A 56220-nucleotide genomic window follows, 5' to 3' on the forward strand; every position below is an offset into this window, starting at 1 on the left:
AATCCGCATCGTTGCTGGCGCTGGAGGAGCCGCCGCCGAAGGCGCTGGCGAGCTTCTGGCCCAGCGCGCGTGCAGGTGAGGAGCTTGGCCGGGAGACGCCAGGCGTTGCGACCCGGACAGGGGCCTTGCGGGTCACGACCGGCTGCGAAGCCGCCCGCGGAGCTGCCTGGACAGGACTTGAATGGACGCTGGCAACGCCGGCCACAAAGCCGCCCGTGCCCGTCAGCTTGAACTGGTCGAGGAGGTTGGTGAGCGTTGCTGCCTCCGTTGCGAGCTTATGGCCCGCAGCGGTGCTTTCTTCGACCATGGCCGCATTCTGCTGCGTTCCCTGGTCCATCGTGTTCACGGCCGTGTTGATCTCCTGGAGCCCGGTCGATTGCTCTCTCGCGGCTTCGGCGATCGCATGGACGTGCTGATTGATCTCCTGCACCTCGTGAACGATGGCGTCGAGCGCCTGCCCGGTTTCACCGACGAGAGCGACGCCCGTCTGCACGTGATCACCGGAGGTGGTGATGAGAGATTTGATCTCCTTGGCGGCATTGGCGGAACGTTGAGCCAGCTCACGAACTTCCTGGGCGACGACGGCAAAGCCCTTGCCGGCTTCACCGGCACGCGCAGCCTCCACGCCGGCGTTCAGCGCCAGCAGGTTGGTCTGGAAGGCGATATCGTCGATGACGCCGATGATGTTGCCGATTTCGACCGACGACTGCTCGATCTGCTGCATGGCATTGACGGCCTTGCGGACGACGTTGCCGGACTTTTCGGCGCCGGTGCGCGTCCGCGTCACGAGCTCGCGGGCCTCTTCGGCGCGTTTTGCAGCATCGCGGACCGTCGTGGTGATCTGCTCGAGCGCGGCAGCGGTTTCCTCCACGGAGGCGGCCTGCTGCTCGGTGCGCTTGGAGAGTTCATCGGCCGACGAACGGATTTCGTTGGCGCCGGCGCTAATGGCGCGGGCATTGGCGCCCACGGTCTGCATCGTCTCGTTCAGCTTGTAGATCGAGTTGTTGAAATCCTGGCGCAGGGCGTCGAGGTCGCCGACGAAGGGCGTGTTGATCTGCGAGGCAAGATCGCCGGCTGCCAGGCGGCGCAGGCCATCGCCGAGTGCGTCGACGGCGCGCGCAAGATCGGCGGCTTCGGTCGCCTTCTGGGCTTCGCGTTCGCGGCGTTCGCTGTCGCTGAGATTGCGGTTGCGCTCGGCTTCGCCTTCGAGGCGGACACGTGCAATGGCGCTGTCGCGGAACACAGCGACGGCTTCCGCCATCTGGCCCACTTCGTCGCGACGATCGAGGCCGTCGACCGGGCTTGCCGTCTCACCCTGGGCGAGCTTGGTCATCCGTTCGCGCAGACGTGCCATCGGGGTCGAAATACCTGCCTGGGCGATCCAGACGCTCAGGCCGACGGCGGCGAGGACGGCAAGGCCGATAAGGATGAAACAGAACTCGATCCGCTGGTTCACGGTAGCCGACAGCGCATCGCCGCCATCGTTGAGCAGCGACATCAAGGCATCATTGTTGGCAATGAGCTTCGGCGTGATGGCATTGAGCTGGGAGTTCAGCATGCCGACGGCAAGCTGCGCGCCGGTAGTGTCGCCGGCCTTGGCAAGATCCGTGGCCTTGTTGGAGGTGGCCTGCATCTCGTCGATGTTTGCCAGCAATTCATCGATCGCCTGCTGGCGGCTGGGAACCAGATCCACTGCTTGCTGAAGGCGCTCACGGGCCTGCGTAAACCGGTTCGGGGCGGCAAGTGCTGCGTCGAAGGCAGGCGTGCCCGCCTTCAGGCCGCCGATGACAGTCGTCTGCAGAACGGCGGCGTTGACCGAGGCGCTGGCACGCGATGCCTGCATAGCCGCAAGGGCCTCGTGGTCGATGAAGGCGCTATAGGCCGCGTCCGCGCCACGAAATTCGGTGACGATGTAGATCAGCCCGGCGAGTGCGATCACCCCGAGAAGCGCGACAACGGATATGATTTTGGTCCGAATTTTAAGGTGTTTCAGCATGGGGTATGTCCACTCGTGGGCGGTATTGCACCGGCTTGGGGGAGGCAGTTGAGAAGCGGAGGGCGAGGTTCTGTTCGTGAACGAACGATGCCTGGGAAGGCTCGACATGCGCATCATGCATTCGGCCGGGAGCCGGTGTCGTCGGGCCTGACTAGAATGGTAAATTGCTTAATGCCGGGCTAACAGCGAGCTGCTGTCCCCGGAAAATTTTCGCCCCTTCACTTGTAGTCGCCGGTCGCTAACGATTGTGCAACTTGTGTGCGGTGTCGGAAGGCAGATGCGGTGTCTTGTCCCAGAAAAATGGCTTGAGGGGCAACTCCAGGACAGCCCGCCAGGCCGCCGCCGAGATCATCAGCCAGTAGAGCGGAATATAGGCCCAGACCCGCCCCATTCGCCTCTTCTCGTCGCGCAGCATCGCCGTTGTTCCCAAGAGCAGAAACAGGCCGTAGCTTGCCAGCATGTTGGCGATATCGAGGACGAAGAGCGCGCCGTCACTGCTGCCGAGCGACGGCAGGCCGAACATGATGTAGGTGGCTGTCGTCAGAAGAAGTGCAATGAGCCACGGATGGGCAAGCGAGGAAATCAGCATCCCGCCGATGAGCAGCTGAAAGACGATGAAGCCGCCGATGCCCATTTCCCTGACCAGCGCGACCGGCGCACGCATCATCACCAGCCAGGTCTGCAGCCAGCCCTTGAACCAGCGTGTGCGCTGATTGAGCCAGATACGAAAGGTCGTCGGCGCGTCTTCATAGGTCGGGCAACTGATGACGCCGCTCCTGTAGCCGAGCCGATGCAGCCGCATCCCGAGATCGGCGTCCTCCGTGACATTGTACGGATCCCAGCCGCCGCAACTCCTGAGATCGGCCAACCGCAGATGATTGGACGTGCCGCCCAGAGGCAGCGGCAGGCGATAGTGTGCCAGCATCGGCAGCAGCATTCGAAACAGGGCCGCATATTCCAGCGCAAATGCGGCACTGATCCAGGAAGCGGAGCCATTGGAAACGACAAGCGGCGCCTGCAGGCATGCGACATCCGAAGGCCCGGCCAGGAATCGCGCGTAGGCGGCGCGCAACTGGTCCGGATGCGGGCGATCCTCGGCATCGTAGATCGCCACAAATTCGCCCCTGGCGCCGGCAAGCGCATAATTGAGCGCTTTCGGCTTGGTGCGCGGATGCGCGGCGGGCACGGCGACGATCTCGAACTGCGGGCCAAGGTTTTGCGCGCGGAAGGCTGCGATCGTGTCATGGTCGTCCGCCTCGCACACCAGCTTGATATCGAGCTTCGACGCCGGCCAGTTCAGGCGTTTCAGCGCATCCACGAGCTGGCTCGCAATCCCCGCCTCCTTGTAGGCGGCGACGAGCACCGTGTAGACGGGCAGGCGATGGGGCGCGATGGGATGCGCCGTCGGTCGATGGCGACAGAAAAGGGCGCAGGCACGCACCAGGATCGCCGCCATGTACAGGACCGAAATGGCGGCGTGGATAATGGTCAGCGTAAGAGCGCTGGAGGCAATGGCAAAGCCAAGCGCGCACAGGCCGGCTCCCGCCAGGAAGCCCTGTTTCCCCGAAAGAACAATGCGGGCGCTGAAGCGCGCGCCCTTGTCGAAGAGCGTGCTGATGCTCTGCCGCAATCGGCGCTCGGATCCCGACTGCCAGATCGCCGCGCGCAAGGCCGACGGCGTCGTGACGAGCATCCTGTCGGCAATATCGGGCCGCCGTTCGAATGCCTGCGCAAGCGCGGCCAGCTTTCTCGCTTCGGGAACGATCGCAAACATCGACTTGCTGGCATAGTTCAGCCGGACCGTCTTGATTTCGACGAGCTGCGTATCGAGTGCAATGTCATCGGTGACGAGCGAGGCATCGATGGCAGAAAGAAACGGAAGCGTCAGCCCGCGTGCGAGTGCCGCGTAATAGCTGTCGGGGTCGATCAAGTCGCTTGCCAGCAGTTCCTGCTCCACGGTCGTGCCATGGTGGCGGGCCGACTGGGCCGCCTTCGCAACCGTTGGCTTCCCGATGCCGAGCTTCAGAAGAACCTCGATTTCCGCCTGGTAGGGGTCGGCCTGCGGGAGCTGCGCGGGCGGCATGGTGCTGCCGGCCACGGGATGCCGTGGCCGTTCGCAATCTTCGTTTCCGCCTGGCGCATATTCCCCGATACGCATGACTCTGATACACCGTTTCACAATGGCAGTGCATGCTAATCCCCGAGGTCGAAGCATAATGATGCAATCTAGACTGGCATCCCTAAATCTTGAGGGGCTTCGCAGTTTTCTCCTGTCTCTGGTCGTGGCGTTGGGCGCGTTTCCGGCGCTTGCCCAGCAGGCAACGCCATCATTGCCGCTGCTGTTCGATTCCCGTGAGCGCCTTGCCAAGCCGGATCTTTCGGCGCTTGTTCGCCTGCGTTTCCTGACGTCGATGGATTTCCCGCCGTTCAACTTCACCGATCAGAATGGCAAGCTCGCGGGCTTCAATGTCGATCTGGCGCGCGAGATCTGCACAGAGCTCGAGATCGCCGACAAATGCCAGATCCAGGCACTACCCTTCGTTGATCTCAAGGATGCGCTCGGGGCGTCGCAGGGCGATGCCGTGATCGCCGGCGTGGCGGTGACTGCCGAGTTGAGGCGACAGTTTGCCTTCTCGCGGCCCTATCTCATGTTGCCGGCGCGCTTCGTCCGCAATGTGAAGGTTGCGGTCCAGGGCGACGCCGCGACGGCCCTTGCCGGCCACACGGTCGGCGTGGTCAAGGGAACGGCGCACGAAGCCATGCTGGCCTCCTATTTCCCCAAGGTGAAGGCGATGCCGTTCGACAGCAAGGACGCGCTGCTTGCCGCGCTGAAGGAGGGCAAGGTCGAGGCCGCTTTCGCGGATTCGCTGCAGCTGTCCTTCTGGGTATCGTCGCCGGCCTCGGCGAAGTGCTGCGAGCTGTTCGACGGTCCCTATCTCTCCGAGCAGTTCCTCGGGGAGGGCATGACCGTCATGCTGCGTCAGAAGGACGATGTTCTCACGGCCGCGCTCGACCATGCGCTCGCTGCGCTCTCGCGCAGCGGACGCCTGCAGGAAATCTACCTTCGCTATTTTCCTTACGGTCTTTACTAACCCTTGCGGAACCGGGCGATGGCGCTGCGCTCTATGGCAGCGCAGGTCAGCTTGTCGAGGCCGAGCCGGTCGCGTAGCAGGCTGAGCAGGCGCAGTTCTTCCGCCTTCACCGACAGGTCCGCCGACGCAACTTCGACAGCAAGCGCGTAGGCCGTGTCGTAGAGGCGTGGAGGCACGGTATCCTTGACGGTCTCCAGCACGACATCGAGCCCCTCGGGGCCGGCAAGGAGCGAGGCGCAGTCACGCGCCACCGATATCAGCCGGTCCTCGTCGAAGTCGCGAAAGACCGGCAGAAAGCCGATCAGCTCGCCGATACGCTCCAGTTCGCGATCGTTCATCGTACTGTCGACGGCGGATGCCATCACCATCACGTAGATCAACGCATCGTGGGCGGAAAGCGGCTTGTTCATGTCTGGATCGTTCCTCTCTAGCGAGCCTAGAGTTTAAGAACTGGTCCGGCGCATTACAAGGGATCGGCTGGTTCATCGGGCAGCGGACCGGGAACGGGGACACCCTTGCGCGGGTCTTCGCCATGCAGGCCTTTCTGGTCCTGCTTCGCCTTTGTACCCGCCTCGACGAGGGCTGAACCATCCGCCGCGTCGGCCCAGCCGGTCTCGACCAGCCACTGCGAAAGATCCTGCGTGCCGATCTTGCACGAGGTGGTGACGGTGCCGCTCCAATCGGCGCTGTCGAGATCACATCTGACGGTCCTCAGTCTGAGGAAAAGCCGGAAGTTTGTCTTGGCAAGCATTCCGCATGGCCATTCGACGCCGCTTGGGTCGGTGCAGACCTTGTCCGCCGGGGTGGGGATGATGTCGGCAAGCTGCAGCCGCCTGTCGCCGAAGCCGAGGACGCCGGCGCTTTCCGCTACGGGGCGCGGAAGGTTCGTGCCCTCCTTCTCTTCGGTCGCTTTCGGTTTCTCGGGCTCGGGTGCCGCAACACGCTCGAGAGGCTTGCCGTCCACCGCAGCCGGGTAGAACTGGCTCGCGGCGTCGATTGCTCTGGCATTCATGCTGGCTTGCGGATTGGTTGTCGGCTGCGGGGCAGGCGTCGTTGTGCCTTCGGCTTGGCCACCGTCCGGTGCTGGCTCGGATGTCTGGTTAGGATCTACCGTGCGCCCAAGCCTCTGGCCGCCCGCGCCGATAAGGCCGACAACCACCCCGATCCCCGCAACAGCCGTCAGAATTGCCGCAGGACGCATGGAAGATTTTCCTACTGGCTGGCCCAGATGATCCGGGCTATCCAATCGACATCGGAAAGCTCGATCGTCCGGTTCGGATGCTCGGGATTGAGCGACATCAGCTCGATGGAACGCGGGCTCTGGCGCAGCAGAACCTTCGCCATTACCTCGCCTTCGCGCGTCTTGACGACGACGCGGTCGTTACGGCGCACCTGCGCACCGGGCTCGACGATCAGCACGTCCCCATCGCGATAGAGCGGCATCATGCTTTCGCCCTGCACCTCGAGCGCATAGACACCAGCCCTTTGCGAGGGCGCTGCGGGAAATTCCACCACGTCCCAGCCTTGCCCGGCCGGAAAACCGCCGTCGTCGAAAAAGCCGCCGGCACCCGCCTGGGCAAAGCCCAGCAATGGGATAGAGCTCCCCTGCGGTGGAAAAGCGCCGTCCGGTATGTTCGAAAATCCGTTTGCCGGCCGCATGAAGGTCATGAATTGTTCCATGCTGGAGCCGGTCGCATCGAGCACTTTCGCGATCGATTCCGTGGACGGCCAGCGCAACCGTCCGTCGGCGGACAATCGCTTGGATTTGTTGAATGAGGTCGGGTCGAGGCCGGCGCGGCGCGCAAGACCGGAGGGCGTCAGGTCGTGCCGTTCGGCAAGCCTGTCGATTGCTCCCCAGATCTGCTCGTGTGACAGCATGTCGCCTGCTTCCATGCGCCTGCAGGCGCGGTTCCCTATCGGCTGAAATATTAGCGGCAAGCGATGCGGGAGTAAAGAGACGTGAGGAATAAAATCCTCTATCGCGCCGTCAGGCGACCAGTGCCATGTTGATCTTGCCGAGCTGAATCACCGCCTGCGTGCGGCTGTCGACATCGAGCTTCAGCAATATCGCGGACACATGGGCCTTGATGGTCGCTTCCGACACACCGAGTTCATAGGCGATCTGCTTGTTGAGCAGGCCTTCGGCAAGCATCGTCAACACCCGGCTCTGTTGCGGCGTCAATGTATGCAGCCGGTGGATGAGCCTGGCGACGTCAGGATCATGCTCCTGCCCATCGCGATAGTTTTCAGGCGTTGCGATATCCCCTGCCAGCACCGTCTGGATGCCGCGGCGGATATCCTCGATGCCGGATGACTTGGAAATGAAACCGGAGGCGCCGAGCTCCAGCGCCCGGTGGATGGTGGTCGTGTCGTCGGAGGCGGACACAATCACGATCGGCAGCCCGGCGAATTCCGATCGCAATGCCATCAGTCCTGAGAAACCGCTGACACCGGGCATTGCCAAGTCAAGCAGCATCAGATCCGCGTCGGGGTGGTCGCCGGCCGCCTTGCGCGCCGCGGAAAAATCGCCGGCTTCGACGATTTCCTGGTGGCCGTCCATGCCCTCGACAGCCTGACGCAGCGCATCGCGAAAAAGCGGATGATCGTCTGCGATGATTATCGTCTGCTCATGCATCGAAAACTCCCTCCCAAGAGCTCGATAACGTCTCCGTATACCGCGATCGCTCGCGAAATAGGCCTCCGTACCTATAGATTATAGCAAATCAGGTCTTTTGCGGAAGGGCGTTGCGCTGCTCTTCGCCCTGGAATTCCTTGACTATCCCCATGAAGCTGCGCATCCAGCGCTCCATGATGCCGATTGAACGGTCGATTTCCGCATCCGAGGGCAGGGCCTTGTTGACGATGCTCTTGTTCTCGAGCGCGGTGACGCGATCGGAGAGCCGGTCGAGTTCGTTCTCGTAGGCGGCGCGTTCGTCGGCGGCCATCCGGCAGACGAGCGAACCGTCCTTTTCCTCGCATAGCGACATCGCGCCAGTCTGGCGGTCGAGCCGGACGAAGTGATCGCCGCTGCGCTCGAGCTGGAAGCGGGAGGTGTCAGGTTCGGCGGCAAGTGCCCCCAGCGGCAGCAAGAAGGCGACAAGGCCGATTGCGATATTTTTCATGGTTTCCTCCGGAAATCTCGGTGGCCGTCGCATTTTTCGCGTCGGGGCGTGGACATCGCCGCGTCTTTGCGGCAAAGCCCGGGAAAGACCAGCCATTCATGAGGCCATCATGACCCTGACACCCACGCTTTACAAGATCGTGACGGAGACGCTCTGGCAGGAGGCCCGCGAGAGCGGCGTGTTCCGAGGCGCCGCCATCGACCTGACGGACGGCTTCATTCATTTCTCGACGGCAGATCAGGCCAAGCAGACAGCCGCGCTCCACTTCGCCGGCCAGGCTGGCTTGCTGCTGGTCGCAATCGACGGCGGGAAGCTGGGTGACAAGCTGGTCTTCGAGCCGTCCCGAGGCGGCGCTCTCTTTCCGCATCTTTATGCCGACCTGCCGCTTTCGGCCGTGCTTTGGGAAAAGCCGCTGCCGTTGGATAGCGCCGGCCACCACATATTTCCGGACCTTCAGCCATGATCGATCTCTTCAAGCATGCCGCCCGCAAGGGTCTCTTCCTTTTCGACCCCGAGACGGCACACGGCATGTCGATCGCGGCCCTCAGGTCCGGCCTCGTACCCGCCTGCGCGCTGGCTGCTGATCCGCGCCTGCGCCAGACCGTTGCGGGCATCGATTTCGCCAATCCGCTCGGCATGGCGGCAGGCTACGACAAGAACGCCGAAGTTCCGGAAGCGTTGCTGAAGATCGGTTTCGGCTTTACCGAAATCGGCACGGTGACACCGAAGCCGCAACCTGGAAATCCGCGTCCCCGCATCTTCCGTCTGGTCGAGGACGAGGGGGTCATCAATCGCCTCGGCTTCAACAACGAGGGGCATGAAGTGGCCTTTGCGCGCCTCTCCCCGATCCGGGGCAATGGCATCATCGGCGTCAATATCGGCGCCAACAAGGATAGCGCCGATCGCATCGATGACTACGTGAAGGGTATCCGTCGGTTCTATTCGGTCGCGCGGTATTTCACCGCGAACATTTCCTCGCCCAACACGCCGGGTCTACGCGACCTGCAGGCGCGCGAGAGCCTCTCCGCCCTGTTGTCGGCCGTGCTTTCCGCGCGTGACGAAGAGGCGGCGAAATCAGGCAGGAAGACGCCTGTCTTCCTGAAGATCGCGCCGGATCTCACGGAGGAGGGAATGGACGACATCGCTGCCGAGGTGCTGTCGCATGCGCTCGATGGCTTGATCGTGTCGAACACCACGCTCTCCCGCGATGGCCTCAAGGACCAGCAGCAGGCAAAGGAAGCCGGCGGCCTTTCGGGCAAGCCGGTGTTCGAGAAGTCTACGGCGGTGCTCGCCAAGATCCGCAAGCGCGTCGGCCCGGCATTGCCGATCATCGGTGTCGGCGGCGTGTCGTCGGCGGAAACGGCAATGGAAAAGATCAGGGCGGGCGCCGATCTCGTCCAGCTCTATTCCTGCATGGTCTACGAGGGACCGGGGCTTCCCGCCCAGATCGTCCGTGGCCTGTCGACGCTGCTCAACCTTGAGAAGGCTGCCTCGATCCGCGAGTTCCGCGACACGAAGATGGATTACTGGGCCGCGCGAAACGTCTGATCGGCGCGCGGCTTTACCAGCATTGCCAGGAAGAAGCCGCGAAACAGCAGGAAGCCGTTCATCGCCAGCCACAGGCCGTGATTGCCGAAAAGCGGCACGAAGATCGCAAGAGCGAGCAGATAGCCCGCAAACGACATCAGCATCCGGTTGCGCATGTCGCTTGACCACGTTGCGCCGATGAAGACGCCATCCATCAAGAAGGCCAGCGCGCCGGTAAGGCCGGTGACCGCCGCCCACGGCAGGTAGGTTTCCGCCGTCTGCTGAACCTCGGGCGAGGTGGTCAGCACCGAGATCAGCCAGGGACCGGCGATCAGGAAGAAAATGGAAATGATGGCTGCGAGGCCGAAGGACCAGATCGCCGTCAGCTTCAGTCCGCGGTCGAAGGCCGGCCGATAGCGCGCGCCGATCGCCCTTCCGGTGATCTGCTCGGCGGCGTTGGCAAGCCCGTCGAGATAATAGCCCGACAGCAGGAAGAAGTTCATCAGCACGGCGTTGGCCGCCAGCGTAACGGCGCCGAAGCTCGTGCCGATGCGCGTCATGATCGTGAACGCTGCCAGCAGGACGAAGGTCCGGATCAGGATGTCGCGGTTGAGGGCGAAAAGCTCGCCCAGCCGATGCCTGGAGAAGATCTCTACGCGTTTCGGCCGGTCGGCTCGGTTGAAACCGCGCAGCACGATGAAAAGGCCGACCAGCGCGCCGACGGTTTCGCCGACCATGGTGCCCCATGCGACGCCGGCAACGCCCCAGTTGAGCCAGATCCCCAGGAAGATGGCGAGCACGATGTTGATGCCGTTGATGATCGTCTGCAGCAGCAGGCCGATGGTTCCCTGGCCGCGGCCGAGCACGAAGCCGAGAATGGCATAGTTGGCGAGCGCTGCCGGGCCGGCGAGGATGCGGATCGAGAAATATGTGCTGGTCGCCTGCGCGACCGCGTTCTCCGGCCCCATGAGCTTGAGGCCCGCGGCAAGCAGCAGCGGCGACAGACAGAGCAGCGCTAAGCCGCAACCCACCGCCGAGATCAGCGCCCGCCAGAAGACACCCTGCTGCGCATGCTGATCGCGCCGTCCGTAGGCCTGAGCCGTCAGCCCGGTCGTCGAGGCGCGCAGGAAGTTGAAACTGCCGAGAATGAGATCGAAGAGCATGGCGCCGATCGCAAGGCCCGCGAGCGCGTCCGGCTGGCCCATATGGCCGACAACCCCGGTATCGACGAGACCGAGCAGCGGCGTCGTCATGAAACCGAGCGTCATCGGTATCGCGATGGAAAGCACCAGCCGGTGCGTCACATCGAATGCCAGCCTGTTTTCGCTGCCGTGCGTGTCCATCTCTTGAAGGGCCTGCCTCTAAGGGGAGGCAGAATCGCCTCAGCTGGAAAGCACCATTGCCCAGTATGGCACGTTTTTGGAAGCCGGATTATGCGCCAGCGCGACGCCGAGGCCGGTATAGCGGCCAAGCATGTTTTCGAGATGATGCGGCGAGTTGATCCAGGCCGTCACGACGGCTGGAACCGATTGCTGGCCGGCGGCGATGTTTTCGGCGGCCGGAAGCTGCACGCCGCTCGCCTTGACGCGCGGGCCGAAGCCATCGCCGATACCCATCACGTGCTTCATCTTGCCTGCCGCTGCCATGCGCTTGGCCTGGTAGAGGGCTGCCGCGGTCGCGGCGGGATCGATGGAGAGCGGCGGCAAGCCGTTCTTGGCGCGCAGCTGGTTGACAAGGGGCAGGGCGGCCGCCGTCTGGTCCTCGCCGTCCGACGGCGTGGAGGGCGTCTGCGGCGCCGTTGCGCAGCTGGCAACGCCGGCGACCAGCGCGAGGCCCGACAGACGCAGCAGGTTACGACGTGAAAGATCGATGGAGCTCATGTTACCTGCGATAGTTGAAGAGGCGGATGAGGAGGAAGATCGGAATGACCACGGTGGCACCGAGCAACAGATAATCGCCGACGCGGCCGAGGGCGGCAAAGCCACGATGCCAGACTTCCTGCACGAAATTGCGGAGGCCGTAGACGAAATCCAGCGGCGCCCAGCCGAACACGGCCATGATGAAGCCGACGATCAGCGACACGACCAAAAGCTTGATCAACGTACGGCCGAGCGAGTCGCCCAGAAACTTGTTCACCTGATCGGACATGCGCCATCTCCTGTTTATCCCTGAAATACGGGCGCGAATCGTTGCTCGCAAGCCTTTTTCAGAGCTGGCGCCTCTGCCTCTGAAATAGGACTTGAGTTTTTTTGTGGCCGCCGCCAAATGCGTGCCGTCCCAACAGGTCCCCATCATGCAGCCGCACCAGCTCACCTCAGGCGATGTTATTGCCGATCGCCGCGCCGATTATGCCAAGATGCTCGACGAGGGCGGAGAGCCGGATGCCGCTGCCGAGTTGATGGAGCAGGCGCTCGAGCTGGCACCGGGCTGGGCAGCCGGATGGTATCGTCTGGCAGGCTACCGTGAGAAGGCCGGAAATAAATCCGGCGCGATCGACGCATACCGTCGCACGCTCGATCTCGGCCCCGAGGATATTTTCGGTGCCGAACTTAAGCTGGCGCTTCTCGGCGATATCGCCACCCCGGACCAGCCGCCCAGCAGCTATGTCGAGCGCCTGTTCGACGACTATGCGGATCGGTTCGAAACCTCGCTGGTCGAAAAGCTGGATTACAGCGTGCCGCAGAAGCTCGCGACGCTGATCGCGTCGAAGGAGCGGCACTACACGCTCGCGGTCGATCTCGGCTGCGGCACCGGCTTGCTCGGGCCGGAAATACGCGACCGGGTGGCGCGTCTTGAAGGCTTCGACCTCTCGCAGAACATGCTGGCCAAGGCGGAGGAAAAGCACGTCTACGACAATCTGGCGCAAGCCGATCTGTCGCTCGCGCCCGAGGCAACCGGTCTCTTCCTGGACGCTGGCGAGCACCGCGCGGATCTGATCACTGCGGCCGATGTGCTGATGTATCTCGGCAATCTCGAAACTGTTTTCGATGCTGTCGTGGCCCTAGCGGCCTCCGGTGCCGACTTCGCCTTTTCCGTCGAGGATGCCGGCGATGGGGATGGCTTCGAGCTCAAGCCTTCCCTGCGCTACGCGCATTCGGAGGCTTATGTGCGTCAGCTCTGCGAGCGCCACAGCCTGCAAGTCGTCGCGGTTACCAAAACGCCCATTCGTAAAGATGGCGCGAATGTCATTTTCGGCATTCTGTTCCTTACGCACAAAACGGCGTGAACGAACGTTTCTTGCGAACTCGCAATAGGTCAGCCTTGCTTACGTATTTCGCTTGAAAAAGCCGCGAAAGCGCCTGATAATTCAGGCCACACGCCGAAGAGCACATGCGTTTGAAAGAACGCAAAAGCAGGCCCGGCAGCATTTCATCATTTCCATTCCGTGCCGCTCGGGCTTCCTCGGGCGCTCTTGAACTCGTCTGCCGTCGGGGACTAACGACATGACACAGCTCATCAATGCCCTTGGTTTCTGGAATACGACAGCCACGCGTCACACACCTGTGGAAGACGTGCAGGGCATCTTCTCGGGCAGCCTTATTGCCGCGCTTGGCCTCTATTTTCTGGCCAGTGCCGGTTTGCTGACCGGCAGCACCGCTGGCGTCGCCTTTCTGCTGCATTACGCCTTCGGTGTGAATTTCGGCCTGGCCTTCTTCCTGCTCAACCTGCCGTTCTTCTATCTCTCGTGGAAGCGGCTCGGCGTCTCCTTCACCGTGAAGACTTTCATTGCCATCGGGCTGACGTCGCTGCTGACTAGCCTGCAGCCAAAGGTGATGAGCATTGCCGCTATTCATCCGGCCTGGGCCGCCCTGCTTGGCGGTCTGCTGCTCGGCTTCGGTCTTCTCGCGCTCTACCGTCACCGCGCCAGCCTGGGCGGCGTCGGCATTCTCGGCATCTACATGCAGGAGCGCTTCGGCATCCGCGCGGGTCTGGTTCAGTTGGCCGTCGACATGTGCGTGCTTGCGGCTGCCTTCTTCGTCACCACGCCGCCGGTGGTGTTCTATTCGGTTCTCGGCGCCGTCGTTCTGAACCTGTTCCTCACCATCAATCACCGTTCCGATCGCTACATCGCGCTCTGAGTGGATGTCCTCCCCGTTTTGCGGGGAGAACGTCGGTCGATCCGGTAGTCTAGCTCAGGCGGCCTTGGCGGGCTTGTCGATCGGGTGCTGCGAGCGGAAGCCGACCGCCAGACGGTTCCAGACGTTGATGGCCCCGATCGCGACGGTAATCTTGGTGATCTCCTCTTCGCTGAAATGCGCCTTGAGGGCTTCGAAGTCGGCATCCGGAGCGCCGGTCTCTGCGATCTTCGTGACGGCATCGACCCATCCGAGCAGGGCGCGTTCGCGGGCATCGTAGACAGGCGATTCACGCCAGACGCACATCAGGTTGATCCACTGTTCGCTGAGACCGTCGTGCCGGGCTTCCTTCACGTGCATGTCCACGCAGTAGGCACAGCCGTTGATTTGCGATGCGCGCAGCTTGATGAGGTGGATGAAACGCCGCTCCAGGCCCGAGGTCTGGACGAATTCTTCCAGAGCGACAACAGCCTTGTAGGACTCTGGCGAAGCCTTGGCGAAATTGAAACGCGGTTGCATGGGCAGTCTCCTCTTTGTCTGGGCTCAGCGAGCCGTTCTACGTTCATGAATTTGCAGGAAGGCGCAGCTTCGTGCGGCGATGGAGCCGTCGTCGATCTCCGCCAGTTCGGCGCCGAGATCGGCAACGGTGGTCTTGGCAAGCTCGGCGCGGTAGACGCGCTCCGCCCGCAACATGGCAGCCGAGATGTTGCACGGCTTGGCAAAGAAACGATCCGAGACCGGGTTCGGCCCGCGCTGACGGATCTCGTTGCAGCGGAAGGCCGGTGCCGGACCTTCGACGGCAAGCACGATATCAAGAAGCGTGATCTCCTGCGGGAGCCTCGCCAACCGATATCCGCCCTTCGGGCCGGGCACGGTGTCCAGAATGCCGGCGCCCGAAAGCGCCTGCAGATGCTTCAGCAGATAGCTGGTTGATACGCCATGAAACTCCGCCAGCGCCGCAGCGGAAAGCACGCCGCCTTTGGACAATCCCGACAGCATCGCAACGCTGTGAATGGCCTGTTCGACGCCGTCGCCGAGTTTCATGAGATGCCTCCTCAATTCGTGGATAAAAAATATCTACGATATGAAATCTTGTCAAGACCTGTTTCCCGGTAGCCGCACGGAGCGGTCTTCTGCTGCCGTTGGACTTTACCTTGCGGGGTTGTGAAGCGGCACGGATTCGGTAAAGTCGTCCCGTAAGCTAAAAACATTCCAAAAGGGAACCGCATGAAAAAGACGATTTTTGTGGCCGCCGTCGCACTGCTCGCAGCGACGCATCTGGCCTCAGCGGAGGATACCATCCGGATCGCGACCGAAGGCGCATACCCTCCCTTCAACTACGTTGAATCGGATGGCAGCCTGAAGGGTCTCGACGTCGACATGGCCAATGCGCTGTGCGAGGAGATGAAGGCAAAGTGCACGATCGTCGCCCAGGATTGGGACGGCATCATCCCCGGCCTGCTCGCCAAGAAGTACGACGCGATCGTCGCCTCGATGAGCATCACCGCAGAGCGCAAGAAGCAGATCGACTTCACCAACAAGTACTATACCACCCCGCTCGCCGTGGCTGTTCCCAATGACAGCCCGCTCAAGGGCGTGAGCGTCGAGGACATGAAGGGCAAGATCGTCGGTGCCCAGGCATCGACCACCCAGGCCGACTATCTGAACGACGTCTACGCCAAGGGCGGCGCGGAAGCCAAGATGTATCCGACGCAGGACGAGGCTGTTGCCGACCTGCAGAACGGCCGCATGGACGCGCTGATCTCCGACAAGTTCGTGGTCGTGGACTGGCTGAACAAGGCCGGCAAGGATTGCTGCAAGCTGCTGGGCGACGTTCCCGGAACGGCGACCGAAGCCGGCATCGGAATCCGTCAGGGCGACACGGAACTCAAGGAACGCTTCAACAAGGCGATCGATGCGCTGGTGGCCAACGGCACCTACCAGAAGATCACCAAGAAGTACTTCCCCTTCGACATCTACTGATCGCTTGTCGATCGTCGTGCGGAGGCCATCGGTCTCCGTACTTCCTGGACTGTAAGCTCCCAAGGCTTGGTCTGGGGTCGTGGTTTGCCAACCCGCCGCCATCTAACGCGCGACAGTTCCCATAGCCGCGCCATTCTATTTTGCCACGTGGTGCACTACCTTTAGCGTCGTGGACCAGATCGATTCCGAAGCCAGTGTTCTCCTGCCTCAACCTTTCACCCGTTGGTTCGCGGAAAAAGGCTGGCGGCCGCGCGTCCATCAGCTCGAGTTGCTGGCGCGCGCCGAGGCTGGCGAAAGCACACTGCTGATTGCGCCCACCGGCGCCGGAAAGACGCTCGCGGGCTTCCTGCCGTCACTGACCGATCTGACGCGTCGCGGCAAGATTCCGCCGGGCTCGGCCTTCACCGGCATCCACACGCTCTACATTTCGCCGTTGAAGGCGCTGGCCGTCGATATCGAGCGCAACCTGATGAAGCCCGTCGAGGAAATGGGCCTGCCAGTCACGGTCGAGAACCGGACCGGCGATACGCCTATCGCCAAGCGTCAGCGCCAGAAGCTCAACCCGCCGGACATCCTGCTGACCACGCCCGAGCAGGTGGCGCTGTTGCTCGCCAACCGGGAGGCGGAACGCTTTTTCAAGGACCTGAAATACGTTGTCCTCGACGAGCTTCATTCGCTGGTCAGCTCCAAGCGCGGCCATATGCTGTCGCTCGGATTGGCACGGCTGCGACGCCTTGCGCCCAATCTCCAGACGATTGGCCTTTCGGCGACGGTGGCCGAGCCGATGGACTTGCAGAAGTGGCTGGTGGCGCAGGAGCAGGGGCAGGAACGCCACGCCGGCATCGTCACCGTCGAAGGCGGCGCCAAGCCCGATATCTCGATCCTCTCGACCGAGGAACACATTCCCTGGGCCGGTCACTCGGCGCGATACGCCATCCCGGACGTCTACAAGCAACTCATCGACCATCAGACGACGTTGCTCTTCGTCAACACCCGCAGCCAGGCGGAAATGCTCTTCCAGGAACTCTGGACGGTCAACGAGGAGAATTTGCCGATCGCACTGCATCACGGCTCGCTCGATGTCGGTCAGCGCCGCAAGGTGGAGGCTGCGATGGCGGCGAACCGGCTGCGCGCAGTGGTCGCCACCTCGACCCTCGACCTCGGCATCGACTGGGGCGATGTCGATCTCGTCATCCATGTCGGCGCGCCTAAGGGAGCGTCGCGGCTGGCCCAGCGCATCGGCCGCGCCAACCACCGGATGGACGAGCCATCCAAGGCGATCCTCGTTCCCGCCAACCGTTTCGAGGTGATGGAGTGCCAGGCAGCGCTCGACGCCAACTATCTCGGCGCGCAGGACACCCCGCCGGTGGGGCGCGGCGCGCTCGACGTGCTCGCCCAGCATGTGCTCGGCATGGCCTGCGCCGAACCCTTCGATATGCTGGAGCTCTATGACGAGGTGGTCAGCGCCTCACCCTATGCGGATCTCGATTGGGAGACCTTCGAGCGGATCGTCGATTTCGTCGCCACCGGTGGCTATGCGCTACGCACCTATGAGCGCTATGCCCGCATCCGCAAGACCAAGGAAGGACGCTGGCGCGTTTCCAATCCGCAGGTCGCGCAGCAATACCGGCTGAACCTCGGCACCATCGTCGAAAGCCCGATGCTGAACCTGAAGATGGTGAAGCGCGGCGAGGGCGGCCGCATCGGTCGCGGTGGCGCCACGCTCGGCAAGATGGAGGAATACTTCTTCGAGCAGCTTTCGCCCGGCGACACCTTCATCTTCTCCGGCAAGGTGCTGCGCTTCGAGGGGATCCGCGAGAACGAGGCGCTGGCCAGCCAGGCCTATTCCAATGACCCGAAGATCCCCTCCTATGCCGGCGGCAAGTTTCCGCTTTCCACCTATCTTGCCGATCAGGTGCGCTCGATGCTTGATGATCCCGATCGCTGGCACCGGCTGCCGGATCAGGTGCGCGACTGGCTGGCGATCCAGAAGGAGAAATCGATCCTGCCCAAGCGCGACGAGCTGCTGATCGAGACCTTCCCGCGCGGCAGCCGCTGCTACATGGTGGCCTACCCGTTCGAGGGGCGGCTGGCGCACCAGACGCTCGGGATGCTCCTCACCCGCCGGCTGGAACGCGCCGGCGCCAAGCCGCTCGGCTTCGTCGCCACCGATTACTCGCTCGGCATATGGGGGCTCGAGGATATGGGCAGGATGATATCAAGTGGCCGCCTCAGCCTATCCGACCTCTTCGACGAGGACATGCTGGGCGACGACCTCGAAAGCTGGCTCGACGAATCCTTCCTTTTGAAGCGCACCTTCCGCAATTGCGCCGTGATTGCGGGTTTGATCGAGCGCCGGCACCCGGGCAAGGAAAAGAGCGGTCGGCAGGTGACGGTTTCGGCTGATCTGATCTACGACGTTCTCCGTACCCATGAGCCCGACCACATCCTGCTGCAGGCGACGCGCCAGGATGCGGCGACCGGGCTTTTGGACATCGGCCGGCTTGGCGATATGCTGAGGCGAATCAAGGGGCACATCACCCACCGCGCGCTGGAGCATATCTCGCCGCTGGCCGTGCCCGTGATGTTGGAGATCGGCAAGGAGCCGGTGCATGGGGAGGCCCACGACGCGGTGCTGGCGGAAGCAGCGGACGACCTGATCGCCGAAGCCCTGGCGTAAGAACGAGGAACAGAATGACGTGATCAACCGGCTGGCGCTGGCGCGAGAACTGAACGGAGTGGCAGCCATGCCGGGCGTTGAGACGACCGTGCACGGGGTTGCCGCCGTTTGCGATCCACTCGGCGCCCTCTATCTGCCCGATGCCGCTGTTCTCGTCGTTTCCGACCTGCATCTGGAAAAGGGCGCCGCCTTCGCTCGGCGCGGCATGATGCTGCCGCCCTATGACACGCTGGCGACGCTGACGGTGCTGTCGGCCGTCATTGCGCGCTACGATCCGAAGCTCGTGATCTCGCTCGGCGATAACTTCCATGACCGTATCGGCTCGGCCCATCTCCCTGAGGTTTTTAGGTCGCGCATCGTCGATATGGCGCGGGGGCGCGAATGGATCTGGATCAACGGCAATCACGACCCCGATGGGACCGTCGATCTGCCCGGCTCTTCGACCGATGAACTGCATTATGGCGGGCTGACCTTCCGGCACGAACCGAAAAGCGGCCTGCAGAGCGGCGAGATCGCCGGCCATCTGCACCCGTCCGCTACCGTGCGCCGGCGCGAAAAATCCGTTCGCCGGCCATGCTTTGCCACGGATGGCGCCCGCCTGCTGATGCCGGCTTTCGGTGTTATGAGCGGCGGCCTGGATCTTCGCCACAAGGCGATGAAGGGGTTGTTCGACCAGCCGCAGCTCGTCGCGCATCTGCTCGGGCGCGATCGCATCTATTCCGTCCGGTTCGGAAATCTGGTCGGGTAAGGGCCCTGCCGGTTCGACGGGCCACCGTTGACAATTCGGCGCAGTCGGCTATTTCGAAATCGCCGAGAAATTCTAGGCCGGTTGGTTATTCCGGCGCTCGCCACGCGCGAGAATTAGTCGCTGACGCGAACCCACGGCACCAAACCTTTGATCAAGGGTGGTGCTGTGACGTGAAAGACCATCTTTCAGCACGCTCCACCTGGCAACGTGGAGAGAACATGACCGATCCGAAGACAATTCTGATAGCTCAGATCATGATATCCGGGATGATGGCCTTCTGCATGACAGGCTTCTTTGGCTTCCTTCATATGGGACTGACGAGCCAATGGCTGCATGAATGGTCCCACGCCTTCGTCATCGCCTGGCCTGTCGCCTTCTGCCTGTCGCTGATTGTCGGCAAGCTCTCCTTCACGATCGCCTGCCGGATAACGGGGAAATAGACCCCGCCGCCTATAACCTTTCGCTACGTGCGCCGGCGCGAGAAATTCGTCCGCCGGCGACACGTCGTCACCGACGTGTGTTCGTTTTCACGCGCAGCGGCCGTCGCTCATCGCGCCCCCGCGTGGGCGCACGATCCTATCTACTCGGTTGGGTTCTCAGTTCTGTTGGTTGCTACTGGTTGGGCAAGCTCAACGGAATTGCTATCGCCATAAAGACGATCAGGGCAATCAACAAAGACAGTTGGAACGAGCGATTGATAATCTCGATCGAGCGTCCGATTTTGACCCTGCCGATCAATACGACAAGGGTGCAGAAGACCACCATAACCGCCAGCGCTGCCAACAGCATCGCAACTTCTCTTTCGATGCTCGGTATCAACTGGCTTGAGATGCTTGTGACAAATGCCTTCTGTGGTGCCGAGACAGCCAGTTTATCAAGAAGCAACTTGGCTCGATCAGCCAGAGTTGTGTACTCGAATATGAGAAGAGCGACGACCAGAACGAAAACGGAATTAGTGATTCCGTTGCTGTTGAAATAAACGTGTTCTATCGGCGAAAAGTGAGGAACGAGCTTTTGCTCTAGTTCCTCTTGTTGATCTTTGGCGATTTTCCTCAACCGCTCAATTTCGCTTAGGAGTGATTCCGTGTCGGCAGCGACGGGATTTGGCGAATCCAGCGTTTCGGGCGGCCGGAGAACGGATGGCGGGCGCGCTTTGGGTCCCCAGATGAAAAGCAATAGCGCTATGACGACCAAACTCAGGATTGCTGAACTCAGTCTCGGGTCTAGTTGCTTGAGTTGGTCCAAGGCAAAACGCGTCAATTCGATGATGATCTCGACCATGGGATCCCCTCTGGATCGTCAGCTGGCCTGCATCATACATCAATCCCGCCAGAAATAAACCTATGAGGGTATCGAGTATAATTACTCGCAAAAGATGTCAATGGTTGCAATGGACTGAAGGTTTGCTCAGTTGCACCCCTGCAACTGCTGATGGTAGGTGGCGGCCATGTTGGCGAACCGTTGCGCGGTCTTCTGCAGCTGTGGGTTCGATTGCCAGTCGCCGCGCATGTATCCCTTCGGGCCGGAGTAATAGGCGAGGTATAGGCGATACGCATCGTTGAGCGGAATGCCGGTCATCTGGCTGTTCTGTGAGTGGTACCAGCCGATGAAGTCGATCGCGTCGGCGAAATTGGTGCGTCGTGCAGCCCAGTTTCCCGTTGCCGACTGGTAGTGGTCCCATGTCCCGTCAAGCGCCTGCGAGTAGCCGTAGGCGGTGGAAGGCCGTGTCCACGGGATGAAGCCGAAGAGCTTGGTGCGGGGTGGTCGCGCATTCGGCTGGAAGCCGGACTCCGTATACATCGTCGCCATCAGGATCGGGACCGGTACGCCGTATTTTTTCTCTGTCCGCTCGGCCGCGCGCTGCCAGTTCGTAAACAGCCCATCACGCTGATCGAAGACGGCGCAAATGTTTCGCGTTTGTCGGGGAGCTGTCGCGCAGCTGGCGACGAGTGCCAGTAGCACAAGGGCGAGAAGGGTACGGATACGCATTACAGGAAGCCTCTCAATTCAGAGAGATTACTAACTTGTAAATGTTAATGGTCGGTTTTTAGAGAATGGCGAACACGTGTCCGTCTGGCGGCAAGAGTCTGGCAGGCCGTGCGATTGGCTCAATCCTTGCGGAACACGACACTGGCGCCCCAGCCGGTCAGCAGCGCGAGGAAGACGGCAAAGAGACCGTAGGCGATCGGCTGTTCATGCGCGGCGTCGGTGATTGTCTGCTCGATGCCCGTCTTGATGACCCGAAGCGGAACGGATTTTTCGGTCACGAAGGTGCCGCTCTTGAAGAGATAGGCACGGACGGTATGCACGCCATTCGGGATGTTCGCCGGCAGTCGCAGGCTCGCCTTGAACAGGTTGGAGCTGACGAAACGCACGCCGCTCGGATCGCGGTCGTAGAGCCCGCCTTTTTCCTGCAGCCGCCTGAAGGCCTGGCGGAAGTCGCCGAGATTGCTGGCATTGCCGACAAACCCGATCGGTGTCAGCGGAATATGGTCGATGCCTATGCCCTGGTCCGTCAGATCAAGCGGCGTGGTGATGTCGTCGAGCATTCGCGAACTCGACATCGAATAGGAATGCGGCACGGACTCGAAGGTCATCGATCGCGTGTTGATCCAGATGCCGAAGACGCGTTCCTTCCGGCGCACCGTCGCGTCCTCGCGCGGTCCTTCCAGCACGACGACCACATCGTACTGGCCGATCGCCAAAAGCAGGCTGTCGGTGTTGGTCACGGCGCCGAAGATCGTCAGGTCCGCGCCGTGGAAGTCGGATGTGATGGCGATTTCGCTGGTCGACGTGCCGATCTCCAGCCCCTCGGCGATCGTTTGTGTCGCCTGGCCGGGCAGCATCATCTGCGCGCCGGCGGTTTCCGCCAGCAGCATCAGAGGAAAGAGCATGGAGAGAAGGCGAAGGCGCATCAGTGCCCGCCTTCCATGACGACGGAATAGATATCGGCCGGCGTTACCACCAGCGCGACAGCCAGACGCAGGCCGACCGCAAGCACGAGCAGGCCGAGCAGGGCGCGCAATTGTTCGCCGCGCAGCTTTTGCCCGACGCGCACGCCGTATTGCGCGCCGATGACGCCGGCAACCATCAGAATGAACGCGAGCACGATATCGACGGAGAAGTTCGTCGCGGCCTGGACCACGGTCGTATAGGCGGTGACGAAGATGATCTGGAACAGCGAGGTTCCCACCACGACATTCGTCGGGATGCGCAGCAGGTAGATCATCGCCGGCACCATGATGAAGCCGCCGCCGACACCCATGACGGATGTCAGGATGCCGATCGCAAAGCCGAGCGCAATGATCGGAATGACGCTGAGGAAGATCTTGGATTTCTTGAACCGCATCTTCAGCGGCAAGCGATGTACCCAATGGTGATGCCCGGGCTTGCGCACCGCAGGCGGCACGTTCTTTGCCGCCCGGCGCATGGCATTGACGCTTTCGAGCAACATCAGTCCGCCCACCGTGCCGAGGAAGACCACGTAGAGCAGCGAGATGAACAGGTCGAGCTGCCCGATCCGCCGCAGCAGCGAGAAGATCCAGATGCCGACGGTGGCGCCCGATAGACCGCCGATCAGCAGCACCGTCCCGAGCTTCACATCGAGCGTGCCGCGTCGGAAATGCGTGATCGCGCCTGATATGGACGATGCGACCACCTGGTTGGCGCCGGTGGCGACAGCCACGACGGGGGGAATGTTGTAGAAGATCAGCAGCGGCGTGATCAGGAAGCCGCCGCCCACGCCGAACATGCCCGAGAGGAAGCCGACAGCCGCGCCCATGCCGAGAATGATGAAAATGTTCACCGACAATTCCGCAATGGGCAGATAGATTGTCACAGGCGGCCCCGAATGATGATCTGCCCCCCACGGGCAGTCTTAGTCATGCCTTTGAATTTGCCGCATGATAACTTGAAATCGTTGCCAGAGGCTTTCGATAAGCGACATGGGCTGCCCTTGATCGGCGTACATGATCACTCCCGACCAATCAGGCTTTTTTCAGGTTTTGTGACAGGGCTGACATCGCCGCGAGAGTTGAACAGGAAAGAGCAGATCGATAGGTTCGATCAGTTGTGCGTCGGCGGATGGGGATTGTGCTTGAGAATGTCTTTTCGGTTGTGCCTAGTCGCGGCTTTTTCCGCGGTCCCGATCGCAGCATCGGCGGAATGGAAGGCCGTTGAAGAGGTAAAGCCATACGCGATTTCCGGTGCATCGGGGGCTGCGCTCTACGCTTCGATCGGCGAGCGGGGACCTTCGATCGACGGCAGGGGGCGTACCATCGCCCATACGACCTTCAAGCTGACATGGACGCGGAAGTACGAGCCTCAGGCCGGCGCGTGTGTTCTGGTTTCGGCGCGGCCCAAGCTCATCATCACCTACACCCTGCCCAAGCCGGCCCAGACGCTGCCGGCGCCGACACGCGCCAGCTGGGAGCGGTTCATCACCGGCATCGCCCAGCATGAACACGTCCATGGCGATCACATCAAGGACATGGTTCGAGAGATTGAGGCCGTGAGTGTCGGTTTGTCGGTCGCCGATGATGCAGACTGCCGGAAGATAAGGGTCGAGCTTACCAAGCGTCTCGGCGAACTGTCGGCGCGGCAGCGTGAGCGCAGCCGCGAATTCGATCGTGTGGAGATGAGCGAAGGCGGAAATATCCGCCAGCTCATCCTCGCGCTTGTGAACGGACCTTGATTTAGCCGCCGATCGCTGCGGCGGCCGGCGCGACATGCGGCCATACCTCCAGCGCTCCGCGATAGATCATGTGCAGGGCGACGTAGACGATGATCGCCAGACCGATGTACGCGATCCAGCGATAGCGGTTCAGCAAGCGTGCAATGAAGTTCGCCGCGATACCCATCATAGCGATCGACAGGATGAGGCCAATCACCAGGATCGTCGGATGCTCGCGGGCCGCGCCGGCAACAGCCAGCACGTTGTCGAGCGACATGGATACGTCGGCAATGACGATCTGGGTCGCCGCCTGAAAGAACGTCTTCCGTGGTGCCTGGGCGCTGTCGCTGTCCCCGTCCGCGGCGTGCTCTGCTTCGCCGGCGCGAAGTTCACGCCACATTTTCCAGCAGACCCAGAGCAGCAGGATCCCGCCGGCGAGCAGCAGGCCGATGATGTCGAGAAGCTGAACGGTGACGCTGGCGAGCCCGATACGCAGGACCGTGGCCGCAAGGATGCCGACCAGGATGGCTTTCTTGCGCTGCTCGGGCGCCAGTCCCGCTGCAGCCAGCCCAATGACCACCGCATTATCGCCGGCAAGGACGAGATCGATCAGGACCACTTGCAGAAGAGCAAGCAATCCGGCGGAGGTAAAAATTTCCATGCTGCAGCATCCCTGGTGTTTGCAAACGCCATCCCCGCCCAACGCATAGATGATCGCTTGGTTGCGGATCAAGTGCCGTCAGGGGCGCTTGGGAAAGATTTGCTGCCGAGGGCGCAAAGCGCGGGCTGTTTCGCCCGCGCTCAGCGATGAGCGGTTATCCGAGGGCTCAGGCTTTCGTCGCCGGTCCCTTGTTGCGCTCGAGCAAAGCCTTCACCGTTTCGTCGTTGATCCGGCCGCTGGGCTCCTGGCCGATCGACTTCTGGAAGCTCTTGATGGCGGCAACCGTCTTTGCGCCCAGCTGTCCATCCGGCTTGCCGGCGTCGAAGCCGTTGTTGTTCAGGATCGCCTGGATGTTGCGGATTGCCTTGGTCATGTCGACCGACGATGTCTTGGTACCGGTGCCGGCCCATTCATCGGGGATATCGACGGTGTTCGACTTGGCGTCCTGCGGCTCCGCCTTCCAGAGATCGGCCTTGGCGCGCGCCTTTTCGAGCTGGTCGGGCTTCATCGCGTTGGCGACCTCGTCACGCTTCTGCGACGCGTCCTTGTCGCCACCCTTTGCAGCGATTGCGAACCACTTGTAGGATTCCGTCAGGTCCTGCGCGACGCCGTTGCCGCGGGCGCAGAGAATGGCGAGGTTGAACTGGCTGTCGGTGACGCCGAGGTTGGCGGCCTTGGTAAACCAGTTCGCTGCCGCCGTGTAATCCTGCTGACCGAGCGCGCCGGAGGCGTAGAGAACGGCAAGATTGTGCATGGCGCTGGCGTTGCCCTGATTGGCAGCCTGCTCGTAATACGTCTTGGCCTTGTTGATGTCGCGATCGACCCCAGTGCCCTTCTCATAAAGGTTACCGAGGCGGTATTCCGCCGGTGCGAAGCCCTTGTCGGCGGAAAGCTGGTACCAGCCCGCGGCTTCCTTGGGATCCGCGGTCACGCCAGCGTGGCCATCGCTATAGCGTGCGCCGATTTCGAATAGCGCCAGCGCATCGCCGCTCTTTGCTGCATCCGCGAGCGACTTCGGCTGGATGGTGTCTGGCACGGCGATCGTCGGTGCCGAGGCTTCCAGCGCAGCGGTCTTTGGCGCAGCGTCGGCAGGCACGAATGCCGAGGCGTCTTGTGGCGCACCGGAGGGCGCAAGGGCCGTCGGGCCATCGCCGTTCAGCGGCGCAGCTTCGGTCAGATGGTCCGCTGTTGCCGGGACGGATGCAGGTTCCGTTGCGGCAACTGGCGTCTGCGGCGCGGCGGCGGGTTCAGCAGAAGGAGCTACCGGTGCTGCAGCCTGGCTCTGGTCCGGCGCGGTTTCGCTGTCGGCGGGAAGCGCGATTTTGCCGGCGTCGGTCACTGTCGCGACTTCGACCGACGGGGTCGGCTCGCCATGCGTCAGGGTGCGGGCAAGCGGGAATGCCATGATGGCGAGCAGAACGGCGCCGACAGCCAGGAGGATCGGGCGACGGAAGCGTGCAAAGGCGCCTCCCTTGCCAGCATCGGCTTGCGCAGCCTTCTTGCCACTCTTCGCCACGCCTGCTTTCGAATCCGAATCCACTTCCATTGCAGCGGCCTGCGCGGCCCGGCGCGCGGCGGCGATGTAGTCCGCACGCTCGTTTTCACTGACCGGCTTCGAGCTCGTCCGTGCTGCGTTCTGGCTGGCGCGAACGCGCTCCAGGATTTTCTTCACGTCGGGCGCGCCGGAGCCTGGCTCCAGCGGTTCGTTGGCAGCTTCAGGCGGCATCACGTCGATGGGATCGATCGAAGGGGCTGGATCGATAACGGTCCGCTCGCTCGCCTTGGCCTTCTTCGCGGGAATGAGGCGCTTGCCGAGGCTTGCGAGCAGGCTTCCCTTGGACGCCGGCGCAGGCGCCGCAGTCGCGGACTTCGTTGCTGCTTCGATCGCGATCGCGCTTGTCTCGGTAGCCGTCATGACCGGCGCAGCGGCAACCTCCGTACGGGTGGGCTGCTGCACCGTGCCGCGAGTTCCGAACACGGCCGGCTTTTCTGCCTCTTCAGCGCCCGCCGGCACCAGCGAATAGGGATCGACGTTGAAGTCGACATCGGCGACCGGCATTCTCGGAGCATGCCGTGTGGCACCGCTCTCCATGTCGTCGAGCCGATCGGCGATCTGGACCAGCGTTTCGTGCAGAGCCTGAAACGTCTTGTGCGTGCGCTCTTCGCTGCTACGGCTGAGGTCTTCGAGATGACGCAGATCGTCGGCCAGCGCATTGAGCGCGGATATGTCGACGCCAGCCGAGCTGCCGGCTGCGCTGCCGTTGCGCGCATAGGCCTGAACGACCGTCTCCGCCGCCTGGCGGGCCGCCTCGATGATGTATTCGTCGTTGGTTGCCATGTAGTCTTCGATCGCGCCCATGCGGCGATCCAGATCGGCAGGCATCTCGGCGCTCGGGCGCGGCTCGCTCATCAGCGAGGAGAGGTGCGCGATCTGGTCTTCGAGATTGCGCAGAGTAGCGGTATCGGTGGCAGGCGCCGCGGTGCTTTCTTCAAGGCGCGCGGCGATATCGCTGAGGCGGCCTTCGATCCGGCGGAACGCGCCGTCGTCGATGGGCGCCGCAACCGGCTGCAGTGGCTGGAACTCCATTTCGTCGATCCGGCGGGCAAGATAGTCCAGCCGTTGCGCAAGCGCATCGTTGACCGAGCCCGTCTCAAGCGCGTCGATCTTGCGGGAGATGTCGGCAAGCGCTCCGGTCAGCTCCGGCTGCGGGGCAGCTCTCTGGCTCTGCTCGAGGAGCAGGGAAAGGTGCTGCAGCCGTTCGTCGAGACGGGAGGTCGCTTCGGCGTTGGCAAGCTCCTCGACGCGCATCGTCAGCGCTTCGAGCCGGTCGGCTAGGTGCTCGGTCGGTGCCGCGCGGCTCGCCACGCTTTGGCCCATCAGCTCGATCTGATCAGCCAGTCCGTTCAGACGGCCTTCGAGGCGGTGGATCAGCGCCGGATCGCCAGTGTTGGCGGCACGACCGGAGGCGGCGATCGCCCGGCTGATTTCGTCAAGTCGGGTGTCGACAGCTGCGAACTGCTCGGACATGACGCGATCATGCGGCTGGATCATGCTGCCGAACTGTTCCATCACCGTTGCGATGGAGATCAGCTTGTCTTCCAGTGCACGCACGGCGGGACTCTCGCCCATGCCGCCGATGTGACGCTTGATATCGTCGAGGCGGTAGGCAAGCGAGACCAGTTCTTCCTGCAGGCTCGATGTGTCGAGGTTATGGAGCCGGTTTTCGAAGCCGTCCCAGCGGTTTTCCATGTGGCGCAGCGAATCTTCGCGCGCCAGTCCATCCATCAGTGACCGCAGTTCTTCGAATTCGCCACGCAGTTCCTGCGTTTCGGTGGTGCTGGAGCGGCCTGCAAGAACATTGATGCTTTCCGCGAGACGCCCCATGTCGGCGCGGATGTCTTCGACGAAATGCCCGTCGGCGGCGCTTGTCTTGATCTCGCGCAGCTCGTTGCGCAACGCATTCATCTCGCGGGTAACACCCTCGGAGATGTCACGCTTGAGATCCTGGCGCAGATTGACGAGTGCCTGCGCGATCTCGGTCATGGTGTCTTCGGAGGCGCGGCTCGCGGGTGCTGCCGGCTGCTGCATTGCAGGTGCCGGACGCTGCGGCGCGGGTGCAACCGGTCTTGCAGGTTCCTGGTAGGGTGCGTGCTCGCGGGCATAGGGTGCCGGTTCGCGAAGAACCGGGCGTTCGCGGCTGGCCTCGATCGTGCGCTGGCGCTGACGGATCTCGGCAAGCGGATCGGGTCGCGCCGCGGCTGCGGCCAAGGGGGCACGTTGCCCGTAGGTGTCGGGGTAGGTTTCGCGTTCGGCGACCGGGGACGGTGCGCGTGGCCGCTGATCGCGGACGCCGCTACCGATCAATCCTTCGATCCTCGCCTCAAGTCCTTCAATCGTGCGGTTCAGTGCATCGAGCGACGCCCTGTCGGAATGCCGTGGGGAATTTGATCGCGATCCGTTCATCTTCTTGCTCGCTTCGTCTGTCCGAACCCTCGTCAGGGTCGATCATTGGCTTTTCCGTCAGCGCCCGCATCACTGCGGACCAGAGAGCCCCGTCCATGAGGAAATAATCAATTAGGCTTTCCTCAACCTGTACGGAGTAGCGACATGCACAAAACGCGAGACTTGAAAAAATGAACGCAGGTCGCCAATGCTCAATCGGCACCTTTCACGAAACGTGGTAAACAACCCGTTAACCGGCGTGAGATTTCTTTAACTTCTGGTGAGTTTCAGCCGATTTTCGGACGGAAATCGGGTGTTGGGATTGCGCGCACAATCCAGGCGCGCAAAACCAGCGGAGCATCTATCAGAAGCTTTCAGTCCAGGGTCGTAACTCGATTTCCTGCGACCACGCGCTCCGGTGCTGCAGCAGGACATCTACATAGCTTTGTGCGATCGCATCGGGATCGAGCATTGCGTCCGGCTTGTCGGGGCTTTCCGGCCGCGTCTTCGAGCGGATTGCTCCGTCTATGATGAAGTGCGCGACATGGATGCCCTTGGGGCCGAGTTCACGCGCAACACTCTGCGCCAGACCGCGAAGCGCGAATTTGCCCATCGCAAACGGCGCGGATTGAGCGAAACCCTTTATGCTGGCCGTCGCCCCGGTAAACAGGATGGCGCCGCGACCGCGTGGGACCATGCGTTTCGCTGCCTGCTGGCTCACCAGAAAACCGCCGAACGCGCCGACGGCGAGCGCCTGTTCGACCTCCTTCGGATCGAGTTCCGTCAAGGGGCCGCGCACCCGGCCGCTGGCATTGTAGACGACGACATCAGGCTCGCCGATCTCCTCAGTCACCTGCTCGAAGAGGGCCGCAACGGAGGCCGGTTGCGCCGCGTCGGTCGCAAACGTCTTCGCGCCCGTTTCAGCCGCCAATGCCGCCAGTTTGTCGACGTTGCGCGCCGCCAGGGCGACCTTCACACCGCGTGCCGCAAGCAGGCGCGCCAACGAAGCGCTGACGCCGGAACCGGCACCCACGATGAGCGCCGTGCTGTAGGGAAAGTCTGTCATGGTCGCGTTCCTCCTGATCCATTTCTCTCACACCTAGGCATCGGAGCGCTGTGGAACCAGACGCGATGCAAAAAAGACCTCAGGGGTGCCCAGGCGCGTCGATGGAATAGGCGGCAATTCTCGAAAGGTGGTTCAGCGACAATCCCGATTGCGCCGACCACTCGGCGAAAACCTGTTGTGCGAGTTGAAGATCCTTCTTGGCGGTGCCGGTTTGCGAAAGCGCAACGCCGGCGTCTCTGAGGCAGACAAGCACATCGCCTGTCAGGATGAAGCAGTCGCGCCCGATCGCGCGCAGGAAGTACTGGCCCGCCAGTCCACCGAGCCTGCTGCCGCGCTTGCTCAGCAGTTCGAGAAGCCCGGCATGGTCGGCGCTCGGCCATTCGGCGAAAAATACGCCAGCGCTGCCAGCCTCATTGGCCAGTTCCCGAACAAAGGCAGCATTGGCGCGTACCGCGATGATTTTCGCGCCGTTGCGGATGATCCTGCTGTCGGAGGTGAGATCGTGCCAGTAGTCGTCCGGCGCTATGTTCAGAAAGGCCGGATCGAAACCGGAAAACGCGTCCTCGAAACCCGGCCATTTGCTGTCGATCACTTGCCGCACGAAGCCGCTATAGAAGACGCGCCGCGTCATTTCCGCAAGGATCCGGTCATCCGTCATCGCCCGGAGCTTGTCGTGATCGGCAAGCGGCGGCAGCATCGCTTGCAGCGCTGCCGCGCCGCCCTTGCGCTCCTCCGCGCGTTGCCGGATCACTTCGAAATCGACCACCTTCATCTGTCCTCCTCACCACTCAACGGCCGTTGTTCGAGCTGCGCTGATCTAGGCCGCGCTTTCCCGCTGAACCCTCCGCGCCTTGATCGTGTTCATCACAAAGCTCGTCTCGATCGTGTCGACGCACTTCAATCGGGCGATCTTCTCCTTGATGAAACGCTCGTAGTCCTCCAAGCCGGAGCTCATCACCTTGAGCACGTAATCGCGTGATCCGGTGACGAGATGGCACTCGAGAACTTCGTCCCACTGGCGCACGGCCTCCTCGAACATCCGGATTTCATCCTCGTGCTGGCGGCTGAGCCGGATCGAAGCGAGCGCCGTCATCGTCCAGCCATCGACGGCCGGATCGATGACCGTTGTGTAGCCTCGGATGATCGAGGCCTCCTCCAGACGGCGCAACCGACGAAGACAGGCAGAGGCGGAAAGGCCGACGCGTTCGGCCAGTTCATTGTTCGCGATGCGCGCATCGGCTTCCAGTTCCCGCAGGATGCGCCGGTCCGTTTCGTCTGCAATTTTCTGCGTCATCTGTTTCCTCTTCCCGCAATAAATTGCTCCGATAAGCGCACACGCGCTCCAAATAGCAAGAACTGCCTTCGCATTCTGATATAATTTTGAGGCCTCATACGTATCTCTCAACGCTGGAGACGACCATGACCGCACCGCATCCCTCCAAAACGCACATCGGCAACCATGCACTGCATCCCGAAACACAGATGCTGAACTACGGCTACGATCCGGAGCTGTCGGAAGGTGCGGTCAAGCCCCCGGTGTTTCTGACGTCGACCTTCGTTTTCAGATCCGCCGAGGATGGGCGAGACTTCTTCGATTATGTCTCGGGTCGGCGTGAGCCGCCGGCAGGCACCGGCGCGGGGCTTGTCTATTCCCGCTTCAATCATCCCAACAGTGAAATCGTCGAAGACCGTCTTGCCGTTTACGAGCGGACGGAAAGCTGCGTGCTGTTTTCATCAGGCATGTCGGCGATCGCCACGACGCTGCTCGCCTTTGTCCGCCCCGGCGATGCCGTGCTGCATTCGCAGCCGCTCTACGGCGGGACCGAAACGCTCCTGGCGAAGACCTTCGCCAATTTGGGTGTGGCTGCCGTCGGCTTTGCCGATGGGGTTAGCGAGGCATCCGTGCAGGCCGCCGCGGAGGCGGCGATGGTCAAGGGGCGGGTGTCGCTGATCCTGATCGAAACGCCGGCCAATCCGACCAACAACCTCGTCGATGTCGCGATGATCCGCCGCGTCGCGGATGCGATCGGACGGAAGCAGGGACACACGCCGATCATCGCCTGTGACAATACGCTGCTTGGCCCCGTCTTCCAGCGCCCGATCGAGCATGGCGCCGACATCTCGCTCTATTCGTTGACGAAATATGTCGGCGGCCACTCGGACCTGATCGCGGGCGCGGCACTCGGCGCCAAGGCGGTGATGAAGCAGGTGAAGGCTTTGCGTGGCGCGATCGGCACGCAGCTCGATCCGCATTCCTGCTGGATGCTTGGGCGCTCGCTGGAAACGTTGCAACTGCGCATGGAGCGGGCAAACAGCAATGCCCAGGCCGTCGCGGACTACCTGCACGCCCACCCGAAGGTGGAGACGATCCATTATCTACCGTACCACGACCCGGCATCTCCGCTGGGGCGGACCTTTGCCGCCCAATGCACGGGTGCCGGCTCGACATTCTCATTCGATATCGAGGGTGGTCAGGCGGCGTCCTTCAAGTTCTTGAACGCGCTGCAGATATTCAAGCTGGCCGTCAGCCTCGGCGGCACGGAATCGCTGGCCAGCCACCCGGCCACAATGACCCACTCGGGTGTGCCGGCCGATGTGCGTCAGCGCATCGGCGTATTGGAATCAACCATCCGCCTGTCGATCGGCATCGAGCACCCGGACGATCTGATAGCGGATCTCGCCCAGGCGCTGGATGTTGCATGAGGGGAGGCGGCTCAGGCCGCCGCCGTTTCCCTCACGTCGTCGAGCAGGAAATGCACGACCAGATATTTGGTCGTGTAGTGCCGCCCGCTATCGGCGACGTTGTCGACACTGCCGCCATCCGCCGGGTGCCAGCGGTGATAATGCGGGTTGGTCGTGATCAGCGTGATCGCTTTGCCCTGTCGCTTTCCATCGAGCCTGTAACGCATTTCGGCCAGCGGCCAGATGCGTTCGTAGTCCTCCATCGCAATGCGAACCTTGAGCGCTTTCCGGCTGATCGCTTCGCTGCGCGATCCGTCTTCGTGCTCGATCGGAGGTAGGTCTATCGTGACCTCTTCCGCATTGTTCAGGATGGAGTTGAACTCTTCGGGCCAAGTCCGTCTCATGAAATCGCTCCTCCCAGGCTATTTCGTCAGTTAGCCAGCGAAATCTAGCGTGTCTTGCTAAAGAAGCAAACGGCCACGCACGATTTTCAAGGAATGATTTGGTGTCCCGTTGGCAACGCTGGCTCGCGGTGCCTCCCGGGCTGCGGGCGAGGGCAGTGCCTTGCGCTATTGTTGCCAGTGAATGGCGATGTGCGTGCCGGAGGATCGACCGTCATGCCCGAAGGTCAATTCGGCGCCGAGTGTGGTGGCCATGGCGTTTATCAGCCTCGTGCCGAGCCCCGTTCCTTTTGGCCCGCTCGTTCGGTTGTATCCGACGCCATCGTCTTCCACCGAGAGAACCGCGCCATCGCCCTCTGTGCGAAGCGTGATGCGGACATCGCCTGTTCCGGAGGGATAGGCGTATTTCATCGCGTTCGTCACCAGTTCGATCAGGATGATGCCGAGCGCGACAGCCTTGTCCGCCGACGTAGAGACCTGACAGAGATCGGACTGTACCGAGATGCCGCGCGCGAACGCGTTGGCGCTCTGAAGCTCGGCCAGCAACGGCCCGAGGTAGACATCGAGCTGGACCTCGCCGACATTCTCCGACGTGTAGAGGCTGCGGTGGACGCCTGCGATCGCCGTGATCCGGTTCTGCGTCTCGTTCAGCGCCGTCTTCGTTTCCTCCGTCTTGGCGATCTGCATCTGCATGCGGATCATTGCGGAGACGAGCGACAGGCTGTTGGCGATGCGATGGTTCATCTCCGCAAGCAGCAGCTCGGCTCGCTCCTTCGCGACGACGAGCTGGCGGTCGGCTTCTTCCTTCTCGCTGCGCAGCCGCGCATTTTCCAGCGCCTGGTTGAGCGCGCTGACGAGCAGAGGAAAGAAGTCGTCGGTCGCCGTCTTGACAACGTAGTCGGCCGCGCCTCCCTTCAATGCCCGGATTGCCACGTCGGCGTCGCTGGATCCGGTCACATAGAGAACCGGCGTCTGCTTTCCGCTCTCCGCGATTGCTTCCAGAAAGGTCAGGCCCGTCTGGCTCTCGAAGTAGTGGTCGAGGACGACGGCTTCGAAGTCTTCACTGGTGAACAGGTCCAGACCCACCGAGATCGATGGAGCGTGAACGACTTCGAAATCACTGCGCGCAAGAACCCGCGTGGCAAGGCGGGCAAGGGCTGGATCATCATCGACATAAAGGATGCGCACAGATTTTTGCTACTCGTTAGGGGACTTGGATGACGGAAAAGAAGAGGCCGAGATTTCGGATAGCGGTCGCGAATCCATCATAGTCGACTGGCTTCGTGATATACACATTTGCACCGAGATCGTAGCATTTCTGGATCTCGCGCTCGTCGTCCGTCGTTGTCAACACGACAACAGGCATGCGGCGCGTATGTTCGTTGCCCTTGATCTTGGCGAGAATGTCGAGACCCGACATGTCAGGCAGGTTGAGGTCGAGAAGCACGAGCAGGTAGCGCTCCTTGCTCACCACCCCGTCACGGCTCGGACCAAGAATGTAGTCCAGCGCGCTTTTGCCGAGCGTGAACGGCACGATCTCGTTGTGCACGCCGGCGCGGCGCACGTTCTTTTCGATGAGGCGGGCGTGGCCTTCATCGTCTTCGATCATGACGATCGTGACTTCCTGTCCGGTTGCTTTCATAGGTCCATACTCCGTACGATTTTGGTGAGGTCGGTCGGCAGCGTCAGGATGAACGTGCTGCCCTGCCCAAGTTCTGACTCGACTGTAATGTCGCCCCCCAAATTTCGGATTAACGAGCGCACATGGGCGAGGCCAATGCCTTCGCCGCGTTGATCCTGTTCCCCGGCGCGCCGAAAGAGCTCGAAGACACGCTCGAGGTCCTGGGGGCCGATCCCGCGGCCGTTGTCCTTGACCTCCACCCTGATCCGTCCCGGACCGTCGGGATAGGCGTCGACGTTGAGCTGCAGCGGACGCCCCGGCATCTGGTATTTGACGGCATTGTCGAACAGGTTGCCGAATATCTGCTCGAGCGAGAAGCGATCGTTGATGATGCTGCCGACACGAACCCGTGCATCCGCGGTGCCGCTCGCATCCACGATCTGATGGTGGACATTCGCCGCCGCGGTGTCGATCAGGGCTTTGAGGTCGATGCGCTCCGGTTGAAGCTTGCGGCGCCCGTCCCGGGAAATCTTCAGGATCGCGTTGATGAGCGAATCCATCTTGCGGGTCGATGATCGGATAAACCCGAGCGCTTCGGGCAGGTCTTCTTCGACTGCCTGTCGAGCCTCGTGGATTTCTTCAGCCGTCGGCGGCTTCTCGTCGGCGAGAATATAGGTCGAAACGGCCTTCATCGCGGTATCGAGTTCGCTGAGGAAGCCCATGATGTTGACAAGAGGCGCACGCAGGTCGTGCGTCACGATGTAGGCAAACTTCTGGATTTCCTGGTTAGCGCGGATCAGGTCCTGGGTGCGCTCGTTTACGCGTGCCTCCAGTCCGACGTTCAGGAACTCGACTTCCTTCGTGGCTTGCGACAGGTCGCGCACGTGCTGCGCAATGATCAGAATGCCGCCGCCGAGCACAAGCAGGATGGCGACTGCGCCGCCGATCGTAACCCATTGCAGATTGTTGGCGGCGGAAAGCTGTGCCTCCACGAGCACGCGCAGGCGATCATCCGTCTGCTGCAGGAAGTCGCCGAGGATCGCTCGAACCTTGTCCATGAGCTCCCGCCCGGCGTCATCGCGAACGATCGCCAAGGCTTCGGGCAGCTTTCCGTCCTTGGTCAGCGCAACCGTCGTCGTCAGCTCGGTCATCTTGCCATCGATGGCGGCGTTGAGCGCGTCGAGCTGCTTGGCATAGCCTGGAAGAGACGAAACGTTCTCGGTCAGAACCTTGCGCCGCTCCGGCAGGTTTGCCAGAGCCTTGTTGTAGGGCTCCAGATAGGCGGGATCGGTCGACAGCAGGAAGCCGCGCTGCCCTGTCTCCGCATCCTGCACCGTCGTCAACAGATTGACGATGGAGCTGCGGACCCGACGCAATGACGCCGTTTCATCCGAATATGAACGGTTTGCCTGCACCAGCCACAGCGACGAGCCGACGATTCCGAGAAGGATCATCACACCAACGGCAAGCATGAGCAGGCTGGATCGAAGGAAGGCGGCAGTGGAAGTCATGAAGCGTCCAATTATGGGTCTCCATGATTTCTATACATAGCCGCCACAGAAAGATAGCACCCTCATAATATACCGTTTCAATTGATTTCCGTTCAGCGGTAGGCGGCCTGAAGCGTCGCCAAGTCGAGCTTGACCATCTTGAGCATCGCTTCCGTGACGTGTTTGGCGCGCTCCCGATCCGGATCGGCAATCATGTCGGCGAGCACGCAAGGCACGATTTGCCAGCACACGCCCCAGCGGTCTCGCAGCCAGCCGCATTGCTCTTCGGTGCCGCCATTGCCAAGAAAGCGTGTCCAGATCCGGTCGATCTCTTCCTGGGTTTCGCATTGCACCGAGATCGAGAACGCATGGTTGAACGGATCGAGCGGACCCGCCTGCATGGCCGTGAAGTCCTGCTGCCCGAGTTTGAATTCGACAATGGTGACGCTGCCGGGAGGGCCGCTGGGTGTTTCCGCGGGAAGCACCGTCGTTCTCCCCATGGACGAATTGGGCACCGTTGCCACATAAAATGCAACTGCTTCCCGCACGTTCTTTTCGAACCAGAGATTCGAGCTGACCTTGACCATTGTTCGTCCTCCTCGCTGTTCGTTGCTAATGCATCACAGCCATAGGACGTTCCGAGACGGCGGTTCCCGACATGCGCCAGCCGAAACGGGCGCAGAAATTCGCGGCTGAAATTTGACGTTTACGCAAACGTCAATATTTTGTAATAGAGTCTCAAATGCCGGTCTCGCCCGGTAAGCGAATTGGAGGAATTCGAACGATGCCAGTCTACAAGGCCCCGGTGAACGACACGCTCTTCGTGCTGAACGATGTGCTGGGTCTCGAACGCTACAACAATCTGCCGGGCTTCGCCGATGCGAGCCCCGATATGATCGAGGCCATTCTGGGCGAGTCGGCGAAGGTGGCCGAGGAAGTGCTGTTCCCGCTGAATTATTCGGGCGACCAGGAAGGTTGCGTACGTAACGACGACGGGTCGGTCTCCGTGCCGAAGGGCTTCAAGGAAGCTTATGATGCCTATTGCCAGGGCGGCTGGACGGGTCTTGCCGTGCCCGAGGAGTTCGGGGGCCAGGGTCTTCCCTACACGCTCCACGCTGCCGTCGGCGAATATACCTCCGCCGCGAACATGTCGCTGATGATGTATCCCGGTCTGACGCAGGGCGCGATCGCCGCGATCTTCGTGCATGGTTCCGACGCGCAGAAGAAGACCTATCTGCCGAAGATGGTCTCCGGCGAATGGTCGGGTACGATGAATCTGACGGAACCGCATTGCGGCACCGATCTCGGCCTTCTGCGCACCAAGGCCGTGCCGCAGCCGGACGGCAGCTACAAGATCTCAGGCCAGAAGATATTCATCTCCGCCGGCGAGCACGGCATGACGGAGAATATCATCCACCTCGTGCTCGCCCGTATCGAGGGCGCGCCCGAAGGCACCAAGGGCATCTCGCTCTTCATCGTGCCGAAGTTCACCGTCACGGACGACGGTATGGTTGGCGATCGCAATGCCGTTTCCTGCGGTGCCGTCGAGCACAAGATGGGCATTCACGGCAACGCAACCTGCGTCATGAATTATGACGACGCCACCGGCTTTCTCATCGGTGCCGAAAACAAGGGCCTCAGCGCCATGTTCGTGATGATGAACGAGGCCCGTCTCAGTGTCGGCCTGCAGGGACTGGCGATCTCGGAAGTGGCCTATCAGAATGCAGCGAATTACGCGCGCGAGCGGACCCAGGGCCGCTCTCTCTCCGGTGCGAAGGCGCCCGAGAAGAAGGCCGATCCGATCATCGTGCATCCCGATATCCGCCGCTCGCTGATGACCATTCGCGCCTTCAACGAGGCCGGCCGCGCCTTCCTTCTCTGGACCGCCCTGAAATCCGATATCGCCCACCGCTCGGCGGACGAGAAGGAGCAGCAGACGGCGGACGATATTCTCGGCCTAGTCACCCCGATCCTCAAGGGCGTGATGACGGACAAGGGCTTTGATCACGCTGTCATGGCGCAGCAGGTTTTCGGTGGCCATGGCTATATCGAAGAAAACGGCATGAGCCAGTATGTGCGCGATGCCCGCATCGCGATGATCTACGAAGGCGCCAACGGCATCCAGGCGCTCGATCTCGTCGGCCGCAAGCTCGGACAGAACGGCGGCCGTGCCGTCATGGCGCTCTTCAAGGAGATCGGTGATTTCTGCGAAGACAATCGCCACGACGAACAGATGGCCTTCTTCACCAAGAACCTGAAGAAGGGCTTGAACGACGTGCAGGCGGCGACCATGTGGTTCATGCAGCATGCGATGGCAAAGCCCGACAATGCCGGTGCAGGCTCGACCGACTACATGCATCTCTTCGGTCTCGTCATTCTCGGCTATATGTGGGCGAAAATGGCAAAGGCCGCCAATGATGGTCTTGCCGCCGGAGAAACCGATCGCGAAGCCTTCCTGCGCAACAAACTTATCACGGCACGCTTCTTCATGGAGCGGATCATGCCGGAGACGGCGCTGCGCAAGGCGCGCGTCGAGACGGGTGCCGAAACGATGATGGCGCTGAGTGCGGAGGCGTTTTGAAGGTGGCGCCTTCTCTTTCCCGCGGGGAAGAGAGACGGATGCGGCATCGCCGCAGGGCAGAATTCAAGCGCTTGGCACCGCCTCTGCGCCGATAGGGAGATGAAGCTATGACCGAGGTTTTCGTTTACGATCACGTTCGCACGCCGCGCGGACGCGGCAAGAAGGATGGTTCGCTGCATGAGGTGCCGTCGGTGCGCCTGGCGGCCAAGACGCTTGAGGCCATCCGCGACCGAAACGGTCTGGACACCTCGACCGTCGATGACATCATCATGGGCTGCGTCGATCCCGTCATGGAAGCGGGCGCGGTCATTCCGAAAGGCGCTGCCTTTGAAGCGGGCTACTCCACCAAGGCGCCGGGCATGCAGATCTCCCGCTTCTGCGCGTCCGGCCTCGATGCCGTGAACTTCGCGGCCGGCAAGATTGCCCAGGGCGCTGATGCCATCGTCATTGCCGGCGGCGTCGAGAGCATGTCGCGCGTTGGCCTCGGCATGTCGGGCGGCGCCTGGTTCATGGACCCGTCGGTGAACTTTCCGGCCTATTTTATGCCACAGGGCGTCTCGGCCGATCTGATCGCCACCAAATACGGTTTCAGCCGCGACGACGTTGATGCCTACGCGGTCGAAAGCCAGAAGCGTGCCGCCAACGCTTGGGAGAAGGGCTACTTCCAGAATTCCGTCATTCCGATCAAGGATCAGAATGGCCTGATGATCCTGGATCATGACGAGCATATGCGCCCCGGCACGGACATGCAGGCACTGGCATCGCTCAATCCGTCCTTCCAGATGCCCGGCGAGATGGGTGGCTTTGAAGCCGTCGGCATCCAGGCGCATCCCGAGATTGAGCGGATCAACTATGTCCACCACGCCGGCAATTCCTCCGGCATCGTCGACGGCGCCGCAGCCGTGCTGCTCGGCTCCAAGGCGGGCGGCGAAAGCATGGGGCTGAAGCCGCGCGGCCGCATCAGGGCCTTCGCCAATATCGGCTCGGATCCAGCGCTGATGCTGACCGGTCCTGTCGACGTCACCGAGAAACTGCTGAAGCGTACCGGCATGACGCTTGCCGACATCGACCTCTTCGAGCTCAACGAGGCTTTCGCCGCCGTGGTCCTTCGCTACATGCAGGCCTTCGACATCCCGCACGACCAGATCAACGTCAATGGCGGCGCCATTGCCATGGGCCACCCCCTCGGCGCCACCGGCGCTATGATCCTGGGCACAGTGCTGGACGAACTGGAACGCCGTGATCTCAACACCGCGCTCGTCACTCTCTGCATCGGTGCCGGCATGGGCACGGCCACAGTTATCGAACGCGTTTAAGGGAAGCCCGGGATGGAACGCGAGGTCTACCGGCAAGAAAGGAATGAGATCGAGCGGCAGTTCGCCCAGCATAATCTGGAGAAAGACATGGCTGCGGACTATGCCGCCGCCTCAAAGGAGGGGCCTGTCGCACATGTCCGCCGGCTCAAGTCGGCAAACCGCTCGCTGCTCCTGTTTCTTGCTGTGATTGCCATCGCGTTTGCGGCTCTTGTCGCCGTCTACTGACGAAAACGAATTTGAGGGAAGAGGAAATCCCATCATGAGCACCTATAAGAACTTCACCGTCGAGACCGACGCGGACGGCATCGCACTCGTCACCTGGGACATGCCCGGCAAGTCCATGAACGTCTTCACCGCGGACGTGATGGACGAACTCAACGCCATCATCGACCAGACGGTGGCCGATAGCGCCGTCAAGGGTGTTGTCATCACCTCGGGCAAGTCGAGCTTCTCCGGCGGCGCTGACCTGTCGATGATCAAATCGATGTTCACCTTCTACAACGAGGAGAAGGTCAAGGACCCGGCGAACGCCGCGCAGAAACTCTTCGATCTCGTCGGCCGCATGACCGGCCTGTTCCGCAAACTGGAAACCTGCGGCACACCCTGGGTCTCGGCGATCAACGGCACCTGCATGGGTGGCGCGCTTGAGATGTCGCTTGCCTGCCACGGCCGCGTTGCTTCCAATGCCAAGTCGGTCAAGATCGCGCTCCCAGAGGTCAAGGTCGGTATCTTCCCGGGCGCCGGCGGTACGCAGCGCGTCTCCCGCCTAGCGGACGCCCAGTCCGCCCTGCAGATGATGACGACGGGCCAGTCGCTGACGGCGGCGCGTGCCAAGGCGATGAACCTGATCCATCAGGCGGTAGAGCCGGATCAGCTGATCCCAGCCGCCAAGCAGATGATCAAGGACGGCCTGAAGCCGATCGCCCCCTGGGACGAAAAGGGCTTCAAGGCGCCCGGCGGCGGCATCTGGACGCCGACGGCAGCCCAGCTCTGGCCGGCCGCACCCGCGATCCTGCGCCGTGAGACGGCGGGCAATTATCCCGGCGCGCTCGCCATCCTGAAATGCGTCTATGAGGGCCTGCAGGTTCCCTTCGATACGGCGCTGAAGATCGAACAGCGCTATTTCACCCAGGTGCTGCAGACCACCGAAGCATTCTCGATGATCCGTTCCCTCTTCATCTCTATGCAGGAGCTTGGCAAAGGGGCCCGCCGCCCCGCCGGCATCGCAAAGACGGAGTTGAAGAAGGTGGGTGTCGTCGGTGCCGGTTTCATGGGGGCGTCGATCGCCTACGTGACCGCCGCCGCCGGCATTCCCGTCACCCTTGTTGATCGCGATATGGAGGCGGCCAGCAAGGGCAAGTCGGTCTCCGAGGGATTGGTGAAGGACTCAATCGGTAAGGGACGTCTTACGCAGGATGAGGGCGCGGCTCTTCTCTCGCGCATTACGCCATCCGCCGACTATGCCGATCTCAAGGATGCCACTCTTGTCATCGAAGCGGTCTTCGAGGATCGCGATGTGAAGAAGGCGGTCATCGAGGCCGTCGAAGCTGTGCTGCCTGAGGGCGCCATCTTTGCGTCCAACACCTCGACGCTGCCGATCTCCGGCCTCGCGAAGAATTCGAAGCGGCCGGTCGATTTCATCGGCGTCCATTTCTTCTCACCGGTCGAAAAGATGATGCTGACCGAAGTGATCCTCGGCAAGGAGACCGGCGACAAGGCGCTGGCTGTGGCGCTGGATTATGTCGCCGCGATCAAGAAGACGCCGATCGTCGTCAATGACACCCGCGGCTTCTTCGTCAACCGATGCGTCTTCCGCTACATCCACGAAGCCTATGACATGCTGATCGAAGGCGTGCCGGCGGCAATGATCGAAAACGCCGCCAAGATGGCCGGCATGCCGGTCGGGCCATTGTCACTGAACGACGAGGTGGCGATTGATCTGAGCCAGAAGATCTTGAAGGCGACCGTCGCCGATCTCGGCGAGGCGGCTGTGGATCCACGGCACCTGACGCTGATCAACAAGCTGGTCGATGATCTTGACCGCCGTGGCCGCAAGAACGGCAAGGGCTTCTATGACTATCCGGCGAAGCCTGCCAAGAAGTCGCTCTGGCCCGAACTCAAGACTTTCTATCCGCAGAAGAAGGCCGAGGAAGTCGATGTCGCCGTCCTCAAGCATCGCTTGCTGGTGACGATCGCGCTGGAAGCCGCACGGACGATCGAGGAGGGCATCGTTACCGATCCTCGCGAAGCCGATGTCGGCTCCATCCTCGGTTTCGGCTTTGCCCCCTATACGGGAGGCGTGCTGTCCTACATCGACGGCATGGGCGTGAAGAGCTTCGTCGCGCTCTGCGAAAAGTTGGCCGCGGCTTACGGAGATCATTTCAAGCCGACGGCGCTGCTGCGGGAGATGGCGGCAAACAACGAGACCTTCTACACCAGGTTCGACCCCTACGCGGGAGAGCAGAAGGCGGCCTGACCGTCACCCCACGATGGAGGGCGGGCCGCGCCGAGCCCGCTTTCTCCGTTGTGGATCGAATGCCTTGTGAAATTCGAAAGGGGAGCGAGGCGGATAGACCCAAAGCGCCTTGCAACGAACACAATTGCCGGGTAAAAGCCCAGCATCGATCTTGCTAGATGAACTTTGTAGCGGACATTCGTGTCGTTACTGGCGAACTTCCTCCAAAATCGGTTTCATCGCACATCGGTTCCGGCTGATTTGCATCTTTAGTGTACGATTTGAAAAGGATATCGTCATGAGCACAGGTACCGTTAAGTGGTTCAACGCAACCAAGGGCTACGGCTTCATTCAGCCGGACGACGGCTCGGCGGACGTTTTCGTTCACATCTCTGCCGTTGAGCGCGCTGGCATGCGCGAACTCAAGGACGGCCAGAAGCTGTCTTACGAGCTCGTTGCTGACAAGCGTTCGGGCAAGATGTCGGCTGACCGCCTGCAGGCTGCCTAAGCCTTAAAGAATATCATCTCCGGATCGTGACCACGGATGTACTGGCACGGTTCGTCGAGATGGAAGGGAAGGTCGGGTTTGCCCGGCCTTTTTTCGTTTCAGGGGGCAGCATTCCTCTTCACCAGCCGCTGTCGCTTCTCCCGCATATTAGGCCGCTGCACGCGCCGCCCTTGAACGCTCGGCGCGCAGGCCGAGGAGACCGGCCCCGGTGACGAGCACGATCGCCGTTGCGTAGATGTCGGTGGTCAGCCGGTAGCCGAGCGATTTTGCCAGGAAGCCGGCAAGGATCGCCGGCAGGCTGAACGCGAGATAGCTCTGGATGTAGAAGGCGGAAAGCAGTTCGGCGCGTTCGTCCGGCTTGGCGAGCGGCATGATCGTGCCGATCGCGCCAAGGAAATTGGTGCCAAACCCCATTCCCGTCAGCACCGTGCCGGCAAGCAGCAGCGGAACGTTGGCAAGATGGACGCCGGCGACCACGGTCAGGATGCCGAAGATGGTCGCGAGCGTTCCGAAGCCAAGATTTGAATCGGCCGACTTACCGCGCCTGAGATAGACGGCCGCGGCGCCCGAGACCATCAGGGCGGTGACCACAGAGCCACCTGTCAGCGGCGCATGATTGCCTGTGGTATTGACCACCAGCGAGGGTACCAGCGACAGATAGAAGCCGCCAAGCGTCCAGTTCGCAATGTTGATCGGTGTCACCAACGCGAGCGATCGCTTGACCTGCGGGGGAATTGCGATCCGCGGCTTCAGCGAACCCCAGACGCCCGGCCGCTGGCCGCCGGTTTCTCCGGTGGCCCATATGGCGATCGCCTGCACGACGAAGGCAGCCAGCAGGATCGCGTAGACAAGATGCAGCGGAAACGGCCCGTATTGAATGAGTGCACTGGTGCCGAAGGCCCCGATCGCCATGCCGGAGAGCGGCGCAATGGAGTTGACGAGCTGGCCCTTGGGACGATCGACATCGACGAGCGCCGCGCCGATGGACGCGCCGGCAATGCCGGTCGCCAGTCCCTGCACGATCCTTGCGGCAATCAGCCATCCCGGTCCGCTTGCGACGACGAACAACGTCATGGCAACGATCTCCAGCAGCAGCGCCGAAAAGATCACCGGTTTGCGGCCGAGATGATCTGAGATCGAGCCGGCGATCAGCAAGGCGAGCAGCAGTGCGAAGGCATAGACTGCAAAGATCACCGTGATCAGAACCGGAGAAACGGCAAAATTCTCCTGGTAGATCCGATAGAGCGGCGTCGGCGCGGCCGATGCCCCGAAGAAGGTGGCAAGGGTGATCGCGTGAAAGCGGATCGGATTGGACTTGGTCTCTATGGATTCGCCGGCGCCGCGCATATATAAGCCCCTTAAAGCTAAGTCGTTGCGTTAGACCATGTAGGTCGGGCGTAAGCTAAAAGCAAATAAGTTGCGTTAATGGATCGCTCAAACTTTTTGAACCATGGCGCGCAGGGAAGAGATCGGGTTGGGTTGGAATGGCGGTAAAAGAAAATCTTCGTCCCGGCGGTCGTAGCGCCCGGGTCCAGGCATCGGTCCACGAGGCCGTGCGTACGCTGCTGCAATCGATAGAGCGAACGGACGTGACCATCCCGTTGATCGCGAGCGAGGCAGGTGTCACGCCCTCGACGATCTATCGCCGTTGGGGTGATCTCCAGGAGTTGCTCGCCGACGTCGCGGTCGAGCGCCTGCGCCCTGACATGCAGCCGGTCGACACCGGTAGCGCCAAGGGTGATCTGGAGGCATGGGCCGAACAATATGCCGAGGAAATGTCCTCAGGCATCGGCCGTGAGATGATCCGCGATGTATTGGCAGCGCAAGACAATTCCAATGCTTGCAAGTGCTACGCCTTCACCCGCGAGCAGATGGAGCTGATCGGCGATCGCGCTCAGGGGCGCGGCGAGGGCTTCCCTCCTGTGGATGCGGTGATGGATCGCGTCGTGGCACCGATCATCTATCGGATACTGTTCGGCGATGCGCCGTCGACCGATCACGTGCGCGGCCTCGTGGCGGATGTGATGAGAAGCGAAGCTGTCGCGGCTATTCCGCCGCTGCCCGTTTCTGCGCGGAAATCTGGGTGATATAGGCGCGCAGCGCCGCGGGCCGAACAGGCTTGTGCTGAATGCTGATGCCGTGGCGTTCCGCCTCGGCGCGAACCTCCGGCGTGCGGTCGGCGGTCACGATCAGACCAGGGATGTAGGACATGAACTGCTCCCGGGTCGCGAGGATCGCTGCAACCCCGGTCCCGTCGCCCAGATGGTAGTCGGCGATGACGAGGTCCGGGGCCTGTTGGCGGAAATCAAGCTGGACGATCGCGGCTAGCGAATCCGCGCACTGCACATCGCAACCCCAGCCGCCAAGGAGCAGCTGCATTCCCTCGAGAATATGCGGTTCGTTGTCGATACAGAGAATCCTCAAGCCCTTGAGGTTCTGTGCGGACCGTTCGGCGGGTGGGGCAGGGGTCGATGGTTCGACCTGCCGCGAGACGTCGCGTGGCATGACGATGCGGAAGTCTGTCCCCTTGCCGTGGGTCGAGTGCAGCTCGACGGGATGGCTGAGCACGCGCGCGATACGGTCGACGATCGATAGCCCGAGCCCTAGGCCCGATGCGGTCTTGGCGCCTTCGTCGAGCCGTGCGAACTCCTTGAAGACAGTCCGGAATTTCGACGGCGGGATGCCGATGCCGGAATCCATCACCTGAATGACGACCTGATTTCCGCGTCGACGTGCGCCGACCAGCACCGTGCCTGATATCGTGTATTTGATGGCGTTGGATACAAGGTTCTGCACGAGCCGCCGCAACAGGTTCGGGTCGGAGCGGACCCGAAGCGAGGTCGGCATCACCACCAGCTTCAGTTTCTTCTCGCGTGCAATCGGCGCGAAATCGGTCTGGATGCGCTCCAGCAGATCCGAGAGCGGCACGGAGGCAAGGCGCGGACGCATTGCGCCGGTATCCAGCCGGGAAATGTCGAGAACCGCCCCGAGAATGCTCTCGACCGACTCCAGCGCGGAATCGATGTTGCGTACGATCGCACTGCTTTCGGATTGTCCTATTCGCTCCACGAGAGCGGATGAGTAGAGCCGCGCGGCATTGAGAGGCTGCAGGATGTCGTGTCCGGCGGCGGCGAAAAACCGTGTCTTGCCGAGATTGGCGTCGTCGGCCGCTGCTCGCGCCTCGCCGAGTTCGTGATTGACGCGGGTGAGCTCGGCGGTCCGCTCGGCCACCCGCTGTTCCAGCGTTTCGTTGGCCTGTTTCAACGCCTTGTCCGCGGCCACGCGTTGCGTGATATCGGTGAACGTCGCAACGATGCCCTTGTCGGGCATGGCGTTGGAGCGCACTTCGATGATCCGCTCGCCACCAGCCAGAACCAATGCGAACGGTTGGTCGAGGGCGAGGAAATGCCGCACCGTCTGGCTGTGATCGCCACCGGGAAGGTCGCCCCGTTCGCTGAGGATCGCGACGATCTCGGAGAGCGGGAAGCCCACTTGTCCCGCAGCTTCGGGAAGATCCAGCAATTGCCGGAACCGGCGGTTCCAGATTGTCAGGTGGTTCGAGCTGTCGAAGACGGCAATGCCCTGATCCATCTGCGAAAGAGCCGTCTGCAGCATGTCTTGGTTATACTGGAGCGCTTCGCTCGCCTGATCGAGCAGCCACGCCGTATCGGCGGAGGCGTCCTCGACCTTCTGCAGGATCAGCGACAGCACGAGACGCGCCGAAGATGAGCCGATGGCGCTGCCGAGCAGCTGCTCGGTGAAATGGATCAGGGCCATGTCCGCAGGCTGCTCGTCATCGAGCTTGCGCCCCGAGCTCTGCTGGTAGGTCAGAAAGGAACGCTCCATCCGCTCGTCGCCAAGATAGCGGGATATCGTCGCTTTAAGATCGCCGACACTGATCCGGGTCTTCCAGCCGCGTGTTGCAAACTGCGAGCGGGATTGCCGCTTGATGAAGATACCCGCCTGGATACGCTCGAGCGGTCTGGCGTTGCGGGTGACCGAGCCGATGACGAAGAAGGCGGTGTTGACGAGCAGGCTCATGACAGTCGCATTGACGAGCGGGTCGGCGTCGGGAGCCGTAAAGACAGTCGTGCCGGGGAAGATGAAGCCGAGCACGGCGCTGGCGACCGACGAATAGTCAGGTCCGCCGAGCGACGGCAGAAACAGCAGATAGACCCAGATGACGAAGCCCGAGGTGAGCCCGAGGATGGCGCCGCGCGCATTGGCACGCCGCCAGATCAGCCCGCCGAAGAGCGACGGCGACATCTGCGCTATGGCCGCAAAAGAGAGAAGACCAATGGAGGCAAGCCCGGTCGTGCTGTCGGTGGATCGGTAGTAGGCATAGCCAAGCAGGAGAACGGCGAATATGGCGCTGCGTCTGATGTTGAGCAGCGTCTTTGCGAAATCGTCCCGCTGCCCGGCGAGCTTTCGGTGCAGGAAAATCGGCATGATGATGTCGTTCGACACCATGATCGAGAGGGCGACCGAGGCGACAATCACCATCGCCGTCGCGGCGGAGAAGCCGCCGATGAAGGTGATCAGCGAGACCACCGGCATCTGTCCGACGATTGGCAAGGACAGCATGTAGAGATCGGCATTGCCGCTGCCGCCGAACGTCAGCAATCCGCCGATGGCAACCGGAAGCACGAACAGGTTGATGGCAACGAGATAGAGCGGAAACAGCAACCCGGCGAGACGCAGCTCCTTCGGCGTCCGGTTTTCCACGACCGTCACATGGAATTGCCGCGGCAGCATGATGATCGCGAACGCCGAGAGCAGCGTCAGCGTAATCCACCGGCTGAGCGGCGTCTGGTAGCTCAGGGCGGACTGCACGAGTGCGTTGTCGGCGGCCTTCTGCCAGAGATCGCTGGGGCCGTCGAACAGGAACCAGATGACGCAGACGCCGGCGGTGAGAAAGGCGACGAGCTTGACGACCGACTCCATCGCGACCGCGAGGATCAGTCCATCCTGGTGCTCCGTGGCGTCTGTGTGGCGCGTGCCGAACATGATGGCGAAGCAGGCCAGCACCAGGGTTACGAGCAATGGCAGATCGAGGAAGTAGAGATTGCCGCTGCCGATCCCGTAGTCGGAGGGATTGAGCATCGCGCTCACCGTGCTCGACACCGACTTGAGCTGCAACGCGATATAGGGAATGGCGCCGACGAGGGAGATCAGGGCAACGATCGTCGCGACGGTTGAATTTTTGCCGTACCGGGCGGCAATGAAGTCCGCCACCGACGTCAGCTTCTCGGCCTTGGCAAGGTCGATGATCCGGCGCAACACCGGCATGCCGAGGGTGAAGACGAGGATCGGGCCGATGTAGATGCCGGTGAATTCCAGCCCGCGCTGCGCCGCCAGTCCGACGCCGCCGAAATACGTCCAGGAGGTGCAGTAGATCGCAAGGCTCAGCGCATAGACGATCGGCCGGCCGCCTTGCGGGACGCCGAAACGCCTGCGCCGGCGATCGCCATGGCTTGCCACGGCGAAAAGCAGCAGCAGATAGCCGAACGCGGATGCAAGTATGACCCAGCCTGGCAGCATTGACCCTCCGCCGGCGCCACATGCGCCGGTCCTCCCGGACGGTTCGAGACTACGGCAATTCACGGGCTTTGAACATCGGGCCCGCTCTAGGCCTTAAGTCAAAGACGCACGGGTCATAACGATATTTGTAATTAGCAATTGAATATTTGTTTCGAACATGTAGCTAATAAAAACAATGGCATGTCAGTGGACTGCATCAAAGGGAGACAGATCGCATGCTCAACGAGTTCAAAGCATTTATCGCCCGCGGCAATGTCATGGACCTTGCTGTCGGTGTGATTATCGGCGGTGCCTTTGGCGGCATCGTGAGATCGCTGGTCGATGACATCATCATGCCGATCGTTGGCGCGATCTTTGGTGGTTTCGACTTCTCCAACTACTTCATTGGCCTGTCTTCGAACGTCAATGCACCGACCTTGGCGGCCGCTCGCCAGCAGGGTGCGGTTCTTGCTTATGGCAGCTTCATTACCGTTCTCATCAACTTCATGATCCTTGCCTGGATCATCTTTTTGATGGTCAAGGGCGTGAACACGCTTCAGAAGCAGGTCGAAAAGCAGAAGAAGGCAGCACCGGAAGAAGCGCCTGCAACGCCTGCCGACGTCGCGCTTCTCACCGAAATTCGCGACCTGCTGGCCAAGCGCCCGGCCGTCTGATCGAGACTGGCCCCCTTGGCTATGGCGGGGCCAACCATCAAAGAAATCGACATTGCATCACGGATTGTCATGGGATTTGCCTTCGTAATTATTCTATGAAGGCAAAAACCGGAGTGATGCATGTCGATCGTAAGCAGCCTTAGCCCGCGCGCCGTCTCTGCGCCTGAAAGCGGGATCGTTGAAGTCGTCAACTACGCGCGTGGCAGAGAAGGCCTTTTGCCTTTGTGGGTCGGCGAGGGGGATCTGCCCAGCCCCGATTTCGTCAACAAGGCCGCGATGGATGCTCTCGGCGCCGGCGAGACCTTCTACACCTATCAGCGCGGCATTCCCGAGCTTCGCCAGGCACTTTCGGACTATTATGCCCGCAATTTCGCGGTTGATCTTCCGGTCGACCATTTCTTTGTCACCGGTTCCGGCATGCAGGCGATCCAGATCGCCGTGCAGGCGCTGACGTCGCCGGGCGACGAACTTGTTTACCTGACTCCGGCTTGGCCCAATATTGCCGCGGCGCTCGAAATTGCAGGGGCCCGTTCGGTCGGCGTGCAGCTGCAATTCCAGGGCGGCAAATGGGCAGTCGATCTTGATCGCATCGCAGCGGCAATCACCCCGAAAACCAAGGCACTCTTCATCAACACCCCGTCCAACCCGACCGGCTGGACCGCGACGAAGGAAGATCTGGCCGCCATTCTCGGGCTGGCGCGCAAGCATGGTCTCTGGATCATGGCCGACGAGATCTATGCTCGTTACTACTTCCCCGGCGGTCGCGCGCCCTCGTTCCTCGATGTCATGGACGCCGACGACAGGATCATGTTCGTCAATTCCTTCTCGAAGAACTGGTCGATGACCGGCTGGCGCGTGGGTTGGATCGTGGCGCCGCCGCAGACCGGGCAGGTGATTGAAAACCTCATCCAGTATTCGACCTCGGGCGTCGCCCAGTTCATGCAGAGGGGCGCCGTCGCTGCCTTGAATGATGGCGAGGCTTTCGTGGAGGCCAACATCGAAAAGGCAAAGCGCTCGCGCGACATTCTCTGCGACGCCCTCATTGCGACCAATCGCGTGCAAACGCTCAAGCCTGATGGTGCGCTTTATGCGTTCCTGAAGATTGACGGCGTCACCGACAGCCGCAAGGCGGCGATCGATATCGTCGACAAGACCGGCGTCGGCCTGGCCCCCGGCGCGGCGTTCGGCGCCGGCGGCGAGCTGTTTCTCCGTGCCTGCTTCCTGCGCGATCCCGCGCAAATACAGACGGCGGCCGACCGCCTTTGCGACTACATTCTCAAGCTTTGACGGAGCGACCGAGGGCTCGTTTCTCGAGCCCTCGGCCCGAAATTGGCACATTGATAAAATTGTAGAGAACGTCGAAATCCCGCTCTAACCACATCGCCAAACTTACCCGCCTCAAAGCCGTCCGGCGCTCTTTTAATAAGAAAATCGGAAAGGAAACTGGCGTCAATTGCGTCCGTGCAATGAAGGCAGGGAATGTAGGCGATGGCAATTTTGGTCACCGGCGGCGCGGGATACATCGGCAGCCATATGGTGTGGACGCTACTGGACGCCGGCGAGGAAGTCGTCGTTCTCGACCGTCTGTCGACAGGTTTCCGCTGGGCCGTCGCTCCCCAGGCGCGCTTCTATCTCGGTGACGTCGCGGACCGCCGGATTCTCAAGACCATCTTCATTGAAAACGATATCGAAGCCATTATCCATTTCGCGGGATCGGCCGTCGTGCCGGCCTCGGTCTCGGATCCGCTCTCCTATTACGACAACAACTCGGGCAAGACGCGTGAGCTGATGAGTGCTGCGATCGAGGCTGGCGTTCGCCACTTCGTCTTTTCATCGACAGCTGCCGTCTACGGCCCGCAGAAGACATCCGCTCCCGTCAAGGAAGACGCGTCTCTCAATCCCGAGAATCCTTATGGCCAGTCGAAGCTGATGACTGAGTTCATGTTGCGCGACGCCGCGGCAGCCTATGACTTCGACTATGTCGCCCTTCGCTATTTCAACGTCGCCGGTGCGGACCCTGAGGGCCGTGCTGGCCAGTCGACAGCAGGCGCCACGCACCTGATCAAGGTTGCCTGCGAAGCCGCCCTCGGGCGGCGCGACAGCGTGCATGTCTACGGTATCGATTATCCCACGCATGACGGGACGGGTGTGCGCGACTACATCCATGTCAGCGATCTCGCGGCAGCACATCTGAAGGCCCTGCAGCACCTGCGTCGCGGGCGCGGCTCGCTGGTGGCGAATTGCGGCTACGGGGCCGGCTATTCCGTTCTCGACGTGCTGAACATGGTCACTCGCCTGCACGGCCAGTCTTTCAAGATCCACATGGCGCCGCGCCGCCCCGGCGATTCGGCAAGCGTCGTTGCCGATTCAACGCTGGCGCACCGCGTGCTCGATTGGAAGCCGCAATACGATTCCCTGGAAACGATTGTCCGTAGCGCGCTTGATTGGGAACTCTTCCTGATGAACAGGAGCGTGGATGACCTGCAGAGTGTTCATCGCGCGCTTGCCGCGGCGGGGTTCTAACACAGCATTTACCATGCGTCCGGTCGGCGACCGACCTGACGCAACGTGAGTAGGAAATAATCAAGCTTTCTCTGGCTGGCATGGGCCAAGGGAAAAGGAAATCATGAACAGCTTTCTCGCGTCGCTCCGTCTGCAAAAGGATGATCCGGACTTCCTCAAGTCGCAGTACAAGGCTCTCGCGTCGCAGATCCCTATTCTCTACGTGCTTCTGATCATCAACGTGCTCGCCGTCGCGATAACCCATATCGGGACGGCCCCTGTCTGGCTGTCGCTCTACGTCCCGATCGGCCTGTCCGTTACCTGCCTGCTCAGGCTTTGCTGGTGGGAAATTCACGGCAGGGACGAGGTGACTGCTGAGCGGGCGATGACGCTCATGCGCATTACTGTGGTGGCAGCCGCCGTCCTGACCTGCGCCTTCGGTGCCTGGGCGGTTGCTCTCTATCAGTATGGCAATGCCTACCAGCAGGGACAGATCGCCTATTTCCTGGTGGTCACCGGTATTTCCTCGGTATTCTGCCTCATGCATCTGCCACTGGCGGCGGCACTGACCACGGTCATCACGTTCGGGACGATGATCGTCACGTTCATGTTCTCCGGCAATCCGGTGTTCGTTGCCACGGCGACGAGTGGCGCTTTCCTTGTCGTGCCGTTCCTGCGGGTTATCAACAGCTACTACCAGAATTTCGTGCGTCTCGTGCGGCTGACGGAGGAACTGCAGAAGAAGCAGGCCGAAGCGCAGGAACTCAACCTTGTAAACAGCCGCAACGCGCTGCACGACCAGCTGACCGGCCTTGCCAATCGCCGCAGCTTCTTCCTGTCGCTCGAAGAACGGCTGCGGGCCGGATCGGATGCGCCGCCTGTCCTGGGGATCATCGACCTTGATGGTTTCAAGCCCGTCAATGACGTCTTCGGCCATGCGGCGGGTGATCTCGTTCTCAAGGAAACCGCGCGTCGTTTCATGGCCCTGATTGGCGATGACGGTGTCGTCGCCCGATTGGGCGGGGACGAGTTCGGTATCATATTCCCGGATGATCTTGCCGTTTCGACGATCGCCGATGTCGCCCACGCGCTCTGCAGCGCGGTCCGCGAACCGTTCGAGATTCCGGACGGATCGGTTCGGGTGTCCGGTTCCTGCGGCATCGTCCAGCTCGCCTCCGGGGACCATACGGCTGAAGAGCTCTACGAGAAGGCCGATTTCGCGCTCTATCAGGTGAAGAGCAAACACAATGGCGGCGTCGAATTCTTCTCGCCGGAGCATGAGACGATCCTGTCGCAGCGGCACATGATCGAGCTGGAGTTGCAGGCGGGGAATTTCGCGGACGAGCTGTCGTTGGAATACCAGCCGATCATCGAGCTCAAGACGGGTATCGTCGTGGGTTACGAGGCATTGGCGCGCTGGGACAGCGCCAGGTTTGGCCGGATCAGCCCCGCCGCCTTCATTCCTGCGGCGGAGCGCACGGCTCTTATCGGCCGGATGACGCGCGTTCTGCTGGGACAGGCGCTCGATGCGCTTTCCGCAATGCCGTCCCGCCTGCGTTTGTCGTTCAATCTCTCGGCGCGGGACATTTGCGATCATGAGACCGCAATGACGCTGCTGGCCATGATCCACCGCTCGGGGGTGGATGCCCGGCGCATCGAGTTCGAGATCACCGAAACGGCCCTGCTGTCCGATTTCGCCACGGCCGACCGCGTCGTCAGTCTGTTTCGCGCCGCTGGCGTCACCATCGCGCTGGATGATTTCGGCACCGGCTACTCCAGCCTCAGTCACGTTCATCGGCTGGCCTTCGACAAGCTGAAGATCGACAAGAGCTTCGTGATGAATCTCGATCGCGACACGCGTTGCCTGAACATCACGCGTTCGGTTGCGAATCTCTGCCAGAATCTCGGCATTGCGTCGGTCGCGGAAGGCGTCGAAAGCGGGGAGGTCGCCGAGGGGCTGCGGGCCATGGGCGTCCGGCTGGCACAGGGCTATTATTTTTCTCGGCCATTACCCCTCTCCGCAGCCATAGACTATGCGATCGAACGCGATAAATTCGCAATGACCCAACAGCCGCTGTACGCCTGAGTCTAGGAGCAGCGCGGCGTCACACATGATCCAGGTGGCAGGGAGACCGCAATGCGGGATGGTATCGAGCAGCGCGACGTCATCCTCGAACGCCACGCCTCTGCCGGCATCATCCGCCTGAACAGACCGCGCGCGTTGAACAGTCTCACCCTCGACATGGTCAGGATGGTCAGCGCCGCCCTCGACGAGCTCGCCGCCGATGCCAGTATTGCCGCCGTGATCGTCATGGGAGAGGGAGAGCGTGGCTTCTGCGCCGGCGGCGACATCCGCGTGCTGCACGAGAGTGGTTGCGCCGGCACCGATCTTGCCGAGACTTTCTGGCGCGAGGAGTTCCGCCTCAATCATCGCATCTCGACCTATCCGAAGCCCTATGTCGCGTTGATGGACGGGATCACCATGGGCGGCGGCGTTGGCCTGTCCTCGCACGCGAGCCATCGTGTCGTGACCGAGCGCACACGCTTTGCCATGCCGGAAACCGGCATAGGCTACTTTCCCGATGTCGGGGCCACCTGGTTGCTCCCACGTGCGCCCGGTGAAACGGGCATATGGATGGGTTTGACCGGCTCGAATGTCGTGCCGGCGGATGTCATTCGAGCGGGGCTTGCCGATTTCCAGATTGCGTCGTTCCAGCTGAACGAGCTTGTCGACACGCTTGCCGAGTTGCCGCGCGGCGCGGGCCCCCGGGACGTCGATGCCGTGCTCAAGAATCTGTCCTCGGATCCCGGCGTGGGGCCGCTGCGCCGGAACGCAGACCTGATCCACCGCACCTTCCGGTTCGGCAAGATGGAAGAAATTATCGCGGCCCTCGAGGCCGAGAACGGAGATTTCGCAGAGGAGACATTGCGTACGCTGCGCACGCGCTCGCCGACCAGCCTCAAATTGACGTTGCGGCTGCTCCGGCTGGGCGGGCAAAGCCGCAATCTGGCCGAATGCCTTGCTCGTGAGCTCGGTGCCTGTTTGCAGATATTGAAATCGCCCGATTTCTACGAAGGAATTCGCGCCGCGATCATCGATAAGGACCGGGATCCGAAATGGTTTCCGGCCACGCTTGAGGCCGTTGGAGCCCTCTCCATCGACGCCTTCTTGAAGCCGGCCGAACCGCCACTGACGTTCTCAGGCGCGCACGCCTGACCCGGACCATGCGGGCCTAGTTTACATCGGATAGTCCGGAATGACGTCACGCCGCGTGAGCTTCAGCGTGCGATCCGGCTGTAGAATGTAGGTCTCAAGCATCTTCGTTCCCGAGGAATCGTAGAGGGAGTTGTAGATGACGCTGCCGGGTGGCGATTTCGTCAGCTTGGTGCGTGGCTGCCCATTATAGGTGATGCTGCCGGGGATGGGTTTCACCTCCGCCGTCTCGGCCGTGGCGCACCCCACGAGCGCAGCAGTCGACACCATTGCCAATATAAAATTCTTCATCGCCAAGATCCCAGCCAGTTCAAACATTTATATGGCGCGAGATCGGCAGCGCGCCAAGAGGCGAAGGTGACGCCAGCCACAACTATCGCTGAAATGAACCAGCTCCGGGAGCCAGGAGGCGCAATGCTGCACGGGTGATGAGGCGGCCAGTCACTGACGCCGGGTCCTCCGGTATGATTATGTTAACATCATCTAAAATGCAGATACTTCGGCCACTCGAAAGTAGTAGCAAACCGGTGGAACTAAACTTGGCATCCGCTAGTTAACACTGCGATCAAAACGCAGGAGAAGCAGATGAAACGCCTTCTTCGATTGGGAATGCCCGCATTTGCATTGGCCATGGGTGCTTTTGTTCTACCTGCATCCGCGTCGCTGGAGTTCAGCGGCGACTATTCGGCGCTGCGGCAGGACGACGTTTTGTTGGTGCAGTACGCGGGAGCAGCCGAGTGCAACCAGACGAGCACGCATTTCGTGCCGTCGTTTATCCGCGCTCTCGACGGAACGATCATCGGCGTTGGCTACCTGGAAGTAGAAGGCACTGCGTCCGGCTGCTGAGACGTTAAACGGTGTTTACCAAGGCTATCCGGCGGCGCAGGGGCAAGCGCGCAGCGTGTTTCATCTACCTGCAAACGCTCGCTTTCGACGGAAAAATTTCCGGTTAAAACTCTGGCGTCCAGCACAGCTGCGCGGCGCGGTTCAATCTGACCCGCCTCGCGCCCCCGATTGAGGAAATTCACGAGCGCCTTGCGGGCGTGATCATCGAGAACCTTGACTGGCATGCGTTCATCGATTGTTACGATCGGCCAGTGAACTCGCGTTCTTTGGCGCTGCGCGCGCCACCGGACTTTTTCTCGTTCTGGTACCTCTGGAGGCATCACGTCACTCTACTCGCGACCGAAGCTGATTCAGCGAGTTTGATCCCTTGCCTCGTCACGAGCGAGCCGTGCTTCGCGAAGCCGTTGAGTCTTAGCCTGTCGCGCCTGTTCTTCGGTCTCAAGTTCCTGGACGGCTTGGCCGCGTGCGAAGAACTGGGATTGGACGCGGCCGAATGCGATCTCGGCCTGCTCCCTAGATTTGCTCCGGGTCATGAAACCTCCTTGGGTTTCGGGGGGGTAGAAAGCGAAAAGGCCGGACAACATTGCCCGGCCCTTCAAACGCGCTGTCCCATTGCCAGTACATCCGTGGTCAATGGGACCGCACGTTCAATTATGCGGCCTGCAGGTTGCAGGCCGACATCTTGCCAGACTTGGCGTCGCGCTCGAGATCGTAGCCGATCTTCTGACCTTCTACGATTTCGCGCATTCCTGCACGCTCGACGGCGGAGATATGGACGAACGCATCAGCGCCGCCGTTATCTGGCTGAATGAAGCCGAAGCCCTTGGTGGAATTGAACCATTTT

General features: G+C 61.5%; 54 protein-coding genes (2 of these 54 running past the window's edge). 23 read left to right on the forward strand and 31 right to left on the reverse strand.

Features of this window, described 5'->3' with window-relative positions; translation table 11 throughout:
• Both A6U87_RS01085 and A6U87_RS01090 read right to left on the reverse strand, forming a co-directional pair.
• A protein-coding gene (locus tag A6U87_RS01085) for a methyl-accepting chemotaxis protein (protein ID WP_065689401.1) crosses the window boundary here: on the reverse strand, positions 1 to 1996 show its 5' portion. Its footprint begins 14 nt before the window's first position; the window shows 1996 of its 2010 coding nt (coding positions 1–1996); it begins with the start codon at positions 1994 to 1996; its stop codon lies off the left edge, out of view.
• Positions 1997 to 2234: 238 nt separating this feature from the next.
• A complete protein-coding gene (locus A6U87_RS01090) occupies positions 2235 to 4154 on the reverse strand; it encodes a glycosyltransferase family 2 protein (protein WP_083199244.1) in 1920 nt (639 codons plus the stop codon).
• Positions 4155 to 4212: 58 nt separating this feature from the next.
• Between A6U87_RS01090 and A6U87_RS01095 the strand changes: the two genes are divergently transcribed.
• Positions 4213 to 5088 carry a transporter substrate-binding domain-containing protein gene (locus A6U87_RS01095; protein WP_065689402.1) on the forward strand — a complete coding sequence of 292 codons (876 nt, stop codon included), beginning with the start codon at positions 4213 to 4215 and terminating at the stop codon, positions 5086 to 5088.
• Here the strand turns inward: A6U87_RS01095 and A6U87_RS01100 are convergent.
• The 5 genes from A6U87_RS01100 to A6U87_RS01120 all read right to left on the reverse strand — a co-directional run bounded on the left by A6U87_RS01100 (position 5085) and on the right by A6U87_RS01120 (position 8210).
• The gene (locus tag A6U87_RS01100; RefSeq protein ID WP_065689403.1) at positions 5085 to 5498 is read right to left on the reverse strand and encodes a tellurite resistance TerB family protein; all 414 of its coding nucleotides are present in this window, start codon (positions 5496 to 5498) and stop codon (positions 5085 to 5087) included. The genes A6U87_RS01095 and A6U87_RS01100 overlap by 4 nt on opposite strands.
• Positions 5499 to 5551: 53 nt before the next feature.
• Entirely contained in the window at positions 5552 to 6289 is a 738-nt protein-coding gene (locus A6U87_RS01105) for a thermonuclease family protein (RefSeq protein WP_065689404.1), read from the reverse strand.
• 11 nt (positions 6290 to 6300) lie between these two features.
• Positions 6301 to 6966: a helix-turn-helix transcriptional regulator gene (locus A6U87_RS01110; RefSeq protein WP_065690195.1), complete on the reverse strand. Its 666-nt coding sequence runs from the start codon at positions 6964 to 6966 to the stop codon at positions 6301 to 6303.
• 109 nt (positions 6967 to 7075) lie between these two features.
• Positions 7076 to 7723 (reverse strand): response regulator transcription factor, encoded by a 648-nt coding sequence (locus tag A6U87_RS01115; protein ID WP_065689405.1) that lies wholly within the window; start codon positions 7721 to 7723, stop codon positions 7076 to 7078.
• Between the two features lie 88 nt (positions 7724 to 7811).
• On the reverse strand, positions 7812 to 8210 hold the full coding sequence (locus tag A6U87_RS01120) for a hypothetical protein (RefSeq protein WP_065689406.1): 399 nt from the start codon (positions 8208 to 8210) through the stop codon (positions 7812 to 7814).
• Between the two features lie 109 nt (positions 8211 to 8319).
• Between A6U87_RS01120 and A6U87_RS01125 the strand changes: the two genes are divergently transcribed.
• On the forward strand, positions 8320 to 8673 hold the full coding sequence (locus A6U87_RS01125) for a DUF952 domain-containing protein (protein WP_065690196.1): 354 nt from the start codon (positions 8320 to 8322) through the stop codon (positions 8671 to 8673).
• Positions 8670 to 9758 (forward strand): quinone-dependent dihydroorotate dehydrogenase, encoded by a 1089-nt coding sequence (locus tag A6U87_RS01130; protein ID WP_065689407.1) that lies wholly within the window; start codon positions 8670 to 8672, stop codon positions 9756 to 9758. Before A6U87_RS01125 ends, A6U87_RS01130 begins: the two co-directional genes overlap by 4 nt.
• Here A6U87_RS01130 and A6U87_RS01135 read toward each other — a convergent pair.
• From A6U87_RS01135 to A6U87_RS01145, 3 genes are read right to left on the reverse strand one after another with little or no spacing between them, the layout of a single operon-like run.
• Positions 9734 to 11080 (reverse strand): MATE family efflux transporter, encoded by a 1347-nt coding sequence (locus A6U87_RS01135; RefSeq protein ID WP_065689408.1) that lies wholly within the window; start codon positions 11078 to 11080, stop codon positions 9734 to 9736. The two genes, A6U87_RS01130 and A6U87_RS01135, sit on opposite strands and share 25 nt — an antisense overlap.
• A 39-nt stretch (positions 11081 to 11119) precedes the next feature.
• Positions 11120 to 11617, reverse strand: a complete 498-nt coding sequence (locus A6U87_RS01140; protein WP_065689409.1) for a CAP domain-containing protein — start codon at positions 11615 to 11617, stop codon at positions 11120 to 11122.
• A gap of 1 nt (position 11618) precedes the next feature.
• A complete protein-coding gene (locus A6U87_RS01145; RefSeq protein WP_065689410.1) occupies positions 11619 to 11885 on the reverse strand; it encodes a DUF6460 domain-containing protein in 267 nt (88 codons plus the stop codon).
• Between the two features lie 145 nt (positions 11886 to 12030).
• On the opposite strand from A6U87_RS01145, the gene A6U87_RS01150 reads away from it, so the two are divergent.
• Together A6U87_RS01150 and A6U87_RS01155 are read left to right on the forward strand one after the other, a co-directional pair.
• Positions 12031 to 12963 (forward strand): methyltransferase, encoded by a 933-nt coding sequence (locus A6U87_RS01150; RefSeq protein WP_065690197.1) that lies wholly within the window; start codon positions 12031 to 12033, stop codon positions 12961 to 12963.
• A gap of 217 nt (positions 12964 to 13180) precedes the next feature.
• On the forward strand, positions 13181 to 13816 hold the full coding sequence (locus tag A6U87_RS01155; protein WP_065689411.1) for a YitT family protein: 636 nt from the start codon (positions 13181 to 13183) through the stop codon (positions 13814 to 13816).
• A gap of 54 nt (positions 13817 to 13870) precedes the next feature.
• Here the strand turns inward: A6U87_RS01155 and A6U87_RS01160 are convergent, their stop codons facing one another.
• Positions 13871 to 14332, reverse strand: coding sequence for a carboxymuconolactone decarboxylase family protein (locus A6U87_RS01160; protein ID WP_065689412.1), 462 nt, complete (start codon positions 14330 to 14332; stop codon positions 13871 to 13873).
• Positions 14333 to 14356: 24 nt separating this feature from the next.
• Positions 14357 to 14857 (reverse strand): Rrf2 family transcriptional regulator, encoded by a 501-nt coding sequence (locus A6U87_RS01165; RefSeq protein ID WP_065689413.1) that lies wholly within the window; start codon positions 14855 to 14857, stop codon positions 14357 to 14359.
• A gap of 183 nt (positions 14858 to 15040) precedes the next feature.
• Here A6U87_RS01165 and A6U87_RS01170 point away from each other — a divergent pair, with 183 nt between their 5' ends.
• The 4 genes from A6U87_RS01170 to A6U87_RS01185 all read left to right on the forward strand — a co-directional run bounded on the left by A6U87_RS01170 (position 15041) and on the right by A6U87_RS01185 (position 19664).
• Positions 15041 to 15796: an ABC transporter substrate-binding protein gene (locus tag A6U87_RS01170; protein ID WP_065689414.1), complete on the forward strand. Its 756-nt coding sequence runs from the start codon at positions 15041 to 15043 to the stop codon at positions 15794 to 15796.
• A 169-nt stretch (positions 15797 to 15965) separates the two neighbouring features.
• Complete coding sequence (locus A6U87_RS01175; RefSeq protein WP_065689415.1) at positions 15966 to 18476, forward strand: ligase-associated DNA damage response DEXH box helicase; 2511 nt, start codon at positions 15966 to 15968, stop codon at positions 18474 to 18476.
• A gap of 19 nt (positions 18477 to 18495) precedes the next feature.
• Complete coding sequence (gene pdeM, locus A6U87_RS01180; protein ID WP_198928648.1) at positions 18496 to 19224, forward strand: ligase-associated DNA damage response endonuclease PdeM; 729 nt, start codon at positions 18496 to 18498, stop codon at positions 19222 to 19224.
• A 218-nt stretch (positions 19225 to 19442) separates the two neighbouring features.
• Positions 19443 to 19664 carry a DUF2798 domain-containing protein gene (locus A6U87_RS01185; protein ID WP_065689416.1) on the forward strand — a complete coding sequence of 74 codons (222 nt, stop codon included), beginning with the start codon at positions 19443 to 19445 and terminating at the stop codon, positions 19662 to 19664.
• A gap of 172 nt (positions 19665 to 19836) precedes the next feature.
• Here A6U87_RS01185 and A6U87_RS01190 read toward each other — a convergent pair whose 3' ends face one another.
• The 4 genes from A6U87_RS01190 to A6U87_RS01205 all read right to left on the reverse strand — a co-directional run bounded on the left by A6U87_RS01190 (position 19837) and on the right by A6U87_RS01205 (position 23062).
• Positions 19837 to 20505: a hypothetical protein gene (locus A6U87_RS01190; RefSeq protein ID WP_065689417.1), complete on the reverse strand. Its 669-nt coding sequence runs from the start codon at positions 20503 to 20505 to the stop codon at positions 19837 to 19839.
• A gap of 126 nt (positions 20506 to 20631) precedes the next feature.
• Complete coding sequence (locus A6U87_RS01195; protein ID WP_065689418.1) at positions 20632 to 21213, reverse strand: transglycosylase SLT domain-containing protein; 582 nt, start codon at positions 21211 to 21213, stop codon at positions 20632 to 20634.
• 119 nt (positions 21214 to 21332) lie between these two features.
• Positions 21333 to 22139: a TIGR02186 family protein gene (locus tag A6U87_RS01200; protein WP_065689419.1), complete on the reverse strand. Its 807-nt coding sequence runs from the start codon at positions 22137 to 22139 to the stop codon at positions 21333 to 21335.
• Positions 22139 to 23062, reverse strand: a complete 924-nt coding sequence (locus tag A6U87_RS01205) for a sulfite exporter TauE/SafE family protein (protein ID WP_065689420.1) — start codon at positions 23060 to 23062, stop codon at positions 22139 to 22141. The genes A6U87_RS01200 and A6U87_RS01205 overlap by 1 nt, the downstream gene beginning before the upstream one ends.
• Positions 23063 to 23326: 264 nt before the next feature.
• Here A6U87_RS01205 and A6U87_RS01210 point away from each other — a divergent pair, with 264 nt between their 5' ends.
• Positions 23327 to 23917 carry a DUF922 domain-containing Zn-dependent protease gene (locus A6U87_RS01210; RefSeq protein WP_065689421.1) on the forward strand — a complete coding sequence of 197 codons (591 nt, stop codon included), beginning with the start codon at positions 23327 to 23329 and terminating at the stop codon, positions 23915 to 23917.
• Between the two features lies 1 nt (position 23918).
• On the opposite strand, the gene A6U87_RS01215 is transcribed toward A6U87_RS01210, so the two are convergent.
• The 5 genes from A6U87_RS01215 to A6U87_RS01235 form a co-directional block, all read right to left on the reverse strand.
• Positions 23919 to 24557 carry a TerC family protein gene (locus A6U87_RS01215; protein ID WP_065689422.1) on the reverse strand — a complete coding sequence of 213 codons (639 nt, stop codon included), beginning with the start codon at positions 24555 to 24557 and terminating at the stop codon, positions 23919 to 23921.
• Positions 24558 to 24723: 166 nt separating this feature from the next.
• On the reverse strand, positions 24724 to 28521 hold the full coding sequence (locus A6U87_RS01220; protein ID WP_065689423.1) for an SEL1-like repeat protein: 3798 nt from the start codon (positions 28519 to 28521) through the stop codon (positions 24724 to 24726).
• Positions 28522 to 28864: 343 nt separating this feature from the next.
• On the reverse strand, positions 28865 to 29566 hold the full coding sequence (locus A6U87_RS01225) for an SDR family NAD(P)-dependent oxidoreductase (RefSeq protein WP_065689424.1): 702 nt from the start codon (positions 29564 to 29566) through the stop codon (positions 28865 to 28867).
• Positions 29567 to 29645: 79 nt separating this feature from the next.
• Positions 29646 to 30332, reverse strand: a complete 687-nt coding sequence (locus tag A6U87_RS01230) for a DNA-3-methyladenine glycosylase I (RefSeq protein WP_065690199.1) — start codon at positions 30330 to 30332, stop codon at positions 29646 to 29648.
• Between the two features lie 51 nt (positions 30333 to 30383).
• Positions 30384 to 30860: an Lrp/AsnC family transcriptional regulator gene (locus A6U87_RS01235; RefSeq protein WP_065689425.1), complete on the reverse strand. Its 477-nt coding sequence runs from the start codon at positions 30858 to 30860 to the stop codon at positions 30384 to 30386.
• A gap of 125 nt (positions 30861 to 30985) precedes the next feature.
• Between A6U87_RS01235 and A6U87_RS01240 the strand changes: the two genes are divergently transcribed.
• Complete coding sequence (locus A6U87_RS01240; protein ID WP_065689426.1) at positions 30986 to 32269, forward strand: cystathionine gamma-synthase family protein; 1284 nt, start codon at positions 30986 to 30988, stop codon at positions 32267 to 32269.
• An 11-nt stretch (positions 32270 to 32280) separates the two neighbouring features.
• Here the strand turns inward: A6U87_RS01240 and A6U87_RS01245 are convergent, their stop codons facing one another.
• The 5 genes from A6U87_RS01245 to A6U87_RS01265 all read right to left on the reverse strand — a co-directional run bounded on the left by A6U87_RS01245 (position 32281) and on the right by A6U87_RS01265 (position 36347).
• Positions 32281 to 32652: a hypothetical protein gene (locus tag A6U87_RS01245; RefSeq protein WP_065689427.1), complete on the reverse strand. Its 372-nt coding sequence runs from the start codon at positions 32650 to 32652 to the stop codon at positions 32281 to 32283.
• A 165-nt stretch (positions 32653 to 32817) separates the two neighbouring features.
• Positions 32818 to 33837, reverse strand: coding sequence for a sensor histidine kinase (locus A6U87_RS01250; RefSeq protein ID WP_065689428.1), 1020 nt, complete (start codon positions 33835 to 33837; stop codon positions 32818 to 32820).
• A 16-nt stretch (positions 33838 to 33853) separates the two neighbouring features.
• Positions 33854 to 34291: a response regulator gene (locus tag A6U87_RS01255; protein ID WP_065689429.1), complete on the reverse strand. Its 438-nt coding sequence runs from the start codon at positions 34289 to 34291 to the stop codon at positions 33854 to 33856.
• Positions 34288 to 35781: a CHASE3 domain-containing protein gene (locus A6U87_RS01260; RefSeq protein WP_141683893.1), complete on the reverse strand. Its 1494-nt coding sequence runs from the start codon at positions 35779 to 35781 to the stop codon at positions 34288 to 34290. The genes A6U87_RS01255 and A6U87_RS01260 overlap by 4 nt, the downstream gene beginning before the upstream one ends.
• 92 nt (positions 35782 to 35873) lie before the next feature.
• Positions 35874 to 36347, reverse strand: coding sequence for a VOC family protein (locus A6U87_RS01265; protein ID WP_065689430.1), 474 nt, complete (start codon positions 36345 to 36347; stop codon positions 35874 to 35876).
• Between the two features lie 197 nt (positions 36348 to 36544).
• On the opposite strand from A6U87_RS01265, the gene A6U87_RS01270 reads away from it, so the two are divergent.
• From A6U87_RS01270 to A6U87_RS01290, 5 genes are all read left to right on the forward strand, one after another.
• Positions 36545 to 38341 carry an acyl-CoA dehydrogenase C-terminal domain-containing protein gene (locus A6U87_RS01270; protein WP_065689431.1) on the forward strand — a complete coding sequence of 599 codons (1797 nt, stop codon included), beginning with the start codon at positions 36545 to 36547 and terminating at the stop codon, positions 38339 to 38341.
• A 107-nt stretch (positions 38342 to 38448) separates the two neighbouring features.
• On the forward strand, positions 38449 to 39657 hold the full coding sequence (locus A6U87_RS01275; protein WP_065689432.1) for an acetyl-CoA C-acetyltransferase: 1209 nt from the start codon (positions 38449 to 38451) through the stop codon (positions 39655 to 39657).
• 12 nt (positions 39658 to 39669) lie between these two features.
• Entirely contained in the window at positions 39670 to 39882 is a 213-nt protein-coding gene (locus tag A6U87_RS01280) for a hypothetical protein (RefSeq protein WP_065689433.1), read from the forward strand.
• A 34-nt stretch (positions 39883 to 39916) separates the two neighbouring features.
• Entirely contained in the window at positions 39917 to 42133 is a 2217-nt protein-coding gene (locus A6U87_RS01285) for an FAD-dependent oxidoreductase (protein ID WP_065689434.1), read from the forward strand.
• Positions 42134 to 42410: 277 nt separating this feature from the next.
• Positions 42411 to 42620: a cold-shock protein gene (locus tag A6U87_RS01290; RefSeq protein ID WP_018898356.1), complete on the forward strand. Its 210-nt coding sequence runs from the start codon at positions 42411 to 42413 to the stop codon at positions 42618 to 42620.
• A 147-nt stretch (positions 42621 to 42767) separates the two neighbouring features.
• Here A6U87_RS01290 and A6U87_RS01295 read toward each other — a convergent pair whose 3' ends face one another.
• Positions 42768 to 43967, reverse strand: coding sequence for an MFS transporter (locus A6U87_RS01295; protein ID WP_065689435.1), 1200 nt, complete (start codon positions 43965 to 43967; stop codon positions 42768 to 42770).
• Positions 43968 to 44104: 137 nt separating this feature from the next.
• Here A6U87_RS01295 and A6U87_RS01300 point away from each other — a divergent pair, with 137 nt between their 5' ends.
• Positions 44105 to 44707, forward strand: a complete 603-nt coding sequence (locus A6U87_RS01300; RefSeq protein WP_065689436.1) for a TetR/AcrR family transcriptional regulator — start codon at positions 44105 to 44107, stop codon at positions 44705 to 44707.
• Here the strand turns inward: A6U87_RS01300 and A6U87_RS01305 are convergent.
• Positions 44667 to 48161, reverse strand: coding sequence for a PAS domain-containing hybrid sensor histidine kinase/response regulator (locus A6U87_RS01305; RefSeq protein ID WP_065689437.1), 3495 nt, complete (start codon positions 48159 to 48161; stop codon positions 44667 to 44669). The genes A6U87_RS01300 and A6U87_RS01305 overlap by 41 nt on opposite strands.
• 215 nt (positions 48162 to 48376) lie before the next feature.
• On the opposite strand from A6U87_RS01305, the gene mscL reads away from it, so the two are divergent.
• From mscL to A6U87_RS01330, 5 genes are all read left to right on the forward strand, one after another.
• The gene (gene mscL / locus A6U87_RS01310) at positions 48377 to 48814 is read left to right on the forward strand and encodes a large conductance mechanosensitive channel protein MscL (RefSeq protein WP_065689438.1); all 438 of its coding nucleotides are present in this window, start codon (positions 48377 to 48379) and stop codon (positions 48812 to 48814) included.
• 120 nt (positions 48815 to 48934) lie between these two features.
• A complete protein-coding gene (locus A6U87_RS01315; RefSeq protein ID WP_065689439.1) occupies positions 48935 to 50101 on the forward strand; it encodes a pyridoxal phosphate-dependent aminotransferase in 1167 nt (388 codons plus the stop codon).
• Positions 50102 to 50302: 201 nt separating this feature from the next.
• Positions 50303 to 51337: a UDP-glucose 4-epimerase GalE gene (gene galE / locus A6U87_RS01320; RefSeq protein WP_065689440.1), complete on the forward strand. Its 1035-nt coding sequence runs from the start codon at positions 50303 to 50305 to the stop codon at positions 51335 to 51337.
• A 103-nt stretch (positions 51338 to 51440) separates the two neighbouring features.
• Positions 51441 to 53402, forward strand: coding sequence for a bifunctional diguanylate cyclase/phosphodiesterase (locus tag A6U87_RS01325; RefSeq protein WP_065689441.1), 1962 nt, complete (start codon positions 51441 to 51443; stop codon positions 53400 to 53402).
• Between the two features lie 51 nt (positions 53403 to 53453).
• Positions 53454 to 54533: an enoyl-CoA hydratase/isomerase family protein gene (locus tag A6U87_RS01330; RefSeq protein WP_065689442.1), complete on the forward strand. Its 1080-nt coding sequence runs from the start codon at positions 53454 to 53456 to the stop codon at positions 54531 to 54533.
• 21 nt (positions 54534 to 54554) lie between these two features.
• Here A6U87_RS01330 and A6U87_RS01335 read toward each other — a convergent pair whose 3' ends face one another.
• Positions 54555 to 54821: a hypothetical protein gene (locus tag A6U87_RS01335; RefSeq protein WP_065690201.1), complete on the reverse strand. Its 267-nt coding sequence runs from the start codon at positions 54819 to 54821 to the stop codon at positions 54555 to 54557.
• A 294-nt stretch (positions 54822 to 55115) separates the two neighbouring features.
• Between A6U87_RS01335 and A6U87_RS01340 the strand changes: the two genes are divergently transcribed.
• Positions 55116 to 55376 (forward strand): hypothetical protein, encoded by a 261-nt coding sequence (locus tag A6U87_RS01340; RefSeq protein ID WP_065689443.1) that lies wholly within the window; start codon positions 55116 to 55118, stop codon positions 55374 to 55376.
• A gap of 350 nt (positions 55377 to 55726) precedes the next feature.
• On the opposite strand, the gene A6U87_RS01345 is transcribed toward A6U87_RS01340, so the two are convergent.
• Both A6U87_RS01345 and A6U87_RS01350 read right to left on the reverse strand, forming a co-directional pair.
• Entirely contained in the window at positions 55727 to 55909 is a 183-nt protein-coding gene (locus A6U87_RS01345; RefSeq protein WP_065690202.1) for a hypothetical protein, read from the reverse strand.
• Positions 55910 to 56027: 118 nt separating this feature from the next.
• Positions 56028 to 56220 carry the 3' portion of a cold-shock protein gene (locus tag A6U87_RS01350; RefSeq protein ID WP_047514662.1) on the reverse strand. 17 nt of this gene lie beyond the right edge of the window, so only the last 193 of its 210 coding nucleotides appear in the window; its start codon lies beyond the right edge, outside the window; it ends in the stop codon at positions 56028 to 56030.

It is taken from the genome of Rhizobium sp. AC44/96, assembly GCF_001692185.1.
GTDB lineage: Bacteria > Pseudomonadota > Alphaproteobacteria > Rhizobiales > Rhizobiaceae > Rhizobium.

Coding starts and splice junctions, on each gene's coding strand:
- A6U87_RS01090 (WP_083199244.1), bottom strand. CDS start 4,154: ATGCGTATCGGGGAATATGCGCCAGGCGGAAACGAAGATTGCGAACGG.
- A6U87_RS01095 (WP_065689402.1), top strand. CDS start 4,213: ATGATGCAATCTAGACTGGCATCCCTAAATCTTGAGGGGCTTCGCAGT.
- A6U87_RS01100 (WP_065689403.1), bottom strand. CDS start 5,498: ATGAACAAGCCGCTTTCCGCCCACGATGCGTTGATCTACGTGATGGTG.
- A6U87_RS01105 (WP_065689404.1), bottom strand. CDS start 6,289: ATGCGTCCTGCGGCAATTCTGACGGCTGTTGCGGGGATCGGGGTGGTT.
- A6U87_RS01110 (WP_065690195.1), bottom strand. CDS start 6,966: ATGCTGTCACACGAGCAGATCTGGGGAGCAATCGACAGGCTTGCCGAA.
- A6U87_RS01115 (WP_065689405.1), bottom strand. CDS start 7,723: ATGCATGAGCAGACGATAATCATCGCAGACGATCATCCGCTTTTTCGC.
- A6U87_RS01120 (WP_065689406.1), bottom strand. CDS start 8,210: ATGAAAAATATCGCAATCGGCCTTGTCGCCTTCTTGCTGCCGCTGGGG.
- A6U87_RS01125 (WP_065690196.1), top strand. CDS start 8,320: ATGACCCTGACACCCACGCTTTACAAGATCGTGACGGAGACGCTCTGG.
- A6U87_RS01130 (WP_065689407.1), top strand. CDS start 8,670: ATGATCGATCTCTTCAAGCATGCCGCCCGCAAGGGTCTCTTCCTTTTC.
- A6U87_RS01135 (WP_065689408.1), bottom strand. CDS start 11,080: ATGGACACGCACGGCAGCGAAAACAGGCTGGCATTCGATGTGACGCAC.
- A6U87_RS01140 (WP_065689409.1), bottom strand. CDS start 11,617: ATGAGCTCCATCGATCTTTCACGTCGTAACCTGCTGCGTCTGTCGGGC.
- A6U87_RS01145 (WP_065689410.1), bottom strand. CDS start 11,885: ATGTCCGATCAGGTGAACAAGTTTCTGGGCGACTCGCTCGGCCGTACG.
- A6U87_RS01150 (WP_065690197.1), top strand. CDS start 12,031: ATGCAGCCGCACCAGCTCACCTCAGGCGATGTTATTGCCGATCGCCGC.
- A6U87_RS01155 (WP_065689411.1), top strand. CDS start 13,181: ATGACACAGCTCATCAATGCCCTTGGTTTCTGGAATACGACAGCCACG.
- A6U87_RS01160 (WP_065689412.1), bottom strand. CDS start 14,332: ATGCAACCGCGTTTCAATTTCGCCAAGGCTTCGCCAGAGTCCTACAAG.
- A6U87_RS01165 (WP_065689413.1), bottom strand. CDS start 14,857: ATGAAACTCGGCGACGGCGTCGAACAGGCCATTCACAGCGTTGCGATG.
- A6U87_RS01170 (WP_065689414.1), top strand. CDS start 15,041: ATGAAAAAGACGATTTTTGTGGCCGCCGTCGCACTGCTCGCAGCGACG.
- A6U87_RS01185 (WP_065689416.1), top strand. CDS start 19,443: ATGACCGATCCGAAGACAATTCTGATAGCTCAGATCATGATATCCGGG.
- A6U87_RS01190 (WP_065689417.1), bottom strand. CDS start 20,505: ATGGTCGAGATCATCATCGAATTGACGCGTTTTGCCTTGGACCAACTC.
- A6U87_RS01195 (WP_065689418.1), bottom strand. CDS start 21,213: ATGCGTATCCGTACCCTTCTCGCCCTTGTGCTACTGGCACTCGTCGCC.
- A6U87_RS01200 (WP_065689419.1), bottom strand. CDS start 22,139: ATGCGCCTTCGCCTTCTCTCCATGCTCTTTCCTCTGATGCTGCTGGCG.
- A6U87_RS01210 (WP_065689421.1), top strand. CDS start 23,327: ATGTCTTTTCGGTTGTGCCTAGTCGCGGCTTTTTCCGCGGTCCCGATC.
- A6U87_RS01215 (WP_065689422.1), bottom strand. CDS start 24,557: ATGGAAATTTTTACCTCCGCCGGATTGCTTGCTCTTCTGCAAGTGGTC.
- A6U87_RS01220 (WP_065689423.1), bottom strand. CDS start 28,521: ATGAACGGATCGCGATCAAATTCCCCACGGCATTCCGACAGGGCGTCG.
- A6U87_RS01225 (WP_065689424.1), bottom strand. CDS start 29,566: ATGACAGACTTTCCCTACAGCACGGCGCTCATCGTGGGTGCCGGTTCC.
- A6U87_RS01235 (WP_065689425.1), bottom strand. CDS start 30,860: ATGACGCAGAAAATTGCAGACGAAACGGACCGGCGCATCCTGCGGGAA.
- A6U87_RS01240 (WP_065689426.1), top strand. CDS start 30,986: ATGACCGCACCGCATCCCTCCAAAACGCACATCGGCAACCATGCACTG.
- A6U87_RS01245 (WP_065689427.1), bottom strand. CDS start 32,652: ATGAGACGGACTTGGCCCGAAGAGTTCAACTCCATCCTGAACAATGCG.
- A6U87_RS01255 (WP_065689429.1), bottom strand. CDS start 34,291: ATGAAAGCAACCGGACAGGAAGTCACGATCGTCATGATCGAAGACGAT.
- A6U87_RS01260 (WP_141683893.1), bottom strand. CDS start 35,781: ATGACTTCCACTGCCGCCTTCCTTCGATCCAGCCTGCTCATGCTTGCC.
- A6U87_RS01265 (WP_065689430.1), bottom strand. CDS start 36,347: ATGGTCAAGGTCAGCTCGAATCTCTGGTTCGAAAAGAACGTGCGGGAA.
- A6U87_RS01270 (WP_065689431.1), top strand. CDS start 36,545: ATGCCAGTCTACAAGGCCCCGGTGAACGACACGCTCTTCGTGCTGAAC.
- A6U87_RS01275 (WP_065689432.1), top strand. CDS start 38,449: ATGACCGAGGTTTTCGTTTACGATCACGTTCGCACGCCGCGCGGACGC.
- A6U87_RS01280 (WP_065689433.1), top strand. CDS start 39,670: ATGGAACGCGAGGTCTACCGGCAAGAAAGGAATGAGATCGAGCGGCAG.
- A6U87_RS01285 (WP_065689434.1), top strand. CDS start 39,917: ATGAGCACCTATAAGAACTTCACCGTCGAGACCGACGCGGACGGCATC.
- A6U87_RS01290 (WP_018898356.1), top strand. CDS start 42,411: ATGAGCACAGGTACCGTTAAGTGGTTCAACGCAACCAAGGGCTACGGC.
- A6U87_RS01295 (WP_065689435.1), bottom strand. CDS start 43,967: ATGCGCGGCGCCGGCGAATCCATAGAGACCAAGTCCAATCCGATCCGC.
- A6U87_RS01300 (WP_065689436.1), top strand. CDS start 44,105: ATGGCGGTAAAAGAAAATCTTCGTCCCGGCGGTCGTAGCGCCCGGGTC.
- A6U87_RS01305 (WP_065689437.1), bottom strand. CDS start 48,161: ATGCTGCCAGGCTGGGTCATACTTGCATCCGCGTTCGGCTATCTGCTG.
- mscL (WP_065689438.1), top strand. CDS start 48,377: ATGCTCAACGAGTTCAAAGCATTTATCGCCCGCGGCAATGTCATGGAC.
- A6U87_RS01315 (WP_065689439.1), top strand. CDS start 48,935: ATGTCGATCGTAAGCAGCCTTAGCCCGCGCGCCGTCTCTGCGCCTGAA.
- galE (WP_065689440.1), top strand. CDS start 50,303: ATGGCAATTTTGGTCACCGGCGGCGCGGGATACATCGGCAGCCATATG.
- A6U87_RS01325 (WP_065689441.1), top strand. CDS start 51,441: ATGAACAGCTTTCTCGCGTCGCTCCGTCTGCAAAAGGATGATCCGGAC.
- A6U87_RS01330 (WP_065689442.1), top strand. CDS start 53,454: ATGCGGGATGGTATCGAGCAGCGCGACGTCATCCTCGAACGCCACGCC.
- A6U87_RS01335 (WP_065690201.1), bottom strand. CDS start 54,821: ATGAAGAATTTTATATTGGCAATGGTGTCGACTGCTGCGCTCGTGGGG.
- A6U87_RS01340 (WP_065689443.1), top strand. CDS start 55,116: ATGAAACGCCTTCTTCGATTGGGAATGCCCGCATTTGCATTGGCCATG.
- A6U87_RS01345 (WP_065690202.1), bottom strand. CDS start 55,909: ATGACCCGGAGCAAATCTAGGGAGCAGGCCGAGATCGCATTCGGCCGC.